The sequence below is a fragment of the Ruegeria sp. AF2 genome (genome assembly GCF_056542025.1).
Genome location: NZ_JBQFZC010000008.1, coordinates 55,589 through 110,983 on the forward strand (window position 1 = coordinate 55,589; position 55,395 = coordinate 110,983).

Annotated in this window: 60 protein-coding genes (2 of these 60 only partly in view); 24 read left to right on the plus strand and 36 right to left on the minus strand. The window is 57.2% G+C overall.

Annotation, left to right across the window (positions count from 1 at the left end):
- Both ACR0NM_RS18690 and ACR0NM_RS18695 read right to left on the minus strand, forming a co-directional pair.
- Nucleotides 1–258: the start of a YggS family pyridoxal phosphate-dependent enzyme gene (locus ACR0NM_RS18690; protein ID WP_480616138.1), read on the minus strand. It extends 402 nt beyond the left edge of the window; the window shows 258 of its 660 coding nt (coding positions 1–258); the start codon lies at nt 256–258; its stop codon lies beyond the left edge, outside the window.
- A 101-nt stretch (nt 259–359) separates the two neighbouring features.
- The gene (locus ACR0NM_RS18695) at nt 360–1,367 is read right to left on the minus strand and encodes a porin (RefSeq protein WP_480616140.1); all 1,008 of its coding nucleotides are present in this window, start codon (nt 1,365–1,367) and stop codon (nt 360–362) included.
- A 278-nt stretch (nt 1,368–1,645) separates the two neighbouring features.
- Between ACR0NM_RS18695 and ACR0NM_RS18700 the strand changes: the two genes are divergently transcribed.
- The 4 genes from ACR0NM_RS18700 to holA all read left to right on the plus strand — a co-directional run bounded on the left by ACR0NM_RS18700 (nt 1,646) and on the right by holA (nt 6,256).
- A complete protein-coding gene (locus ACR0NM_RS18700) occupies nt 1,646–2,128 on the plus strand; it encodes a DUF3576 domain-containing protein (protein ID WP_170398884.1) in 483 nt (160 codons plus the stop codon).
- A gap of 72 nt (nt 2,129–2,200) precedes the next feature.
- Nucleotides 2,201–4,753, plus strand: a complete 2,553-nt coding sequence (gene leuS, locus ACR0NM_RS18705; protein ID WP_480616142.1) for a leucine--tRNA ligase — start codon at nt 2,201–2,203, stop codon at nt 4,751–4,753.
- Nucleotides 4,740–5,231, plus strand: coding sequence for an LPS assembly lipoprotein LptE (gene lptE / locus ACR0NM_RS18710; RefSeq protein WP_170398890.1), 492 nt, complete (start codon nt 4,740–4,742; stop codon nt 5,229–5,231). The genes leuS and lptE overlap by 14 nt, the downstream gene beginning before the upstream one ends.
- On the plus strand, nt 5,228–6,256 hold the full coding sequence (gene holA / locus ACR0NM_RS18715) for a DNA polymerase III subunit delta (RefSeq protein ID WP_480616144.1): 1,029 nt from the start codon (nt 5,228–5,230) through the stop codon (nt 6,254–6,256). The genes lptE and holA overlap by 4 nt, the downstream gene beginning before the upstream one ends.
- Nucleotides 6,257–6,259: 3 nt before the next feature.
- Here the strand turns inward: holA and ACR0NM_RS18720 are convergent, their stop codons facing one another.
- Nucleotides 6,260–7,438: a TIGR03862 family flavoprotein gene (locus ACR0NM_RS18720; protein ID WP_480616146.1), complete on the minus strand. Its 1,179-nt coding sequence runs from the start codon at nt 7,436–7,438 to the stop codon at nt 6,260–6,262.
- 44 nt (nt 7,439–7,482) lie between these two features.
- On the opposite strand from ACR0NM_RS18720, the gene ACR0NM_RS18725 reads away from it, so the two are divergent.
- Nucleotides 7,483–7,779: an HNH endonuclease gene (locus ACR0NM_RS18725; RefSeq protein ID WP_170398899.1), complete on the plus strand. Its 297-nt coding sequence runs from the start codon at nt 7,483–7,485 to the stop codon at nt 7,777–7,779.
- Here ACR0NM_RS18725 and ACR0NM_RS18730 read toward each other — a convergent pair whose 3' ends face one another.
- The 3 genes from ACR0NM_RS18730 to ACR0NM_RS18740 are packed head-to-tail and all read right to left on the minus strand — an operon-like array spanning nt 7,780 to nt 9,868.
- Complete coding sequence (locus ACR0NM_RS18730; RefSeq protein ID WP_480616148.1) at nt 7,780–8,517, minus strand: VOC family protein; 738 nt, start codon at nt 8,515–8,517, stop codon at nt 7,780–7,782. It lies immediately after the preceding gene.
- A complete protein-coding gene (locus tag ACR0NM_RS18735; RefSeq protein ID WP_480585810.1) occupies nt 8,514–9,122 on the minus strand; it encodes an enoyl-CoA hydratase/isomerase family protein in 609 nt (202 codons plus the stop codon). Before ACR0NM_RS18735 ends, ACR0NM_RS18730 begins: the two co-directional genes overlap by 4 nt.
- The gene (locus ACR0NM_RS18740) at nt 9,119–9,868 is read right to left on the minus strand and encodes an SDR family oxidoreductase (protein WP_170398908.1); all 750 of its coding nucleotides are present in this window, start codon (nt 9,866–9,868) and stop codon (nt 9,119–9,121) included. The genes ACR0NM_RS18735 and ACR0NM_RS18740 overlap by 4 nt, the downstream gene beginning before the upstream one ends.
- Nucleotides 9,869–10,000: 132 nt before the next feature.
- Here ACR0NM_RS18740 and ACR0NM_RS18745 point away from each other — a divergent pair, with 132 nt between their 5' ends.
- The 5 genes from ACR0NM_RS18745 (at nt 10,001) to lpxK (ending at nt 16,000) form a co-directional block, all read left to right on the plus strand.
- Complete coding sequence (locus ACR0NM_RS18745; protein WP_170398911.1) at nt 10,001–11,524, plus strand: DUF2125 domain-containing protein; 1,524 nt, start codon at nt 10,001–10,003, stop codon at nt 11,522–11,524.
- Between the two features lie 125 nt (nt 11,525–11,649).
- Complete coding sequence (locus ACR0NM_RS18750) at nt 11,650–12,996, plus strand: TldD/PmbA family protein (RefSeq protein WP_170818408.1); 1,347 nt, start codon at nt 11,650–11,652, stop codon at nt 12,994–12,996.
- On the plus strand, nt 12,983–13,783 hold the full coding sequence (locus tag ACR0NM_RS18755; protein WP_170425874.1) for a 3'(2'),5'-bisphosphate nucleotidase CysQ: 801 nt from the start codon (nt 12,983–12,985) through the stop codon (nt 13,781–13,783). Before ACR0NM_RS18750 ends, ACR0NM_RS18755 begins: the two co-directional genes overlap by 14 nt.
- A complete protein-coding gene (locus ACR0NM_RS18760; RefSeq protein ID WP_480616150.1) occupies nt 13,780–15,015 on the plus strand; it encodes a 3-deoxy-D-manno-octulosonic acid transferase in 1,236 nt (411 codons plus the stop codon). The genes ACR0NM_RS18755 and ACR0NM_RS18760 overlap by 4 nt, the downstream gene beginning before the upstream one ends.
- Nucleotides 15,002–16,000 carry a tetraacyldisaccharide 4'-kinase gene (lpxK, locus tag ACR0NM_RS18765; RefSeq protein WP_170398923.1) on the plus strand — a complete coding sequence of 333 codons (999 nt, stop codon included), beginning with the start codon at nt 15,002–15,004 and terminating at the stop codon, nt 15,998–16,000. Before ACR0NM_RS18760 ends, lpxK begins: the two co-directional genes overlap by 14 nt.
- A gap of 38 nt (nt 16,001–16,038) precedes the next feature.
- Here lpxK and ACR0NM_RS18770 read toward each other — a convergent pair whose 3' ends face one another.
- Together ACR0NM_RS18770 and ACR0NM_RS18775 are read right to left on the minus strand one after the other, a co-directional pair.
- Nucleotides 16,039–16,704, minus strand: coding sequence for a DsbA family protein (locus tag ACR0NM_RS18770; protein WP_170406731.1), 666 nt, complete (start codon nt 16,702–16,704; stop codon nt 16,039–16,041).
- A 14-nt stretch (nt 16,705–16,718) separates the two neighbouring features.
- A complete protein-coding gene (locus ACR0NM_RS18775) occupies nt 16,719–17,225 on the minus strand; it encodes a DUF721 domain-containing protein (RefSeq protein WP_480616152.1) in 507 nt (168 codons plus the stop codon).
- A gap of 81 nt (nt 17,226–17,306) precedes the next feature.
- On the opposite strand from ACR0NM_RS18775, the gene mutY reads away from it, so the two are divergent.
- Nucleotides 17,307–18,362, plus strand: coding sequence for an A/G-specific adenine glycosylase (gene mutY / locus ACR0NM_RS18780; protein WP_480616154.1), 1,056 nt, complete (start codon nt 17,307–17,309; stop codon nt 18,360–18,362).
- A gap of 59 nt (nt 18,363–18,421) precedes the next feature.
- Nucleotides 18,422–19,558 carry an alkane 1-monooxygenase gene (locus ACR0NM_RS18785; RefSeq protein WP_480616156.1) on the plus strand — a complete coding sequence of 379 codons (1,137 nt, stop codon included), beginning with the start codon at nt 18,422–18,424 and terminating at the stop codon, nt 19,556–19,558.
- 84 nt (nt 19,559–19,642) lie between these two features.
- On the opposite strand, the gene ACR0NM_RS18790 is transcribed toward ACR0NM_RS18785, so the two are convergent.
- From ACR0NM_RS18790 to ACR0NM_RS18805, 4 genes are all read right to left on the minus strand, one after another.
- Nucleotides 19,643–21,025, minus strand: a complete 1,383-nt coding sequence (locus ACR0NM_RS18790; protein ID WP_480616158.1) for an adenylate/guanylate cyclase domain-containing protein — start codon at nt 21,023–21,025, stop codon at nt 19,643–19,645.
- 132 nt (nt 21,026–21,157) lie between these two features.
- A complete protein-coding gene (locus ACR0NM_RS18795; protein ID WP_170406740.1) occupies nt 21,158–22,261 on the minus strand; it encodes a site-specific DNA-methyltransferase in 1,104 nt (367 codons plus the stop codon).
- Nucleotides 22,262–22,366: 105 nt separating this feature from the next.
- On the minus strand, nt 22,367–22,984 hold the full coding sequence (locus ACR0NM_RS18800; RefSeq protein WP_170508925.1) for a ribonuclease HII: 618 nt from the start codon (nt 22,982–22,984) through the stop codon (nt 22,367–22,369).
- Between the two features lie 109 nt (nt 22,985–23,093).
- Nucleotides 23,094–23,573, minus strand: a complete 480-nt coding sequence (locus tag ACR0NM_RS18805) for a hypothetical protein (RefSeq protein ID WP_223117147.1) — start codon at nt 23,571–23,573, stop codon at nt 23,094–23,096.
- Nucleotides 23,574–23,748: 175 nt separating this feature from the next.
- On the opposite strand from ACR0NM_RS18805, the gene ACR0NM_RS18810 reads away from it, so the two are divergent.
- The 3 genes from ACR0NM_RS18810 (at nt 23,749) to ACR0NM_RS18820 (ending at nt 26,359) form a co-directional block, all read left to right on the plus strand.
- A complete protein-coding gene (locus ACR0NM_RS18810; RefSeq protein ID WP_170398948.1) occupies nt 23,749–24,036 on the plus strand; it encodes a hypothetical protein in 288 nt (95 codons plus the stop codon).
- Nucleotides 24,008–24,709 (plus strand): winged helix-turn-helix domain-containing protein, encoded by a 702-nt coding sequence (locus tag ACR0NM_RS18815; protein ID WP_170398951.1) that lies wholly within the window; start codon nt 24,008–24,010, stop codon nt 24,707–24,709. Before ACR0NM_RS18810 ends, ACR0NM_RS18815 begins: the two co-directional genes overlap by 29 nt.
- Before the next feature lie 90 nt (nt 24,710–24,799).
- A complete protein-coding gene (locus ACR0NM_RS18820) occupies nt 24,800–26,359 on the plus strand; it encodes a DUF427 domain-containing protein (RefSeq protein ID WP_223117148.1) in 1,560 nt (519 codons plus the stop codon).
- Nucleotides 26,360–26,478: 119 nt separating this feature from the next.
- Here ACR0NM_RS18820 and ACR0NM_RS18825 read toward each other — a convergent pair whose 3' ends face one another.
- The 6 genes from ACR0NM_RS18825 to ACR0NM_RS18850 all read right to left on the minus strand — a co-directional run bounded on the left by ACR0NM_RS18825 (nt 26,479) and on the right by ACR0NM_RS18850 (nt 30,166).
- Nucleotides 26,479–27,276, minus strand: a complete 798-nt coding sequence (locus ACR0NM_RS18825; protein ID WP_480616160.1) for a DUF1217 domain-containing protein — start codon at nt 27,274–27,276, stop codon at nt 26,479–26,481.
- On the minus strand, nt 27,273–27,674 hold the full coding sequence (gene flbT / locus ACR0NM_RS18830; protein ID WP_170398959.1) for a flagellar biosynthesis repressor FlbT: 402 nt from the start codon (nt 27,672–27,674) through the stop codon (nt 27,273–27,275). Before flbT ends, ACR0NM_RS18825 begins: the two co-directional genes overlap by 4 nt.
- Nucleotides 27,674–28,048, minus strand: coding sequence for a flagellar biosynthesis regulator FlaF (gene flaF, locus ACR0NM_RS18835; protein WP_480616162.1), 375 nt, complete (start codon nt 28,046–28,048; stop codon nt 27,674–27,676). The genes flbT and flaF overlap by 1 nt, the downstream gene beginning before the upstream one ends.
- Nucleotides 28,049–28,125: 77 nt before the next feature.
- Nucleotides 28,126–29,343 (minus strand): flagellin N-terminal helical domain-containing protein, encoded by a 1,218-nt coding sequence (locus tag ACR0NM_RS18840; protein ID WP_170406757.1) that lies wholly within the window; start codon nt 29,341–29,343, stop codon nt 28,126–28,128.
- 210 nt (nt 29,344–29,553) lie between these two features.
- Entirely contained in the window at nt 29,554–29,901 is a 348-nt protein-coding gene (locus ACR0NM_RS18845) for a flagellar biosynthesis protein FlgN (protein ID WP_170425894.1), read from the minus strand.
- Nucleotides 29,894–30,166 carry a rod-binding protein gene (locus ACR0NM_RS18850; protein ID WP_170425896.1) on the minus strand — a complete coding sequence of 91 codons (273 nt, stop codon included), beginning with the start codon at nt 30,164–30,166 and terminating at the stop codon, nt 29,894–29,896. Before ACR0NM_RS18850 ends, ACR0NM_RS18845 begins: the two co-directional genes overlap by 8 nt.
- 115 nt (nt 30,167–30,281) lie before the next feature.
- Between ACR0NM_RS18850 and ACR0NM_RS18855 the strand changes: the two genes are divergently transcribed.
- Genes ACR0NM_RS18855 through ACR0NM_RS18865 form a run of 3 tightly spaced genes read left to right on the plus strand, consistent with a single transcriptional unit; the run spans nt 30,282 to nt 33,102 of the window.
- Nucleotides 30,282–31,511, plus strand: a complete 1,230-nt coding sequence (locus ACR0NM_RS18855; RefSeq protein WP_480616164.1) for a flagellar hook-length control protein FliK — start codon at nt 30,282–30,284, stop codon at nt 31,509–31,511.
- A gap of 3 nt (nt 31,512–31,514) precedes the next feature.
- The gene (locus ACR0NM_RS18860; RefSeq protein ID WP_170398978.1) at nt 31,515–32,180 is read left to right on the plus strand and encodes a flagellar hook capping FlgD N-terminal domain-containing protein; all 666 of its coding nucleotides are present in this window, start codon (nt 31,515–31,517) and stop codon (nt 32,178–32,180) included.
- The gene (locus ACR0NM_RS18865) at nt 32,173–33,102 is read left to right on the plus strand and encodes a phosphotransferase family protein (RefSeq protein ID WP_480616166.1); all 930 of its coding nucleotides are present in this window, start codon (nt 32,173–32,175) and stop codon (nt 33,100–33,102) included. Before ACR0NM_RS18860 ends, ACR0NM_RS18865 begins: the two co-directional genes overlap by 8 nt.
- Here the strand turns inward: ACR0NM_RS18865 and ACR0NM_RS18870 are convergent.
- The 5 genes from ACR0NM_RS18870 to ACR0NM_RS18890 form a co-directional block, all read right to left on the minus strand.
- The gene (locus tag ACR0NM_RS18870) at nt 33,097–34,398 is read right to left on the minus strand and encodes an NAD(P)/FAD-dependent oxidoreductase (protein WP_480616168.1); all 1,302 of its coding nucleotides are present in this window, start codon (nt 34,396–34,398) and stop codon (nt 33,097–33,099) included. The two genes, ACR0NM_RS18865 and ACR0NM_RS18870, sit on opposite strands and share 6 nt — an antisense overlap.
- Entirely contained in the window at nt 34,395–35,213 is an 819-nt protein-coding gene (locus ACR0NM_RS18875) for an ABC transporter permease (protein ID WP_170398984.1), read from the minus strand. Before ACR0NM_RS18875 ends, ACR0NM_RS18870 begins: the two co-directional genes overlap by 4 nt.
- Entirely contained in the window at nt 35,210–36,100 is an 891-nt protein-coding gene (locus tag ACR0NM_RS18880; protein WP_480616170.1) for an ABC transporter permease subunit, read from the minus strand. Before ACR0NM_RS18880 ends, ACR0NM_RS18875 begins: the two co-directional genes overlap by 4 nt.
- Nucleotides 36,100–37,227 (minus strand): ABC transporter ATP-binding protein, encoded by a 1,128-nt coding sequence (locus tag ACR0NM_RS18885; RefSeq protein ID WP_170636399.1) that lies wholly within the window; start codon nt 37,225–37,227, stop codon nt 36,100–36,102. Before ACR0NM_RS18885 ends, ACR0NM_RS18880 begins: the two co-directional genes overlap by 1 nt.
- Nucleotides 37,228–37,297: 70 nt before the next feature.
- Nucleotides 37,298–38,383 (minus strand): polyamine ABC transporter substrate-binding protein, encoded by a 1,086-nt coding sequence (locus ACR0NM_RS18890; protein ID WP_170398992.1) that lies wholly within the window; start codon nt 38,381–38,383, stop codon nt 37,298–37,300.
- 140 nt (nt 38,384–38,523) lie between these two features.
- Here ACR0NM_RS18890 and ACR0NM_RS18895 point away from each other — a divergent pair, with 140 nt between their 5' ends.
- Nucleotides 38,524–39,207, plus strand: coding sequence for a GntR family transcriptional regulator (locus tag ACR0NM_RS18895; protein ID WP_170406782.1), 684 nt, complete (start codon nt 38,524–38,526; stop codon nt 39,205–39,207).
- Nucleotides 39,208–39,282: 75 nt separating this feature from the next.
- Entirely contained in the window at nt 39,283–40,680 is a 1,398-nt protein-coding gene (locus ACR0NM_RS18900; RefSeq protein ID WP_480616172.1) for an aspartate aminotransferase family protein, read from the plus strand.
- Nucleotides 40,681–40,720: 40 nt separating this feature from the next.
- Here the strand turns inward: ACR0NM_RS18900 and ACR0NM_RS18905 are convergent, their stop codons facing one another.
- Both ACR0NM_RS18905 and ACR0NM_RS18910 read right to left on the minus strand, forming a co-directional pair.
- Complete coding sequence (locus tag ACR0NM_RS18905; RefSeq protein WP_480616174.1) at nt 40,721–42,037, minus strand: lytic murein transglycosylase; 1,317 nt, start codon at nt 42,035–42,037, stop codon at nt 40,721–40,723.
- Nucleotides 42,038–42,107: 70 nt separating this feature from the next.
- On the minus strand, nt 42,108–42,815 hold the full coding sequence (locus tag ACR0NM_RS18910) for a helix-turn-helix transcriptional regulator (RefSeq protein ID WP_170425977.1): 708 nt from the start codon (nt 42,813–42,815) through the stop codon (nt 42,108–42,110).
- An 82-nt stretch (nt 42,816–42,897) separates the two neighbouring features.
- On the opposite strand from ACR0NM_RS18910, the gene ACR0NM_RS18915 reads away from it, so the two are divergent.
- A complete protein-coding gene (locus ACR0NM_RS18915; protein ID WP_480562283.1) occupies nt 42,898–43,596 on the plus strand; it encodes a glutathione S-transferase family protein in 699 nt (232 codons plus the stop codon).
- On the plus strand, nt 43,593–43,979 hold the full coding sequence (locus ACR0NM_RS18920; protein ID WP_170508952.1) for a DUF1801 domain-containing protein: 387 nt from the start codon (nt 43,593–43,595) through the stop codon (nt 43,977–43,979). Before ACR0NM_RS18915 ends, ACR0NM_RS18920 begins: the two co-directional genes overlap by 4 nt.
- Here the strand turns inward: ACR0NM_RS18920 and rnr are convergent.
- Genes rnr through dapE form a run of 3 tightly spaced genes read right to left on the minus strand, consistent with a single transcriptional unit; the run spans nt 43,970 to nt 48,004 of the window.
- The gene (gene rnr, locus ACR0NM_RS18925) at nt 43,970–46,228 is read right to left on the minus strand and encodes a ribonuclease R (protein WP_480616176.1); all 2,259 of its coding nucleotides are present in this window, start codon (nt 46,226–46,228) and stop codon (nt 43,970–43,972) included. The two genes, ACR0NM_RS18920 and rnr, sit on opposite strands and share 10 nt — an antisense overlap.
- Before the next feature lie 57 nt (nt 46,229–46,285).
- Nucleotides 46,286–46,861: a TIGR04282 family arsenosugar biosynthesis glycosyltransferase gene (locus ACR0NM_RS18930; protein ID WP_170818393.1), complete on the minus strand. Its 576-nt coding sequence runs from the start codon at nt 46,859–46,861 to the stop codon at nt 46,286–46,288.
- A 3-nt stretch (nt 46,862–46,864) separates the two neighbouring features.
- Nucleotides 46,865–48,004: a succinyl-diaminopimelate desuccinylase gene (dapE, locus tag ACR0NM_RS18935; RefSeq protein ID WP_480616179.1), complete on the minus strand. Its 1,140-nt coding sequence runs from the start codon at nt 48,002–48,004 to the stop codon at nt 46,865–46,867.
- Nucleotides 48,005–48,211: 207 nt separating this feature from the next.
- Between dapE and ACR0NM_RS18940 the strand changes: the two genes are divergently transcribed.
- Complete coding sequence (locus tag ACR0NM_RS18940) at nt 48,212–49,270, plus strand: transporter substrate-binding domain-containing protein (protein ID WP_170406807.1); 1,059 nt, start codon at nt 48,212–48,214, stop codon at nt 49,268–49,270.
- Here ACR0NM_RS18940 and ACR0NM_RS18945 read toward each other — a convergent pair.
- The 3 genes from ACR0NM_RS18945 to ACR0NM_RS18955 are packed head-to-tail and all read right to left on the minus strand — an operon-like array spanning nt 49,267 to nt 50,484.
- Entirely contained in the window at nt 49,267–49,611 is a 345-nt protein-coding gene (locus tag ACR0NM_RS18945) for a hypothetical protein (RefSeq protein WP_480616181.1), read from the minus strand. The two genes, ACR0NM_RS18940 and ACR0NM_RS18945, sit on opposite strands and share 4 nt — an antisense overlap.
- Before the next feature lie 37 nt (nt 49,612–49,648).
- Complete coding sequence (locus ACR0NM_RS18950) at nt 49,649–50,242, minus strand: TetR/AcrR family transcriptional regulator (protein WP_170406810.1); 594 nt, start codon at nt 50,240–50,242, stop codon at nt 49,649–49,651.
- Nucleotides 50,242–50,484, minus strand: a complete 243-nt coding sequence (locus ACR0NM_RS18955; protein ID WP_480454429.1) for a hypothetical protein — start codon at nt 50,482–50,484, stop codon at nt 50,242–50,244. Before ACR0NM_RS18955 ends, ACR0NM_RS18950 begins: the two co-directional genes overlap by 1 nt.
- A 142-nt stretch (nt 50,485–50,626) precedes the next feature.
- On the opposite strand from ACR0NM_RS18955, the gene ACR0NM_RS18960 reads away from it, so the two are divergent.
- Complete coding sequence (locus ACR0NM_RS18960) at nt 50,627–51,808, plus strand: aromatic ring-hydroxylating oxygenase subunit alpha (protein ID WP_480616183.1); 1,182 nt, start codon at nt 50,627–50,629, stop codon at nt 51,806–51,808.
- Between the two features lie 52 nt (nt 51,809–51,860).
- Here ACR0NM_RS18960 and dapD read toward each other — a convergent pair whose 3' ends face one another.
- From dapD to ACR0NM_RS18985, 5 genes are all read right to left on the minus strand, one after another.
- Complete coding sequence (gene dapD, locus ACR0NM_RS18965; RefSeq protein ID WP_480616185.1) at nt 51,861–52,688, minus strand: 2,3,4,5-tetrahydropyridine-2,6-dicarboxylate N-succinyltransferase; 828 nt, start codon at nt 52,686–52,688, stop codon at nt 51,861–51,863.
- Nucleotides 52,689–52,780: 92 nt separating this feature from the next.
- On the minus strand, nt 52,781–53,746 hold the full coding sequence (gene bioB, locus ACR0NM_RS18970) for a biotin synthase BioB (RefSeq protein ID WP_480616219.1): 966 nt from the start codon (nt 53,744–53,746) through the stop codon (nt 52,781–52,783).
- Nucleotides 53,739–54,326 (minus strand): biotin transporter BioY, encoded by a 588-nt coding sequence (locus ACR0NM_RS18975; RefSeq protein ID WP_480616187.1) that lies wholly within the window; start codon nt 54,324–54,326, stop codon nt 53,739–53,741. The genes bioB and ACR0NM_RS18975 overlap by 8 nt, the downstream gene beginning before the upstream one ends.
- A 121-nt stretch (nt 54,327–54,447) precedes the next feature.
- Nucleotides 54,448–55,047 (minus strand): GntR family transcriptional regulator, encoded by a 600-nt coding sequence (locus ACR0NM_RS18980; protein WP_480616189.1) that lies wholly within the window; start codon nt 55,045–55,047, stop codon nt 54,448–54,450.
- Between the two features lie 44 nt (nt 55,048–55,091).
- Nucleotides 55,092–55,395, minus strand: partial view of a threonine/serine dehydratase gene (locus ACR0NM_RS18985; RefSeq protein ID WP_170514917.1) — the final stretch only. 608 nt of this gene lie beyond the right edge of the window; 304 of the gene's 912 nt are visible here — the last part of the coding sequence; the start codon falls outside the window, past its right edge; its stop codon occupies nt 55,092–55,094.

A 55,395-nucleotide genomic window follows, 5' to 3' on the forward strand; every position in this document is an offset into this window, starting at 1 on the left:
CTGCCGTGCCTTGTTTGTTTGCAATGGACCGATCAGATGCAGATCGATGTCCGGAAAACTCTCGCGAAATGCAGGCCATTTGCCAGCGGCTTCCTGCACACGGTTTTCTCCGAAACACCGGTGGCCCTGCTTCAATACGGCTTCGACCCGGTCGTTAGGTTGCACCTTGGAAACCGCGATTAATTGCACCGAGCCTTCGGCGCGTCCTGCCGCAGATTCAGCTTTGGCTATTCGATCGGTGATTTCTTGCAGCGACATGGGTTCCTCATTCTGCGTTTGCAGCAGCAAAACACCATGTTGCGGCAAAAGAAAAGGGCAGGTCCGAAGACCTGCCCTTGAACCTTGTGGTTCAGATCAACTTAGAAGTTGAACTGAGCACCAAAGTCGGCACGCAGCTGGCTGTCGCCGTCGCCACGCTTCTGGTTGCCGATACCACCGCGCAGCGATGCACCGCCACCCAGGTCGTAGATGGCACCGATGCCGTACTGCTGCAGATCGTCGTCCGCCGAACCGTCACCGTAAGCGAAGGTCAGAGTGGTTGCCGCGCCCAGGTTGTAGGCGGCCGACAGACCGTATGCGGTGCCGTTGCGGTCTTCGTCTGCAACGTCATCGTCTGCAACGAACAGAGTACCCGAGAAATCACCGAATTCTGCACCCAGGGTCAGAACGGTCAGGCTTTCTTTTTCAGCATCGAATGCGCCGTTGGTCTGACCGTAGGCCAGAGCAGCCGTTACATTGCCGAATGTGTAGGTGGCGCTGATGTCCCAGCGGTCGCCATCATCAGTGTCTGAACCAGCTATTGCATCTTCAGCAAAGGTACGCTGGTCATACGATGCGCCAAACGCGAAGTCACCAACTGCGTACTGGAAGAACACACCGTTCGCACCATCACCGGTCGACGAGTACGCCAGGAAGTCATAGTCGACGCCCGAATACTGACCGATGAAGCTTTCCAGGCCAGGCTCGTTACCGTAGTAGTTTGCCAAGTTGTCGAACGAACCGGCTACGTTACCGGCGTCAACACGCAGACCACCAAAGATGACCGAGAAGCGTGCGCCGTTCAGGCCAGCGGAGTTTGCTTCGCCGTTGCCGGCATCTTCGTCTGCCTGCAGACGAACACGGCCTTCAAAGCGAACGCCACCGTCAGTTTCAGCGATACCGTCGATGTTCAGACGGAAGCGCGAGACCAGAATGGTGCTATCGGTTTCAACACCGGTCGCTTCACCACCGCCAACTGCGTCAACGGTACCTGTACGGTCTTCCAGGTATCCCAGACCAAAGCGGCCGTAACCGCTGAACTTTACTTCGGCCGCTGCAACACTTGCGGTTGCAATCAGTGCGGTCGTTGCGAAGAGAACTTTTTTCATCTTGTTTCCCTCGGTTTCAAAGATTTTCTACTCGACACATGCAAAGCACGCGTCTCAGCACGGACACCGTTTCGCTTTTTTTGCCCCCGTTGCGCAAGCTTGGCATAAACGCAAAGACGTCATTCGGCCCAAATTGGTGCAAGGATGCCACAGTCGAATTCAACGGATCGTGCGGTTCACGCGAGTCGATCATAAAAGAATAGGGTTGTTGCTGTACGGGTCCTTGTCTAGGAGTATCACTCGACAGAGCAAAACAAGTGACACGGGACCTTCCAACGATGCGCCGTATTACGATTCCAGGTTTGATCATGGTAACGGCTGCCTTATCAGCCTGCGGAGGGCCACCGCCTGGCGATGCAAGTGTGTTGACCGCTGATGGCAGCTCGACAGAGGAACGCGAACTGAATGACCCGAATCGTTCGACGATCTGGGACGTATTCGGCCCGAACACCTCAGAGCAGGTCACTCAGGTAAATCGCTATCTGTGGGCCGCATCGCTGGATGTACTGAATTTCTTGCCGATCCAAGAGGTCGATCCGTTTACCGGAGTGATCGTAACGGGTTATGGCACACCGCCCGGCGGCGGGCGTTCCTATCGCGCGACAGTTCACATCAGTGATCCTGCCCTGGAAGCGCGTTCCTTGTCCGTAGCTCTTCAGACCAGTGGCGGTTCTCCGGTCAGCGCTGCAACGTCGCGCGCCGTCGAAGATGCGATCCTGTCTCGCGCGCGTCAGCTACGCATTGCGGACAACAAGTTCTAGAAACCCGACAAAAATCACACTATTACCACGCCGGGTTCCTACCCGGCGTTTTCATTCACGAAGGACCGCATGATGTCGCGCTACTCGGCCAACGAAATCGAAGCAAAATGGCAGGAGGCCTGGGACAAGGCCGGAATCTTCACCGCCAATCACAAGGCGGACAAGCCGAAATACTATGTGCTTGAGATGTTCCCCTACCCGTCTGGCCGTATCCACATGGGGCATGTACGCAACTATACGATGGGTGACGTGATCGCCCGCCACAAGCTCGCAACCGGTCATAACGTGCTGCACCCGATGGGCTGGGACGCGTTCGGGATGCCTGCGGAAAACGCCGCAATGGCCAGTGGTGGCCACCCCAAAGATTGGACCTACGGCAATATCGCCGACATGCGCGGACAGATGAAGCCGCTGGGCCTGTCGATCGACTGGTCTCGTGAATTCGCCACCTGTGATCCGGAATACTACGGCCAGCAGCAGGCTTTGTTCCTGGATATGCTCGAGGCCGGTCTGGTCTATCGCAAGAACGCCGTGGTGAACTGGGACCCAGTCGATATGACTGTTTTGGCCAATGAACAGGTAGAAAACGGCCGTGGCTGGCGTTCAGGCGCCTTGGTTGAGCGTCGCGAGTTGACTCAGTGGTTTTTCAAGATTTCCAATTATTCCGAGGAACTGCTCGACGCGCTGGATACGCTGGATAACTGGCCCGCCAAGGTACGCCTGATGCAAGAGAACTGGATCGGCAAGTCCCGTGGCCTGCAATTCGGGTTCGAACGCACCGATGGAGGTGAGCCGATCACCGTCTACACGACACGGCCCGATACGCTGATGGGCGCGTCGTTTGTTGGCATCTCGCCCGATCATCCGATTGCCAAGCAGCTTGAGGCAGAAAACCCGAAAGTCGCTGAATTCGTTGCCGAATGCCGCAAGGGCGGCACCACCGAAGAGGCGATCGAAACCGCCGAAAAGCTGGGTTATGACACCGGCATACGTGTAAAACATCCACTCGACCCCAGCTGGGAGCTGCCGGTCTGGATCGCCAACTTTATCCTGATGGACTATGGCACCGGCGCCATTTTTGCCTGCCCAGCTCATGATCAACGTGACCTCGATTTCTGTCGCAAATACGGCCTGCCTGTGGTCGACACATTCTTTGCACTGGATGATGACACTCCGGTCGACAAGATCGCGTTTGTTCCACCGAAAACCGAGAAAGTCCGCTGGGTGAATCATTTTGCGGGTCTCACCGAGGCAACGGGTGACGAGGCCATCAATGCCACCGTTGATTTCGCCGAAAAGGCCGGTTGGGGTGAAGGTGTTACCAAATACCGCCTGCGCGATTGGGGGCTCAGCCGCCAGCGCTATTGGGGCTGCCCGATTCCTGTTGTGCATTGTGATCAATGCGGCACGGTCTCCGAGAAGAAAGATAATCTGCCGATCGAGCTGCCTTATGATGATGGCAACGGCAAACCCATAGATTTTTCGATCCCCGGCAACCCGCTGGACCGCCACCCCAGCTGGCGCGACACCCCTTGCCCTTCCTGCGGCGCTCCAGCCAAGCGGGAAACTGACACGATGGACACATTTGTCGATTCGTCGTGGTACTTCGCCCGTTTCACCGCCCCGCGCGCTGAAACACCCACCGATCTTGCCGAAGCCGAGTATTGGATGAATGTCGACCAATATATCGGTGGGATCGAGCATGCGATTCTGCACCTGCTCTATTCGCGCTTCTTCGCGCGGGCGATGAACATCACTGGTCATTTGCCGAAGAAAGCGATTGAGCCGTTCAACGCGCTGTTTACTCAAGGCATGGTGACTCATGAAATTTATCAGACACGCGACGCCAACGGTCGCCCGGTCTATCACCTGCCCGAGGACGTGACCGACGGCAAACTGACCGACGGCACCGTGGTTGAAATCATCCCCTCAGCCAAAATGTCCAAGTCGAAAAAGAACGTCGTCGATCCGGTCAGCATCATCTCGGCCTTTGGTGCGGATACTGCGCGCTGGTTTGTTCTGTCCGACTCCCCACCTGAGCGCGACGTGGAATGGACCGCGTCGGGCGCCGAAGCCGCGTTCAAACATCTCAGCCGCGTGCACCGCATCGCCGCAGAAATCGCAGAATCGGACTTGCCGGCCACAGCAGATGACGAAACGCTGCTACGTGAGATGCACAAAGCCATTCATGACGTATCGGGCGGGGTCGAATCCTTTGGCTTTAACGCATCTATCGCAAAGCTTTATGCATTCACTAACACGCTTGCCAAATCCAAAGCGGGCTCTGCAGTCAAGCGCGAGGCAGCCAAGACACTAGCGCAGCTGATGTCGCCGATGACGCCACACTTGTCCGAAGAACTTTGGCAGATGCTGGGCGGCGAAGGCCTGGTTGCAACCGCGCCTTGGCCCATCGCGGATGAGACCATGCTGATCGATGACACCATAACCCTGCCGATTCAGATCAACGGCAAGCGTCGGGCCGAAATCAGCGTAGCCAAAGATCTGGATAAAGCAGAGGTTGAAAAAATCGCCCTCAGCACCGAAGCTGTGCAAAAGGCGCTGGATGGCGCTGCACCGAAGAAAGTGATCGTTGTTCCGGGCCGGATCGTTAATGTCGTCGTTTGATCGTAGAACCCTGTTATTGATGCCGCTGGCGCTCGCCGCTTGCGGGTTCGAGCCGGTTTATGCGCCCGGAGGATCAGGCTCGGCCTTGGATGGCAAGGTCGAGGTGTCCGCACCAAATACGGTCGAAAGCTTTCTGCTTGTCCAGAATCTGGAACGTAAATTAGGTCGAAGCGCGACCTCGGGCAACGAATACAAGCTGGATGTCGGCGTATCGACGGTCACCCGCAGGGCCTCGATTACCACAGCGAATGAAACTAATCGCTATACGATCGACGGGAATGCGACTTACGCGCTGAAATCCAATGCGACCGGGCAAATCATCGCCTCGGGCAACGTTACCGAATTTGTCGGTTATTCTGCTGCAGGCTCGACCGTGTCTACACTGGCAGATGAACGCGACGCGACCGAGCGCTTGATGGTGATTCTGGCCGATCAGATCGTAAATCGCCTTTACGCCACGCCGGGCCTGTCCACATGAAGCTGAGCCCGCGCGAGGCTGATGGGTATTTTGCCAAGCCGGACGCGGACAAAGCCGGGCTGTTGATCTACGGGGCGGACGCGATGCGCGTTGCTCTAAAGCGTCAGCAAGTTCTGGCGGCTTTGTTGGGATCCGGCGCTGAAGAGGAAATGCGCCTGACCCGCATTCCCGGAAGCGATCTACGCAGCGATCCGGCCCTGTTGCTGGACGCGGTCAAGGCTGTCGGATTTTTCCCCGGCCCCCGCGCGGTGTTTGTTGAAGACGCCACCGATGTCGCAGCGCCTGCGATTCTCACAGCCCTTGAAGACTGGGATCAAGGCGATGCACAGATCATCGTGACGGCCGGGCAGCTCAAACCCAGCTCGAAAATCCGCAAAGCATTCGAAGCGAACCCTGCCGCATACGCTGTTGGCATCTACGATGACCCGCCCTCGCGCGCCGAGGTGGAGCGCATTCTGGCGCAAGCCGGATTGAAGAATATTCCGCGCGATTCGATGTCGGCGCTTAGCGAACTTGCAATGGCGCTCAGCCCTGGTGATTTCACTCAAACAGTTGAGAAACTGTCGCTTTACAAACGCGGTGACGCCGGTGAACTGACGATTGAAGATATTGAAGCCTGTGCGCCGCGGTCGACCGAGGCGGCGCTGGATGATGTATTGAACGTCGTTGCCGAAGGCCGGGCACAGGAAATCGGCCCCCTTATCCGACGCCTGCAGGCGCAGGGCACCAACGGGGTCACCTTGTGTATTGGGGCGACGCGGCATTTCCGAACGCTCTATGCCTGCGCATCCGACCCTGAAGGCGCGGCGCAGGGAATCGGCAAGCTGCGCCCTCCGGTCTATGGCAAACGACGTGACCGGATCCTGAGGCAAGCTCAGGGATGGGGGGCGCCCAAGCTGCAGACCGCTTTAACCGTCCTTACAGATACGGACCTATCCTTGCGCTCGGCAGGTCAAACCGCACCTGCGATGGCACTGGTAGAGCGTGCAATGATCCGACTGGCGATGCTGGCCCGATCGGGTTAAGGCCTAGCGCGCCAACCACGTTGCCGCCGACTGACCGGCCCAACGTCCCGTCGCCAGACAGGCGGTCAGAAGATAACCACCGGTCGGGGCTTCCCAATCCAGCATCTCGCCCGCGCAAAAAACGCCCGGACATGCAGTCAGCATCAAACCGCTGTCCACGGCACCCGATGCTACCCCGCCAGCGGTTGAGATCGCCTCATCCATCGGGCGTAACCCAGCATACCTGATGGGCAGGTTTTTCAGCGCACCGATCCATTGCGTTTGCTTCAATGCGCGGCCCTTAGTCATTTCGTGGAACAAAGCGATCTTTTGCGGAGACAGACGCAGACCATTCTTCAACCAATGCGAAAGCGTTGCCTTTGATTTCTTCGCGTCCAATCGCGCCTGCATCCCTTCAGCCGTCACATCCGGGACCAGATCAACAAACAGCGGCGCCCCCGTCCGCAGCGCAGGGGTCAGGGCATACATACCGCCACCTTCCAGGCCTTTTGCGGAAATAGTGGCCTCACCACGGCTATCCAGATCGCCCGCCATCCACCGCACCGACTTGAGCGCCGCGCCAAAATGTGGCTGCATATAGGGGCTCCAATCGACTGACAGAGCGGCGTTAGCCGGTGCAAACGGTGTTAGATCAACTCCGCTGTCTGCAAGCCATTGGGCCCAAGCCCCATCCGAACCCAACCGCGCCCAGCTGGCACCCCCCAATGCCAAAACCGTCGCGCCGGGCGAGCAAAACTGCATGCCATCTGGCGTCTCAAAAGCCAACGCGCCACCTTGCCATCCCTGCCAGCACCAGCGTGTCCTGATCTGAACACCGGCCTGATCCAATCTGGCCAGCCAGGCCCGCAGCAATGGTGAGGCCTTCATGACTTTCGGAAACACCCGCCCGGTAGAGCCCGTGAACATCTCTTGCCCAAGATCACCGGCCCAAGCCTTCACCGCCTGTGCGTCAAACGCTTGTATCATCGGATGCAACCAATCCTTTGCATCCCCGTATGCGCCCATAAGCATGTCAAAAGGCTCATCCTTGGTCAGGTTCAGGCCGGACTTCCCCGCCATCAGGAATTTACGCGCGACAGACGGCTTGGCTTCGGCCACTACAACCTCGTGCCCGGCGGCGGCAAGCTGTTCGGCGGCCATTAGCCCCGCTGGCCCTGCCCCGATGACCATGGTTTGCGCCATTGTGTCCCTCTTGCCCTGTACACGCATCAGCGCGAAGTTAGGTCATGGCAAATTCCGATCCGATCTGCCCGCTCTGCAACCGTCCGATCCCCGAAGGTGGTGGAAGCCTGCACCATCTGATCCCAAAGCTTAAGGGAGGCAAGGGCGGGCCCACCGTTTTATTGCATCAGATATGCCACAAAGAGATCCACGCGACACTGACCGAGGCCGAACTGGCGCGTGACTTTCACACTGTCGATGCACTGCGCAAACATCCGAGGCTTGAGAAGTTTCTGATGTGGGTGCGCAAACGCCCGCCGGGGTTTCGCTCAAAAGTGCCGGGCAAACGACGCGGGCGATGATCAGGCAGGAAGCCAGGGATCACCGAACATATCCTTTTTCGGGTCGGTCAGCCCTTCAACCTCGATCCCAAGATAATCCGGCACCGGAGCAAACCGAGCGTTCGGAATATGCTGGTATTCCAACGTGGTATATGGGCGCTTCCACAGCCATTCGCGATTCTCAACCGCCCAAAGATCGGGGTTGGGAGGCTCCTCTGTGGTGAACGCATAAAAATGCAGATCGAACCCATGAGGTTCGACATCCTGCAGAGACAGCAAAGACAGTCCCATGGATCGGCAAAACGCATCTTCGGTTGCAATATCGCCGGTTCGCAAAGTGATCTGGCCGATACAGGCCTTCGCGAAGGGGGCGTCCGGGCTTGTAGCATCAACCGGTCGGTTGCCCTCGAAATCCTGCTGCAGCAGTTCAATGGCAAACCCTTCGGGGTCATTCAGATGGCACATATAGCCGATATCCAGAAACTGCCGCGGCGCGCTGACCGGGATACCCTTCTGGCGCAGGTGTTCTGCGGCAAGATCAACATCCGGCAACGTGATCCCGATCTTCCAATACCGCTGCCCCGGATCATGGCGGTAGCCCCCGCCGCCCGGCATCAGCAACAGATCGGCATCCTGACCGGAATATCCAAGACGACGATTGGCGCCTTCAACCCTGACAGACATGCCAAGCGCATCACGATAAAACGCCGCCAAAGCATCCGGGTCCGCCACCCGCAATCGGAGCGCGGCCAACCTCATGGGCACAATCCGGCTATGCCCGCAGCAACCGACGGATCTGCGGACAGGCTGTCGGCTACAAGTTCTTGTGCAGTTGGTATCAAATGTTCGGGCTCAACCACCCGATCAACCAGCCCAAAGCTATAAGCTTCTTCTGCAGAAATCTTCTGTCCCGCCATCAGTATGAGTCGGGTTCTGGCCGGACCGATCAACTCTGCCATCCGCTTGGGATCCGAGGGCTGCGGCAAGAATCCCAGCTTCATGACCGGGTAAAAGAACTTGGCCGAGGGCACTGCGATACGCAGGTCACAGGCCAGCACCATACCGTTGGCTCCACCGGCCAAAGTGCCGTTGAGTGCGGCCACCGTCAGACAGGGCAAGGCGGCAATGGCACCCGACAACCTCTCCCAAAGATCGGAGGTCGCAAGGCCCGCCCGCGCTTCTTCAAGATCGGCGCCCGCACTGAAGACCCGGCCCGCCCCCGTCAGGATCAATGCACGTGCCTCGGTCGCCGCCTCTGCGATGCGAACCAATTCGCTTAGCATCGCTGAGGTCAGCGCATTGGCCTTGTCCGGATTGTTCAACTTGACGGTCCACAACCCATCATCCTGTGTCAGTTCGATCACGTCAGCCCGACCCTTTTTCGGATGTCTTCGTTGCGAAGCGATATTTCGGTCCCCAAGAACTCATCCGCATCTGCCGAGCACATCCACATCAACGCCCGCGCGGGCCAGTCTGCGGGGATGTGATCGTCCCAATCCAGCTGACTCACTGGATTGATTCCGCTGGCCTTGATCACCCGCTGCATATCTGTGGCCACAGTTCCCGGGGACAGGCCCATTGCGCGAATACCATGATGCGCCTCTTCCAGATGCAGGCATTCGGTCAGCATCTTGGCCCCAGCTTTTGATGCGCAATAGTGGCTCCAGGCTTCGACCGGGTTCGACGCGGCACCGGACGAGACTGTCAGAACGGTCCCGCCGCCTGCTGCCCGCATGATGGGCAGGACGGCACGCATTCCGTAAAAGACACCCTTCAAGTTGATGTCGATTGCTTGGCTCCAGGCCCGGGTGTCGGCATTCGAAAGATGAAAGATCGGATCAATGACGCCCGCGTTCCCGATTAGCACATCCAGCTTGCCGAACCGGTCGATGCAATCGGCAACTGTCTGTTCGACCTGGGAAAAATCGCTGACGTCGCAGGCCAGCGCCATGGCATTTTCACCCAATGCCGCAGCCAGAGCGTCAATCTGATCGCGGCTGCGTGCGACCAAGGCCACATTGGCCCCAGCTGCGGCAAAAACGCGCCCGGCTTCCGCTCCGATGCCTCGGCTTGCCCCTGTGATCAGTACTGTTTTCCCTTGCATATGCATCGTTTAAATCCCTGCATTTGAAATTGTCTTAACTCGTACCCTGCAAATGGGGAATTGGTCCACCCCTTCCCCCTTGACGCTGGCCGCTACAGGCACGACCATGCCGGCAAATTGATCAAGAAGGGTTCTCTTATGACTGTTTTCCTTCGCCGTAGCTGCGGTGCAGCTTTGGCCTATGCTGTTGCAACCAACGGCGCGTTTGCAGATGTTACCGCCAATGATGTCTGGGCCGATTGGCAGGCATATCTGGGCGGCATGGGCTATGACGTCACTGGCGATCAGAGCGTTTCCGGCAACGTCACCACCATCGCGAACATGACGATGGCCATGGCCATTCCGGACACCGAAGGCACCTTCGACATGGTCATCCCCGAGATGACGTTGACCGAAAATGGCGACGGTACAGTCAATATCGGCTTTCCTGCCAGCTTCCCGATGACAATTTCGGGTGAAGCCGAGGGCGAGACATTTTCGGCTGATCTGATGTACGCTCACGACGCCTTGGAAATGGTCGTTTCGGGTACCCCCGAAAACATGACATATGACTATACGGCGAACAGCCTGACTCTGTCGATGGACTCGATGGAGTTTGATGGCGAAACCGTATCCAGCGACATGTTTGCCTTGAACGTTCAGATGAACGAAATCGCAGGCACATCGCAGATGCAGATCGGCGAGATGCGCGATATCGCGCAGCAGTTCACGGCCAGCAGCCTGTCCTATGATGTGGCCTTCAACGAGCCCGAAAGTGAAGACACGGGCCGGATCAGCGGTAAATTAGATGGTTTGAAATTTGATGGCGATACAATCATTCCACCCGGTATGGATGTCGCCAACATTGAAGACATCTACAAGGCCGGGTTCGCCGCTTCAGGTACATTCACATACGCCTCGGGCAGCACCGAAATGGCAGGCACTGCCGAGGGTGAGCCATTCTCGCTCAGCAGCAGTTCCGAAGGAGGCAGCTTTACCGGCAGCATCGATGCACAGCGCCTTGTCTACGATCTTGCGCAGAACAGCACCAAACTAGCCGTCACTACGTCGGATCTGCCTTTTCCAATCGAAATCGCGATGGCAAATGCAGGGCTGAAATTCGAGCTTCCGGTGCAGGCCTCGGAAGAAATCCAGCCATTTGGATTTGGCATGAACCTGACGGATTTCACCATGTCCGACGTGTTGTGGAGCATGTTCGACCCTGCTAGTGCGCTGCCGCGCGATCCGGCGACCATCGCGCTGGATGCAACCGGCACCGCCAAAGTTTTGGTCGATTTCATGGACCCGGAAGCCGTCGAAGAGCTTGAGACATCTGATATCGTTCCGGGCGAACTGCATTCGCTGAAGATCAACAAGCTTCTCGTATCATTGGTCGGAGCCCAATTGAGCGGTGATGGCGACTTTGCGTTCGACAACTCTAACACGGAAGAGTTTGATGGCCTGCCTGCCCCGTCGGGTGTTGCCAACTTGAAACTTGTTGGGGCCAACGCTCTGCTGGACAAGCTGATCGGCATGGGCTTTGTGTCGGAAAACGACGCGCTGGGCGCGCGTATGATGATGGGTCTGATGGCTGTTCCGGGCGAAGAACCGGACACGTTGAACTCGAAAATCGAGTTTACCGAGGATGGACAGATTCTGGCCAACGGTCAGCGTATCAAGTGACAAACAAATCGGGAAAGGCCGCGGCGCTGGCCTTTCCCGCCCGAGGCACATAAAGCCAGTGGGCTGCAGGCCTTGCGGGACAGGCTATCCGAGGCTAGGTCCAGAACAACAAGACCGGAGGCCTCATGACGCGAACACCTCAAACAATCAGTGAAGAGCTGCTGAATGCAGCCCGCAAGGCAGGTGCCGAGGCAGCGGATGCCATAGTAATTGATGGCTCATCCGTTTCTGTGGAAGTACGTAGTGGTGCATTGGAACATGCCGAACGCTCGGAAGCGACCGATCTAGGGCTGCGGGTCTTCCTTGGCAAACAGCAGGCAATCGTATCCAGTTCGGATAGTCGCCCCGATACGCTTACCGCGATGGCCGAGCGCGCCGTGGCCATGGCACGGGAAGCGCCCGAAGATCCGTTCACCGGCTTGGCCGCGCCTGACCAATTGGTCGCCGACTGTAATATCGACGCGCTGGAGCTGTTTGACCCAGCCCCTGAACCCAGCGCTGAAGCTCTGATGCAGGATGCGCTGGCGGCAGAGGCAGCAGCGCTGGACGTTGCGGGAGTCTCACAGGTGTCCGACGCTGCGGCCGCCTATGGTACCCACCGGGTCCATCTTGCCGCAACAAACGGCTTTTCGGATGGCTACATGCGCAGCAGCCGTTCAACCTCATGCGTCGCCATTTCCGGCGAAGGGACGGGAATGGAGCGTGACTATGACGGTGACAGCCGGACTTTTCAGTCTGACCTGCGCAGCCCCGCCGAGATTGGTCGCACGGCTGGTGAACGTGCGGTTCAGATCGTGGGAGCACGCAAGCCCCAGACCGGCAGTTTTCCGGTGGTGTTCGACGAACGGATTTCATCATCCCTGATCGGCCATCTGCTGGCCGCCAGCAATGGCGCGGCGATAGCCCGCGGGGCCTCGTGGCTGAAGGAAAGCCTTGGGCAACAGGTTCTACCGGCACATTTGTCTTTGATTGAAGACCCGCATCGCCCGCGCATTTCAGGCTCGCGCCCGTTCGATGCCGAAGGGCTGGCAACACGGCGCAGGGCGATCGTTGAAGATGGCGTTCTGACCGGTTGGACGTTAGACCTGTCCAGCGCCCGCAAATTGGGAATGACCTCGACCGGCAACGCAGCGCGCGGCGTGTCCGGGCCGCCGTCGCCTAGCAACTGGAACCTGAGCCTGACGCAAGGCGAGAAGACCCGCGCAGAGTTGTTGCGCGACATGGGTACCGGGCTTTTGGTCACTTCGATGATCGGATCGACCATCAATCCGAATACCGGCGACTATTCACGCGGCGCTTCGGGATTTTGGGTTGAGAACGGCGAGATCACCCATCCCGTCAACGAGTGTACCATCGCTGGCAATCTTCGTGACATGCTTATGCGAATCATTCCGGCAAACGATGCGCGGCCTTACCTATCGCGCGTTGTACCCTCGCTGTTGATCGAAGGGATGACACTTGCCGGCAACTGACCTGCCCCTACTGATCGACGCTGCGCTTGAGGCCGGAAAGATCGCCACGCGCTATTCGGGTCCTGATGCCCAGCGCTGGGATAAACCCGAAGGCGCAGGCCCGGTGACCGAGGCCGATCTGGCCGTCAACGCGATGCTAGAACGTGATCTGCAGGCGGCCCGCCCGGATTATGGCTGGCTGAGCGAAGAAACCGAGGATTCACCCGATCGTCTGGCCCGTGATCGGGTCTTCGTCATCGATCCCATCGACGGCACCCGCAGTTTTGCCGAGGGGTCGCGCACATGGGCCCATTCGCTGGCCGTAACCGAGAACGGTGAGGTCACGGCAGCCGTCATCTACCTTCCCTTACGTGATCTGCTGTATGCGGCTGCAAAAGGGCAAGGTGCAACGTTGAATGGCACTGCCATCCAAGTGTCAGGGCAAGCGCACCTGCCCGAAGCCGAGATTTTGGCGGCAAAACCCAATCTAGATCCGCGCCACTGGCAATCCGGTGCTGCACCTGACTTTCGCCGTGTATACCGCCCGTCTCTGGCCTATCGGATGGCGCTGGTTGCGCAGGGACGGTTTGACGGGATGCTGACGTTGCGACCCAGTTGGGAATGGGATATCGCCGCCGGAGATCTGATCCTGCGCGAGGCAGGCGGGCTCTGTACCGATCGTTTGGGGCAACCTCTGCGCTTCAACAATACCCATCCGCGCCTGAACGGCGTGGTGGCGGCAGGTTCAGCGGTGCATTCGGGCCTTCAGGCCCGGCTTGACCCGAATGGGGCCGGAATTCCGGCATGAGCAAGCCGCGATCTCTGAGCCTTGCGGCCTATCGGGTCCTGTCCTGGGGCGTCCCGCAAAGCACGGGCCACCCCGAGATTGCGCGCCCGGAAGGTGAACTTCTGTGGGTCCATGTCAGTACACCCGATCGGTTGCGGGCCGTCGACAATATTTGCCGTCGGCTGCTGTCTGTGCGACCGGGACTTTCGCTGTTGCTGACCGCCCCACCCGATGTTGATCTGAAGGACTGGGAAGATTGCGATACCCCGATCACAATGCTGCCCGCCGAACATACCGGCGCGGCGCGCACGTTCTTGGATCACTGGCGCCCTGATATGGGGCTGTGGTTTGGCGGTGGGCTGATGCCCAATGTGATAACACGCGCACAGGAGCGGGGCATTCCGCTAATTTTGCTTGAGGCTGTGGTCGACGTAAAATCCGCAAGGGGTGGACGTTGGTTACCTGATATCACGCGATACACGCTGGATTGCTTTACAGCGATACTTGCGCCCAATGATGACAGCGCACGCCAAATCCGACGCCTGGGAGTGAACTCGGCAAAAATCTCTGTCGCGCCACCACTTCATATCAGCCCCAACCCAGAGCCCTGGCCCGAAGATGAATTGATCGAGACCACTCACACAATGGCCGGACGCCCGGTTTGGCTGGCCGCATGGGTTCAGGACAAGGAATTCATCTCGGTTCTGACGGCCCATCGTCAGGCCTTGCGGATGCTGCCACGTCTGGCTTTGGTCCTGCATGTGGCGGATATGTCCGAGTCAGCGCCCTTGTTTAAACGCCTCGAAGCGATGGACCTTCGATGCGCCAACTGGGATGAAGGCCATCCAATCGAAGACACCACACAAGTGATTCTAACGGCCGAGCCCGAGGATCTGGGCCTTTGGCATCGTGTATCCGCAGTTACCTTCATGGGAAGTTCACTGGAACGCGGGGCGCGGGGGCACGACCCTCTGACCGCAGTCGCCTTGGGATCTGCGGTAATCCATGGGCCTCATGTCAGCAAGCATCGCAGTCTCTATGAGAGATTGGGGCAGGCAAAAGCCGCGTTGAAGATACGAACCGCAACAGAGTTGGGCGATGGCGTTGTCGAATTGTTGGCACCTGACCGCACAGCAGACATGGCATTGGCCGGATGGCGGATTGTCACCGAAGGGGCTCCACAGGCGGACCAACTGATCGATATGGTACAGGATACACTGGACCGGCGAGGGCGTGACGATGCGGGCACCTGACTTCTGGAACTCAGCCCCTGATCGGTTGGATTTGCGCGCCAGGCTGTTGGCGCCACTTGGTCGCCTCTATGCCGCTGCAACCGCCCGTCGCGTGGCGAGCGGGCAAGGCATCTCGCCGGGCGTACCGGTTATCTGCGTTGGCAACCTGAATGCCGGTGGCACAGGGAAGACACCGACGGTGATCTGGGTTTTGGAATATTTGAGGGATACCTGGCATCAACCTCATGTCGTGACCAAAGGCCATGGTGGCTCGCTGGAAGGCCCGGTGCAGGTCGACCCGCGCAAACACACAGCGGCTCAGGTCGGGGACGAACCCCTGTTGCTCGCCGCGTTTGCCGAGGTCTGGGTCGCCAAAGATCGTGCAGCGGGCGCGCAGGCAGCCGCAGCGGCAGGGGCAACCGCGATCGTGCTGGACGACGGTTTTCAGAACCCCGCAGTTGCCAAGGATTTTTCCATCATCGTGGTGGATGCGCAGCGCGGATTTGGCAATGGCCTTTGCCTTCCTGCTGGTCCACTGCGAGAGCCTGTGGCCGTTGGATTGAAACGTGCCGATCTCGTGTTGTCGCTTGGGGACGCCGCAGCGCAGTCAACATTTTCAGAAAGATGGGAACCTGCCCTGACGGTCCCACACGCCACCGGCGAGGTGTGTCCGCTCCAAACCGGAATGGACTGGAACAATACACCCGTTCTGGCCTTTGCGGGCATAGGCTATCCGGACAAGTTCTTTGGAACTCTGCGACAGCAAGGCGCTAAACTGCTGCGGGCCGAGGCACTGGATGATCACCAACCACTGACTTCAGCGCTGATGACGCGGCTTGAGAACGAGGCCAAAGCACTGGGCGCGCAACTGGTGACAACCGAGAAAGACGCCGTGCGCCTGCCCGCCACATTCCGCAGCAAAGTTCTGACCCTACCGGTTCGGTTGCAAATCAATCAGGATGACAAAGTCAAAGAGTTGTTGGCGAAGGCCGCGCCTTCACCTTAGGCAGATGGCCAGCCCAAAACAGGCTGACCATTCAGGATTTAGCTGCCAAGCTCGGCTTCGATCAGCGTCTTGAAGTCGTCATAAGGCTGATTTTCAACCTTCTTCCCATTCACGACGAAAGTAGGCGTCGCCTGAATTCCATCGCGTTCGGCATTTTCCTGATACCAGGCCACCAGTGTCTGCGCGCGGGTACCGTCCTGCAGGCAAGCCTCAAGCTGATCATTGTCTATGCCAGCGAGACGCCCGATCTTGCGCAGTTCATCAACGATTTCGGCAGGACCTCCGGCACGGGTCCATTCCGACTGGCCTTCATACAGCAGGTCGGTGATGCCAAAGAACTTGTCAGGTCCTGCACAGCGCGCGACCATTGATGCCCACAGGCCATAGCGGTCGAAATACACCTCGCGGTAAGTGAACTTTACCTTTCCGGTGTCGATGAAGTCCTTCTTGAGCTGCTTGTACGCGCCCTGATGGAAATTCGCGCAGTGCGGGCAGGTGTACGATGCATATTCGATGATCTCGACTGGCGCGTCTTCGGCCCCCTGCACCATCTCGACGATGGTCGAGGTGTCCAAATCCGCCTCTTGCGCCTCAGCAGCACCAACAAGCGGGTTCGAAGGGATCGTGTTACTCGACGTTGTCAGCCAATAGCCGCCAGCGGCCACGGCGACAGCCGCACATATTACGGTTGCAATCCGGCTCATTCATCAGCCCTTTCTTAGCGTTTCTGTCTGGATAAAACGTTGCGGCCCAAACGTTCAAGGGCCGCGCGCAAATCTTCATCATCAACCGCGCGCGACACATTGTCGGCCTCAGCTGCGATTTCTGGTGAAACAACCGATTTCGTCTGTTTCGGTTTGTGATCGAAACTCGCCTGCCCCTCAGCAAATCCGGTAGGCGCGGTCTGGGTGATACGCACCCGATTGATCGCGTTGTAACCATAGACCGCATTCACTTTGTCGCGCAGCTGTTCTTTCTGCATCTCCAGCATTGGCGCCTGCGGCCCGGTGGTCAGCACCGTCAGTGTCGCGCCAAAGCCACCCTTGGCGTATCCCACATTCACCGGCCGGGCGATCGACGCGATGTCCTGGCCCACAATCTCGGCCCAATGGGTCAAAAGGCGCGAGACGGCAAATCCCCGGCTTTCCCCGGCCTGCCTGATCCGGTCGTTCAGCAAAGTGGCGGTGCGCTTGAACCCGCGGGTCGAGGAACGTCTGCGTTGCATCTGGTTTCCAACTCCTGCGCCGCTATTGTAATAGGCTGATACCCGGACGCCAGTGAAACCCGACAGAGAGTTACATAAAACTTGCGTGACTGCACCGAATCTGACCTGAGCAATACGCTGCTGGATTGGTACGACCGCCACGCACGTGAAATGCCTTGGCGTATTGGCCCGGCAGCGCGTGCCGCAGGCGTAGCGCCAGCCCCCTACCGCGTCTGGTTATCCGAAGTGATGCTGCAACAAACGACCGTTGCCGCCGTTCGCGACTATTTCATTCGATTCACCACGCGCTGGCCAACCGTCGAAGCGCTTGCCAACGCACAAGATGATCAAGTCATGGGGGAATGGGCTGGCCTGGGCTATTACGCCCGCGCCCGCAACCTTCTGAAATGCGCGCGGGTGGTTGCGTCCGCGCATAACGGGCAGTTTCCCGACAATTACGATGCACTACTGGAACTGCCGGGCATTGGCCCCTATACGGCGGCGGCCATAGCAGCCATCGCATTTGATCGACCCGAAACTGTCCTGGACGGCAATGTCGAACGGGTCATGGCAAGGCTCTATGATATTCACGAACCCCTGCCCGCCTCAAAACCCCTGTTAAAGAAAAAAGCCGCGGCATTGACCCCGCAGCACCGGCCCGGAGATTACGCGCAGGCTGTCATGGATTTGGGTGCAACGATCTGTACTCCAAAATCTCCGACTTGCGGTATTTGCCCCCTGCATGCGGCCTGTCTGGCGCGGAAGGCGAGGACGCAGGTGGAACTGCCGCAAAAAACGCCCAAGAAGCCCAAACCCACCCGGCTGGGCCACATCTACATCGCCCAACGCGGAGATGGTGCCCTGCTGTTGGAACGCCGCCCCGATAAGGGTTTGCTGGGCGGAATGTTGGGCTGGCCTGGCTCGGATTGGTCCGAAACACCGCTGGAAAGCCCTCCGTTCCCGGCGCGATGGTACGAAATCCCCGGTGAAGTGAGACACACCTTCACCCATTTTCACCTGATCCTGCGTATTTGGACAACCGAATTGCCAGACGGTTGCGATCCGAACGGTCTGACTGTCATGGACAAACACCAATTCAGGCCCAGCGACCTGCCCACGGTTATGCGCAAGGCTTTTGACCTCTGGCGCGGCCAATAGACCGCTGGGCAAAGCCCAGTGCGCGGTCTACGGTGCCGCCAACGTTTCGGAGCCTCAACATGATCGCATCTGACACCCTGTCCCGATGGCAATCCGCCCTTCCCTTTTGGGTCTCATACCTCCTGATCCCACTGATCTGGATGACCACTACGGCAGGCGGATGGTGGGTCCTGCTGGTACCGCTTTCGACATGGTGGGTCTTTGCGGTGCTAGACCGGCTGACCGGCCTAAACCTTGAAAACGCCGACCCGGATACGCCAGATGCGGGGCTGCAATGTTATATCTGGCTGACCAAAGCCTGGGCGCCGGTGCAATTCCTCACGCTCTATGGGCTGATCTGGTACACTACCCGAGCCGTAAATATGAGCTCGGTCGAAAAAATCGGCGTGTTCTTCGGCATGGGCGTCCTTTCCGGAACGATCGGGATCAACTACAGCCACGAGCTGATGCATCAGAAAGGCAAACTGGAACGCTGGCTGGGCGATTTACTGTTGTCGATGGTCCTTTATTCCCATTTCCGGTCCGAGCACCTGCTGGTTCACCACCGCTACGTCGGAACCCCGCGTGATCCGGTAACCGCTCGCTACAACGAAGGTTTCCACCGGTTCTATCCGCGCGTTCTGCGCCAAAGCCTGATTTCAGCTTTCCGGGCTGAGCGGGAAAAACTGGCCCGCAAAGACCGCCCGTGGACCGACCCGGCAAACCCGTTCTGGCGCTATTGGAGCCTTCAAGGAGCCATGCTGCTGCTAGCATTTCTGATCGGCGGATGGGCAGGGCTAGGCCTGTTTTTGGTACAGGCCGGCACCGCGATCTGGCAGCTTGAACTTGTTAACTATGTCGAGCACTACGGGCTGACGCGCAAATATCTGGGCGATGGCAAATATGAGCATGTGCACCCGCGCCATTCCTGGAACGCGTCACAAAAGGCCTCGAATTGGTTGTTGATAAACTTGCAACGCCACTCGGACCACCACTACAAGCCAAACCGGCGCTTTCCATTGCTGCAACACCATACGCAGGACGCAGCGCCGCAACTGCCTCATGGATATCCGGTCATGACCCTTGCCGCGATGATCCCGCCCTTGTGGCGGCGTATCATGAATCCGAGGGTCCGCGCTTGGCGGCGTCAATACTATCCCGAAATCACCAACTGGAAGCCTTACAACAAAGCGCACAACCCTGCCCCTCGCACCTGACTGCAGCGCGCACCAGCGCGCTGCCCGGCCCAACGGGAAGGATCACATCTTTGATCCGGTGCTGACAGGCGGGAGCCCTGGTTGCTACAGCACCCAGACATCCATCGGGGCTGTAACACCGCGAACAGGCTGGTCCGAGTGCTTTGCAAACCCGGTCATCATGTCTTGCGCATTTGGCGTCTCGCTTAGAGCCTGAGACCGCAATGCATCGCTGACAATGATGCGCGCTTGAAAATCGCGCGTCAGGGCCTCTAGCTTCGCAGCAACATTCACCACATCGCCGATCACTGCAAATTCCAGCCGGTTTGCACCGATATCCCCCAGTACGACCGAGCCATAATGAACCCCGACCCCGATCCGAATCTCTGGCTCACCCGCGCGCTTGCGCTCCAAATTCCAACGGTCGATCATCTCGACCATGGACCGCGCGCATGCCAGCGCATTGCTTGCATCCAGCTCTCCGGGTACGGGGGTTCCAAACGTGGCCATCAGCCCATCGCCCAAGTATTTGTCGAGTGTTCCGTGATGGCGAAACACCTCGGTCTCCATTCGGGCGTGGAAACCACGCAAAACTTCAATAACCTCATATGGATCACGGCCAGCCGAGAACTTGGTGAAGCCAACGATGTCGATAAATAGAACCGCGATATCCTCTTTGCGGACCTGCTTCAGAGGTTCGTCGTTCTGGCTCAGCTCATCCACCACATTCGGCGAAAAGTATCGAGACAGATTCGCGCGTTCACGTTCAAGCCCAGCATTGGACATCAGCAAGCGATTGAGGCGGCGCATCGACACCCCAAGCGTCACTGCGACCATGACAAAAACGATCACCTGCTGGATGCGTAGGGTTGGCATGAAACTGTTGGGATCCATGAACTCGGCCACATCCGGGTAGCCTGACAAAGCCTCGGCCACACGCTCGCTAATCCCGGGGATCGGGGTGGCGACCCACCAAGCGATCACCCATCCAGCCGTCCACATCATCGCCGTCCACGAACCGATCGCAATGACAGTGCGCCAAGAATAGGCAAGCGTCCCTGCTGCCAGGATAATGAAGAAATATTGAAAATTGTCGAACCGATACTGCATCGCCAGTGGTCGCACATCGTCGCTGAACGGGTTTGGCACAATCATCCCCAGCGTCATGATCAGCAGATCGACAAAGATCAAAAGCAACTCGGTCCGGGATTGCCCCACACGACCCGCGCGTTGGATCAGCCAACCATTGGCGCAGATCAGAAGCAGGATGAAATGGTACCATAGGACCTCCCACTGGGGATTCAGATAGATCAGCAACAGCCCGGTCAACGCCATCGCGATCCACCGTGCACGAACAGCCAGTTCAAGCCCCTCTCGCTTGTGTCGTTCCAGTGCTGCCTCGGTATATTTGTTGTCCAGATCGAAGTTGTCCGGTTGCGTAACAAAGAACCGGCTGAGGCGGGATTGACTGGCGGTGGTCTCGGTCATTGCCTTTATCTCCCACAAGGGCTGTCAGGGGCTGCCCTATGCAATCATCTCACAGGCAAAAACAAAAGACCCCGCCGGTAACGGCGGGGCAAGGCGTAGTGCCTTGTGTCAGGCCACAGGCACCGGCGGTATTCAGTTATGCAATTCGGCCCTGATCTGCTGACGCAACACGTCGATGGGCACGGTTTTGCCATCGCGTTTGAAGCACCAATAGGTCCAGCCGTTACAAGACGGTGCATTTTCCAGATGCGCGCCAACCTGATGGATTGAACCTTTGACGTTCTGCCCTACCAGAGTCCCGTCGGCGCGGACCTTGGCTTTATGGCGTTGGTTCATCGAATACAGTTCCTCACCCGGGCGCAGCATGCCGCGTTCGACCAATTGGCCGAAGGGCACGCGCGGCTCAGCGCGCTTGCTAGCGCTGACTTCCAACGCTTCGCGGTCAAACTTACGGACCTTTGAGATACGCTTTTCAGCCACCTTGCGATAACTTTCTTCGCGCTCGATCCCAATGAACTCACGCCCCAGCATTTTCGCTACAGCACCTGTGGTGCCCGTGCCAAAGAACGGATCCAGCACCACGTCACCGGGATTGGTCGAGCCAATCAGGACACGATGCAGCAGTGATTCCGGTTTCTGTGTCGGATGCGCCTTGTCGCCGTTTTCGTCCTTGAGCCGTTCATGCCCGGTGCAGATCGGCAGTACCCAATCGCTGCGCATCTGCACGCCTTCGTTCAGCGCTTTCAGTGCTTCGTAGTTAAACGTGTACTTGGCCCCTTCGCGCTTGGACGCCCAGATCATTGTTTCATGCGCATTGGTAAACCGCTTGCCACGGAAGTTCGGCATCGGGTTCGACTTGCGCCACACAACGTCGTTCAAAATCCAATAGCCCGCATCCTGCAGGGCGGAACCCACGCGGAAAATATTGTGATAAGACCCAATCACCCAGATCGCACCATTGGGCTTCAGCAGACGATGCGCAGCCTTCAACCATTCCCGCGTGAACTGGTCATAAGCCCCAAAGCTGCTGAACTGATCCCAGTGATCATCGACCGCATCGACCTGAGAATTATCGGGCCGGTGCAATTGACCTTTCAACTGTAAATTATACGGGGGGTCCGCAAAAATCAGGTCAATCGACGCCTCGGGCAGACTGTTCATCGCCTCGATGCAGTCACCGGATAGAATCGTGTTTAAAGGGAGCGCGGCTGCGCCCTTTGTCTTGATTGTGGTCATATCACTGCCTCAGTTCCACGGCGCTTTTGCGCTCATTTGGTTGAGACAAGGATGAGTCAAAGATGATTCGCCGTCAATTTCTTTTTTGAATCAGCGACTTACGATTTACTCTTGATACAAGATATTGTGGACCGGTTTGAACGAACGTCTATGGTGTGGGGTCACGCCAAGATTTTGCAACGCCTCGCGGTGCTGTTTTGTCGGATATCCGGCATTCGCCTCCCACCCATAGCCGGGATGCTGTTGCGCCAAATCCACCATCAGCTGATCACGCCAGATTTTTGCAATGATCGACGCTGCCGAAATCGACACCGAACGTGCGTCGCCCTTCACCACCGCCTGCGAGGGCAATTTCATACCGCGCGGGATCATGTTGCCATCAATCAGCAAGAAATCCGGAGCCGGGTCCAGCGAAGCTACCGCGCGTACCATCGCCAGATGCGAGGCGCGCAGGATGTTGTGCTCATCGATCTCTGCAACCGTGGCTTCGGCCACCGCGACCTCTGCCCGGTCGCGCAATATCTCATTCAAACCGCCGCGACGCTTGGCTGTCAGTTTTTTTGAATCGTTCAACCCAGCGGGAATGTCATCCGGGTTCAAAATAACCGCCGCGGCTACAACCGGGCCGGCCAGCGGACCGCGCCCAACCTCATCCACCCCGGCAATTCGGACATATCCGCGTGCCAGCAAAGCGCGTTCGAGTTCATAATCAGGTGTCGTCATACCCTTGGCAAATCGCGTTTCGTAGCGCTTCGCAAGAAAAAAGAGAGGGCAGCTTGCGCCACCCTCTCCCGCGCGGCGCTTCTATGGCGCCACTCCTGCTCGAAACCTGTTACTGGTAAACGACACGGTATCCTTTCTGGCGCAGGCAGGCGGGTTCGTATGCCCGTTTTACCTTTTTACCATTCCAGAAACCAACCTTGCATTGGTGTGGCAGGCTATCGGCATGTTTATAGTACTTCTTCAGGCAATTCGGCCCAAGCAGCGGACGCTTGTTCGAATAGGCATTGAACGTGCGCAGGCAACGCTGTGGTAGGTCATAACGGGCCACGCGCTTTGGCAACGGGCGTACAGCATGTTTTTTCTTGGCCTTCTTCGCCTTGGCTGCGGCCTGCTTGTGACGCTTGCGGCGCTCTGCCTCTTCGTCGCGCTTTTTCTCCTGATGATAGTGGTTGACCGCAGCACCTATGAGCGCGATCGCAGCCAATCCGCCGAGAATATCTCGGGTATCTGCCGCCCGTGCCTGCGACGCTGAGATCCCCGTAATGGCGACGGCGGTTGCTATGATCAGAGCGATAAATTTCCGGTGCATGATGCGTGTCCTTTCGGATAATGGGCAGGCCGGTTACCGACCGCGAATTTGATAACCTGACACTGCGACCACCCCGTTCAGACAAGCAATAACGGCATACTGTTATTCAATATCAGCACCACAAACCCCCTGAGGTTATTGAATATCCACCCAACCCATGCGCAGGATGCAGCCCATGAAACAGATCCTCTCTTCTCTGGCTCTGACGGCCCTGATATCGGTTGGGTCGCAAGCCATCGCGGCAGATTGCTATGCCGACTACAAGGCCAAGCAGGACAATCCCTTACGCCTGCACTATGGCGTCATGCAGGTCTCAAGCTGCGATAAAGGCTCGGCCCGGAAAGAAGTCGCCAAGCGGCTGAAATCAAACGGCTGGACCCTGCTGAACGTGATGACCGTTTTCGAGGCGGGTGGATTGGATCAAAGGAAGGCCAATGCCGGAAAATACTATCTCCGTTACTGAGGCGCGTCGTTCGGGGGTTCGGCTGGTTGGTCTGGGGATTGCGGCAATCGTCGCGATCCTGGTGACTGCAGCGGTTTTCCTGTTCTGGACGCTACCGGACGCAAATGCCTTCAACGCGCGGGTTGAACGGCTGTTTGTCGAGGCTGACCTGACCTCGCAATCGGAAATCCGTCTGCTCGAGATTCTGGCGCAATCGGGCACCGCCTTTGCCGATACGCTATCCAGCTATCGAATGGTCATCTTCGTGCTGTTGGTCTTTGCCAGCGCCATGCTGATCACCGCACTTGTTTTTCTGGTCATGCTGGTTCTACTGAACCGCCGCATGGCCCAGATTGAACGGACGGGGATCCAGGTAACATCCCTGCTGATCAGCCGTGAAGAGAATACCGTTTATCTCAACAACATGGATTTTAAGTTGACCCCCGCCGCGATGGAAACGCTTTCAGTTCTGGCTGAATCCCGGCTTGATGACGAGGTCCTGTCGGGTGCCCAGATCGAAGCGATGATCTCGGGCAGAAACGCTGCAGATTGCGATGAGGCCGCTGGGGCAACCCGGATCAAACGCCTGCGCGACGCCTTGGGAAATCAGATGGTCAGTGAGCTGCTGGTGAAGAACATCGCCAAGAAGGGCTATATGCTGTCGATTGAGAAAGACGTCATTCAAATGGTCTGAGGATGCCATTGCGGTAAAATCTACGTGCGCATCTTGGAATTCTCGCCCTCAAGACCCATGATATAAGGGCTTGGCCAAGGGAGGTTGCAGATGAACGTCCATGCCACACCGAATGTCAAAGGCTATGGGATATCCGTTGAGCCGCTGCAGGGACGGATCGCGATCTACCGTGGTGATATACTCCTGGCCGAAAGCCACAACGCCAAAGTCATGTACGAAACGCGGCTACCTCCCGCGATCTATGTTCCGCGCGAAGACCTGTGCGTCGAACTCGGCCCTGAGACCGAATTGCAGACGTTCTGCCCCTTCAAGGGTACCGCAACCTATCACGACATTAGCCTACCGGAAGAGCGCCTTACGAACTCGATTTGGGCTTATGAAGACGCCTTCCCTGAAAGCGCGGCCATTCAGGGCCATATTGGATTCATGCCGGATACCGCGACGCGGATCGACCTCGGCGACAACCAACTGCGTCAACCCGACGATGGCAATATCAGCGGCCCCCTGATCGATTGGCTGATGCGCGGTGCGTCCGAAATTAACACTCCTGATGCCTTTACAAAAACGCTGGCTGAGAAAATGCTGGAACATGGCATCGCTATTCAACGCCTAAGCATTCTGGTCTGGTCGCTGCATCCGCTGATCGCAGGCAAACACTATATCTGGGAGAAAGACTCGGCTGAGATTTCGACCCACACTCCGACCTATGAAATTCATGATCACCCTGCCTTTACCAACAGCCCCCTGCGTCACGTTTCAAACGGGTTGGGTGGTGTCCGGCAGCGCCTGAACAACGACAATCCGCATAACAGCTTTCCGATCATCGAAGACCTGCGCGCAAAAGGGGCCACCGATTACGTTGCCATGCCACTGCCTTTCTCGGATGGGCGAACGAATGTCCTGACACTGACTTGCGATCATCCCGATGGGTTCACGACTGAGAATCTGGGCCTGGTTTTTGAATGCTCTACCGTCATCGCGCGGTTCTACGAGGTCTTCATGCAGCGCGAAAACGCGCAGGTTCTGCTGGAAACCTACGTAGGCAAGCGCAGCGGTGCACGCGTTCTGGGGGGCGAGATTCGCCGCGGTGATGGCGATGACATAGATGCGGCGATCATGTTTTGCGATCTTCGAAATTCAACCGCATTGGAAGAAAAACTGGGGCGTGATGACTATATCGAGCTGCTGAATGCGTTTTTTGAGACAGTTTCAGGGATCGTGCACGACCATGACGGAGAAGTTCTGAAATTCATCGGCGACGCTGTTCTTGCCGTCTTCCCGGCGGGTGACGATGCCGCCAAAGCCCGATCCAGCGCGCAGCTTTCGGCAACTGAGATCGTCGAAAAACTGGGCGAATTGCGCAGTGACGGAAGTGATCATGATTTCGACTGCTCGATTGGTGTCGCATATGGCCGCGTCACCTATGGCAATGTGGGCTCGCGCGAACGGTTGGACTTTACCGTGATCGGTCAGGCCGCCAATGTCGCTGCCAGATTGGGCGAATATGGCAAAACCGTCGGACATAGAATTGTTGTCTCGCAAGATATCGAACCTGTTTGCAAACAGGCGATCCCTTTAGGGGCGATCAAGCTGCACAACGTCTCGCAACCGATCAAATCATTTGCCCTGCAAACTTCAGCCGATGCCTGATTTGGCAGTTCACTTCGCAAGAGTTGAACCTCAAATTGTGCCACTCACTATCTCGGATCGGTCAACCTATGGCCTTGCGCGAGAAACCGTACACACCGTGTCTGGTTGACATCAATGGTTCAAAAACCACCGCCCAGCAGGATCAGAGCCGTCTGCGCAGGGGAGATCGTCTGTTGGATTTGATTGATCTGATTGCGGGCCAGATACGTGTCGGTCAGTTTGTCGATTGCCTCACCTTCAGTGAACTGCGCCAGATCGGATGAACCCGTAACGCGCTGCAATCGATCTTTGAACACCTCAAGCTGCTTGTCGATATCCAGTTGCGCAAATGCTGAAGGCAGCCCCAATGCCGTTTCCATCATGCGGCGCAAGGGAGGCAGCCCCATCAGATCAAACCACCTTCTGTCCTCACTGCCACCCTGGCCAGCCAGATCGCGCAATGCATGCTGGGTGTACAACGCGATACGCATCGATTCATCTGCTTCACCAACCGAGATTTCAAATCGCGCAATCAAGTTGTCGTCAGCGATCTTTTCCATGGCGTCCACCAATCCGGTCTTGCGCACATCGCCGGGACCAAGTCCAAAGGCATTTGCAAAATCACGGTACCTACCGTCGGCCAGCCTGTTCGCAAGCGCATCGTCAGCCTGCGTTCCATCGGACAAGATTTTTTGGACAAAATACCGATTGTCGAGATCACCTTCCAAGCCAAACGCACCCAATGCCACCTGCAACAACCGTCGGTCCGAAACCAGATCCTCGGCCGTCTTGACCTTGCCGATATTGTCCAGAAAATACCTTGCGTCCCGTTCATTGATCCCCGAGGCAGAATAGCTTTGGAGCTGCGCATCATAGGTTCGCTGCAAAAAGCGCCAGCCAACCAGACCACCTGAAGGTATGACCGGCTGGAAGGTCACTGCTGATACGCCATCAGACGTTCTTCGCGTGGCAACAGTGAACGCAAGGCCTTTAAACACTTATAGTATTGCTCTGCCACCAATGCTTCAGTTGCGTTGGCAAGGACCCGGCGACTGTCGGCATCCGTGAAAACCTGGCTCAGCTCTTCCACGCGCCGCAGAAGTTGCTGGCGCGCCTGCTCAGGTTCGGTATCGCCTGACAGAACCAACTGCGCGGCATAGCAGACACGGCGTACCGGCGTGTTGACCTCTTCCGGGTGAATGGCATCGCGCAGGCGCAGGACATTTGCCTGAGGTGTCATGATCGAAAACCGACTGCGTCGATCCCCGTTTTCGATTACAACACCATTGATCAGAACCCGTTCCTTTGGCGCAAGTTTCAGGACCAGACCCCCCATCAGTTGCCCCTCATTTGACGTAGCCCGCGCAACACGGCCATGTTGATCTCAAGCAGCGGCTCAACGGTCGCCTTGTTCGCCAGCACCTGGCTGCTGTGTTGTTCGGTAAACTCAGCCAAATAGAAAATCCGCGCACGCAGATTGCTCGGCAGCCCGTTATCCGCATCCGCCACATCGGTTGCCAGCACAGTCCACAGGCGGCGATTTTCGTGCAAGGCTTGAACGAACCCTCGGAAATCAGCCGTTTTCCGCGTGGAAGCAGCCTTCAACCGATGTGTAATCCTGGAAATCGCCTCATACTCTGTATCCCGAGGTGTTCGCGTCGGTGCGGCAGATTGCGCATAAGCGCGTTGGGCGAGCGTTTGGGGTGTCACTTGAAATCCTTCCAATTGTCCGTCAGCGGGCAGTTAAGCCCGGGGCACGGCGCGCGCGCCCCGGAGAAGTTTCATGTTTAACGGAACAGTGACAGGATGGACTGTGGCGCCTGGTTCGCGATCGATAGCGATTGTGTCGCCAGCTGTTGCTGGACCTGCAGCGCTTGCAGCCTGGCCGAGGTTTCTTCCATGTCAGCGTCAACCAACGAGCCGATACCGGATTTGAACGAGTCAGACAGGTTCGAGATGAACTCTTTCTGGGTCTCGATCCGACCCTGCGCCGAACCAAAAGCCGCCGAGGCATCAATCGCAGTATCGATTAGGCCTTCGATCGCGCCAAGCGCTGCGGATGCGCCGGCAGAAGTCGACACATCAATCGAGGCCAGAGCGCCTAGACCGCCAGAGTTGGCGTTGGCATATTGACCGCTGATCTGCAGCGAATCTGAACCTTCGTTGGTGATATCGAGCTGTGCAGCGTTCGTGCCCGGATCATAGACGACCGAAACATTGGCATCCGAAGCTTCGATGGCAGCTTTCAGCCCCGCAGCGATGATCTCTTCGGGCGCGTTGCCTGCGGCGATATCCTCAGCCCGGACTGTATAAGACGCGACATCGTCGCCCAGTCGGACCGTGAAAGTATCACCAGCGGACAATGTGCCCGGATCAGCGATCACGATGCTTCCATCATCATCGCTTCCGCCGTTTCCATCCAACGAAAATCCGAATGCGTCGGCCGTATCCGCAGTGACCCCGTCAGTTCCAGTGAACACGTCGGCAGCAGTGTAACCACCTGTCGACAGGTTTTGCGCCGATACACTAATGGAAGACGCTGTCACGTTGCCTGCATTGTCTCGATCCAAAGAGGACAGAATGCTTGCGCCAGCCCCACCGTTCACCAGATTGAGGCCATTGAACTGGGCAGCGCCGACAACCGATTCGATCTGATCCCTGAGCGCGGCCACATCGGTGTTGATCTTAGCACGATCAACGTTGTCTTCTTGTGCCGCAACGATCTTGCCTTTCATCTGGTTCAGCAGATCCGTCACAGTTTCTGAGGCGTTTCGTGCAACTGCGACAGTGGATTCACCCAAGGCCAGGCTGTCCTTGATCGCATTGAAGCCGTTGACGTCTGATTCCATCACCTTTGAGATGGCCCAGACAGCCGAGTTATCCTTGGCTGTAGCCACATCCTTGCCGGTCGAGATCGCGTTTTGCGTCTGCGCGAGGTTCTTGTTGACCGATTTGAGAGTTTGCAGCGCAACCATTGCGCCATTGTTCGTCAGAATGCTTGACATATTTGTCATCCTCTTAGCGTTCGGGCGCGTTTGACGCCCATGTTGGACCCACCAAACCGGCAGGCATTCTGTCGTTCTGACCTGTGCGTCGTGCCTTGTGGCCTTCGCGCCACCCGTTGTTTCAGGTGCATCGCCACATTTGCCCCCGATCTCCTAACGGAGTGCTAAGACGGGCAAATCCGAAATCTCGGATTTGAATCAAACCTGATGCTATGCCCGTTTTTCCAGCTTTGCCCGCGATCGCAAGGCAAACCCACTACGCTGCCCCGAGGCGTCATAAGTGCTGAACTCCTGCCGGACCTGTTTCAGTTCCGCCATTCGGTCCGCCACAGCCCGAATACCCTCGGCCGCACTGTTCAAAAGGGCTTGGTTGCGCACGACCTTCTTCTGGATCCGGATCAGATCATCGCTTTCCAACACCTGCAGATCATTTATTGCACCGATCAAGTTCTCTTTTTCAGGCACCAATCGATCCAGATCGGTCAAATCCCCCTGGACCAGCGCTGTGCGCTCCAGATCCAAAAGGTCTTCCAGTGCATGAATCGGATCTTTATTCATCGGACTTCTCCATCATTGCATTGAACAAAATTTCCGAAAGGCCGATTCCACCCGCCTTTGCCATTTGCTGTGCCTGCTGTTGCACCAGAAACGAAGCAAACTGATCTTCGCCTGCACCACCGCCAAAGGAACTTCGTGCTTGGCCGAGTCCTGCTGACTTGAGCATTTCAGCCAGAAAAGCGGCCTCCAGCTCAACAGAGGCGGCTTTCAGCTTCTGTGGAATCTGGGCGGAGTGCATGGTCGCACTGGTAGATGTAATCGTCATCGGATTCTCCGAAAATTGCTATGAACTTTCTCGATCAAAGGGGAAAGCGGTTAAAATAAACGTAACTTCCTGTGGGCACAGTGCCGGCCAGATCAAAGAAACCCCGGAGCGAAAAATGACCAACCCGCTGACGATCATGTCGCCTGCATCTGCCACGGGTGACAAACCGGGGGCACCTCAGGGTAAAGAGCGTGATACCAAAGGTGGGTTTGCCTTTGAGGAAGTGCTTAATGAGGATGTCGAACAAAACGAATTGAAGGATGTTGATCCGTTTGTGGCTGATTCAAACCTGCCACCCGAACAATCAGAAATTCCATCTGTTTCTACGGCAGATTCAACTGAGACAATCAAACCCGACGAACTAGAGCGCGCCCAACTGCAGGTGGCTGCGCAAGAGGTCGCAAATGCGCCGAAACACCAAGCGGATTTTGCCGTCGGTGAGACGAACCATGTTGCCGCTCCGCCCAGCCCGGTACAGCAAATTTCGCAGTTGGCCCCTGAAAATTCAACGCTAAGACAAAATACAGGCTCGCCCGAAGCGGCTGTCCCAAGGCCTGACGCAAACGTGCTTCGAGCGCCAACCCAAGTTCCGATCCATGATGTTAGCGGAAATGGATATCTACACCAAATGCCGGCCTCACACGCGCTAAATGCTAGCTTTGTTGGGGATACTTTTTCGAAACTGAAACCGCCAAGTCCTGAAACAGAGGTGCCACTCGTCGCACGCGCAGTTGAGCCTGTAGAGGCTCGAATAACCCAGCAAACTGTCATTTCTGCCGCCTTGAAACCGCAGACAACAGCTTGGAATCTCGACCGGGCTCCGGGCGATGCTATTGCTGAAACGGCGATCAGCGCGGAAGTTGATGACCTTTTTGCCGTCAAAGATACTGCGGTGGGCCACACGATACGCGACACGACGCAAGCGATGCCCGTCGCCGCAGCCCGCGCGGAAACGGCACGCACGATTGCGGGGCAACTGGCCGCTTCGATTTCGACCCGACCAAATACCGGTGGCGTTGAAATAGCCCTGAACCCCGAAGAGCTTGGGCGCGTATCAATCACGCTCAACGGTCGAGAAGACGGGTTTCATCTATCGATCGCGGCCGAACGGCCCGAAACACTGGACCTGATGCGGCGACACATTGCGATCCTGTCGGCTGAGTTCGAAAAGCTGGGTTATGGGGATCTGTCGCTTGATCTTAGCATGTCCGGGGACTCGTCCCGGCATGGTGACCCATCAGAGCCTGACCCTTCCTCAGAAACGGTCGAAATGGTTCGCGACGCGGACCATAAGGCACCCACACTTTCGGCTGGCCCTGAAAGGGGCCTTGATATGAGGCTTTAATTGATGATTTCAGCGACCAATTCAGTGACCGCAACGGGTGCAAATCCCGGCGCAAACAACAATTCGGAACGCTCGGCACTGACGTCAGATTTCGAGACTTTTCTGCGCATGCTGACCGTGCAGGCGCGCAATCAGGATCCGCTTGAACCTCTGGATTCCTCCGAATATGCCTCTCAGCTGGCACAGTTCTCGATGGTCGAACAACAAGTCAAAGCCAATGAGCTTCTGTCTGGTCTCGCGCTGACAATGGGGGCAGTCGATCTTAATCAGCTCACCGGGTGGGTTGGGATGAATGTCAAAACCGATGCACCGTTTCGCTTTGTAGATCAGCCTGTTCCGATTTTTGCACGGGCCGAACCCACTGCCGACCGGGCCGAGTTGGTCATCCGCAACGACCAGGGCACCATTGTCGATCGCATCCCTGTGCCTACCGATAAGGCCGAATTCGAGTGGGCCGGGGTCAGCAGTGCCGGTGATCCCTTTCCCGCTGGCAGTTACTCAGCCACATTGGAGAGCTTCAAAAGAGGTGAGTTACTAACCAGCACGCCCGCATCTGCCTTCGGTCGGGTGGTAGAGGCACAGGTCAGTGAAGGTGGCATCATCCTGAAACTGGAGAGCGGTGCAGAGGTGTCCGCCGAAATGGTCACGCAAATCCGCACGGGTGCTTGATCTGGAAGGCAAGGCGGGCCAAAGCTTGGCGCATCGCGACTCGCCCCCTAAACCGGTATCTCTCCTGTCTGATCATCACCAACCTCCCCCGGGTCTTGTTGCCCAGCTCAGCACCCAAGGTTTGATCCGCCACGACGTGACCTTCGAGGTGTTGTACGGTGGGCGGACCAATCATGTCTGGAAGGTTTTGTCCGGCAATAGTGATGCCGTGCTTAAGCTATTCAGTACCGGGTTTCAGAACCCCTTGTTTCGCAACGATGCCCGGCTTGAGTCAGAATGTCTGCGCACGCTCAACAGCTTTGGCTTCGTGCCCAATTTACGTGCCACGGGTTCCTTTGGAGACGACAGCTGGGTCTACTATGACCACGCACCGGGCGTCCCTTGGCAGGACGATGTTTCGGGCGTGGCCCATCTGCTTGGAAGGTTGCACCAAATTCCGGTCAATCTGGACCTCCCTAACGGCTGCAATGGCAGCGAAGATCTGGAACAGCATGCGTGTCAAATTCTGACTGATTGCCACGCGGAAGAGCGGCGATCGTTGCTTGCAAAAAAACCTCAGGCCCAAGTACCGCCGTTATCCGCGCGGTGCTTGATCCATGGCGATCCGGTCGCGGGAAACATCTTGCAATCGAAAAATGGGCTGACGCTGATCGATTGGCAATGCCCGGCCTTCGGTGACCCATGTGAAGACTTGGCGATATTCCTTTCACCTGCGATGCAGCAACTCTATCGTGGCGCACCTTTATCCGAGGCCGAAGAGACGCTGTTTCTTAAGGCCTACGACCAACCCGATATCACCGAACGCTATCTGTCATTGAGGCCTTGGTTTGCCTGGCGTATGGCCGCTTATTGTCTTTGGCGGGCCGAAAACGGTGCGGCTGATTATGCCATTGGGTATGAGTTGGAAGTTGAGGCCTTATAGGTCCGCCAGACCCAGATACGCATAGGCTGGCGGCATGACAGCGCGACGCCAACGGCCAAAGGGAAACCGCGCCGGCGCACCCGCAATAGGGGACGGAATGTCTGCGGATTGCCCCAGCACCAGTCGCGCCAAAGCACGTCCGCAATAGGTTCCCATCGCCACACCATTGCCGTGGTAAGCAAACCCTGCATACATCCCCGGATGCTCAGGAACCGGGCCCACAAAGGGCACAAGGTTCCGGGCAAGGCAAACCAAGCCGGACCACTTATGTGTGACATCGACCGTGTCCCAGGCGGGGAACATCCGCCTGAAATCCCCGAAGGCCTTTTGCCGAATGCGCGCCTCAGCCCCAGGGGATGAAAGCAGCCCCCCTCGTGTCCCAAACAGAAATCGTCGATCAGGCATCAATCGGAAATAGTGCAATAAATTACGCGTGTCATAGGCCATCTGATCCGACGTCCAGCCTTGCGCCTGCAGCTCGACATCAGTCAGAGGCCGCGTCACAATAACCGTTGACTGTGCAGGCATATAACGCGCGGCCAACCAGGGCGGCAGATCCTCGCTTGAGTAGCCATTTGTGCACACCAGAACCTTCGAAGCACGAACGTGACCCGCAGGCGAGGTCAGCACGAATCCCGAGGCGGCCTGTTTGATCTGCGTGATCGGGCTGTTCTGGAACAGAGTTGCGCCCTTTGCCTGGGCGGCGCCAGCCAAACCGAACAGATACTTTCGGGGGTTCAGGGCAAAGCCAATTGGCGTTGTATAGCCGCCGAAAAACGCCCCACCCAGCCCGAGGCCCTGCAGATCGTCAATCTCATGTAATTGTCCGGCCGGATCGGCCGACCGGCGCAATCGTTCCATCGCGCGCCGTGAATGGGCCAGTTGAGTTTCACCCTTGGAATGCGTTTCGGCGTCGATTTGGTTATCACGCAGAAGGTCAGCAACCAGTGAAACGGCGTCTTCTTCCGCTTGGTAATAGGCCTGCGTTGCCACCTGACCATAGCGACGGGTCAGGCCAGCCTTGCTGAGCTTTGACCCGCCCAGACAACAAAAGCCCCCGTTTCGACCGGACGCCCCCCAGCCTGGTGTTTCCGCCTCGAACACAGCGACCGAAACCCCTGCCTCGGACAGATGCAATGCGGCGGACAAGCCGGTAAACCCGCCCCCGATGACGGCGACATCAACGCTGATATCGTCTTCGAGCTTTGGCCAAGCAGGGGTCGCGATCGTCTCGTCCCACCAACACCCCGCGCGTGGCGCGGGGCCGTAGGCATAATCAGGAAATATACGCCTCATTCAGCGCTTGCCGCGGCCAACTCATCCTGTTTCTGCCTAACCATCGCCCGCTTGGTCACCAGGGACGCGGTAATAACGCCCACCGTGACAACCGCGATCATTAATGTTGACAGCGCATTGATCTCGGGACTGACGCCCAAACGCACAGCCGAGAAAATCTTGATCGGCAAGGTGGTGGCAGAAGGCCCAGATGTAAACGAAGCAATCACTAGGTCATCCAGCGACAGGGTGAAAGCCAGCAGCCATCCTGAAATCACCGCCGGAGCGATGATCGGCAGGGTGACCAAGCGAAACGCCTGCGCAGGAGAGCAGCCCAGGTCCAGTGCGGCCTCTTCCAACGACCGATCAAAGGTCACAAGACGCGAGGATACGACGACCGAGACAAAACACATCGAAAACGTCGTGTGCGCCAGAACGATGGTCAAGATCCCCCGGTCCAATCCGATGCCAATGAACAACAACAGCAGCGACAGACCCGTTATCACTTCGGGCATCACGAGCGGGGCATAGATCATCCCGGAAAACAGTGTTCGCCCAAAGAACCGCCCACCGCGTACCAGAACATAGGCCGCTGCGGTGCCCAGAATCGTGGCCAGCGTTGATGAGAATACGGCAACGCGCAGCGTGACCCAGGCTGCATCAAGAAAGGCTTCGTTCTGCATCAACTCGCCGTACCATTTGGTCGAAAAACCGGCCCAAACGGTGACAAGCTTGCTTTCGTTGAAGCTGAAGATGATCAGGATGATCATCGGGATATACAGAAAGGCAAATCCCAGCGTCAGTGAGACAGTGTTGAACCAGCTCAGCCTGTTCATTGTTCTGCCTCCGTCTGCTTTTGCTGGTTGCGCTGGAACAGCACAATCGGGATCACGAGGATGAGCAACAGAACCACGGCCACCGCGCTGGCGACGGGCCAATCGCGGTTCGAGAAGAACTCTTCCCACAGCACCTTACCGATCATCAAGGTCCCCGATCCGCCCAGTAGCGAGGGGATTACGAATTCCCCAATCACCGGAATCATCACGAGGAAGCAGCCCGCGATAATACCGGGGCGCGACAAGGGGATTGTGATCAGCCAGAATGCCTGCAGACGCGAACACCCAAGGTCTTCGGCGGCTTCGATCAGCGACCCGTCCATCCGTTCAAGCGACGAATAAATCGGCAGGATCATAAAAGGTAGGTAGGTATAAACGATACCGATATAAACTGCGGTATTCGTGTTCAGAATGGTCAGCGGCGCTGAGATGATGCCTGTCCAAAGCAAGAGCTGGTTCAGATAGCCCTCGTTGCTGAGGATGCCCATCCATGCGTAAACCCGGATCAGAAACGAAGTCCAGAACGGCAGGATGACCAGCATCATGAATGTAGGTCGCCACTCTTCAGGTGCGCGCGCCATCGCATATGCGATTGGATACCCGACAATCAGCGTCAACACCGTTGAGATCAGCGCGATCTTTACGCTGGACAGATAGGCCTTCCAATAAAGATCATCTTCAGTCAGCCAGGCAAAGTTTTCCAGATCAAGCTGGCTGAAGAAATCCCTGATACCCGCCCAACCTGCGGACAGGTCCAGCGTCGGAGTGTAGGGCGGAATGGCAAGTGCGGTGTCTGAAAGCGATATCTTTAGGACGATAAAGAATGGCACCAAGAACAGTGCCAGCAACCAGACATACGGGACAGCGATAAGAACAGCGCGGCGCATCAGTTTTCCAGCAGAACTGCGGCAGTCGCTGTCCAGGACAGCCAAACCGGGTCTTCCCAGGTGAACGAGCGGCGCGAGATGCGGCGGGTATTCGCTGTTTGCGCCTTGATGATCGTGCCGTTTGGCAGTTCGACATGATAGGTCGACAAGTTGCCCAGATAGGCGATGTCATGCACCTTGCCCTGAATGGCGTTGATTGCATCGACCGGGCGCTCGGCAGAGATCGCGACCTTTTCAGGCCGGATCGCCAGATGACAGCTCTGACCATTGGACAGTTGGGTCGCAGAAGACGCCGCTAACGGGGGCTGCCCTTCTGCCCACTCGATCTGATAACTTTCGTCGCCTGCTGCAGTAGCTCGTCCCTCAATGATATTTACATCCCCAATGAAATCAGCAACATAAACCGAGTTTGGTGTCTCATAGATGCGATCTGGAGTTGCCACTTGCATCAGTTTGCCCTGATCCATCACGGCCACTCGGCTGGCAACGGTCATCGCCTCTTCCTGATCGTGCGTCACGATGACAAAGGTCGTGCCGGTTTTTTCCTGAATGTCCATCAACTCGAACTGAGTATCCTGACGGAGTTTCTTATCCAAAGCACCCAAAGGTTCGTCGAGCAATAGCAGTTTTGGTGCTTTGGCCAATGACCGGGCCAGCGCAACGCGTTGGCGTTGACCACCCGAGATCTGGTGCGGCTTGCGGCGTGCGAACTGTTCCAGCCGGGTTAGGCGCAGCATCTCATCGACCCGCTCTTCCAGATCGCGCTTGGGCATGTTGTCCCGGCGCAGGCCAAAGGCGATGTTGTCCCAGATGCTGAGATGAGGAAACAGCGCATACGACTGAAACATCATGTTTACCGCCCGTTTGTTGGGCGGGATCGGGTCGATATCCTGTCCACCCAGAAGGATATGACCATCGGAGGGGGTTTCGAATCCGGCCAGCATCCGCATCATCGTGGTCTTGCCGCAGCCCGACGGGCCGAGCAGCGCAAAGAACTCACGCTCGTAGATATCCAGTGAAAGATTGTCGATTGCGGTGAATGCGCCAAAACGCTTGGTGACGTTCTGGAACTGGATCAAGGGTTTCGCCTGCGGGTCATCCCACGGCGCAAAGACTTCAGAATTCAAGGCGGCCCCCGTTTATCGGTCAGGATAAAAATGGCGCAAGGCAGTGGGCCCGCCTTGCGCTATGATCAGATCAGGTGCCTGATTTCACTTTGGTCCAGAGACGTGTCACCACCCGCTGGGTCTTTGCCGGATAAGGTGTGGTGATGTAGAGGTTCTGCATGGTCGCATCATCCGGATAGATCGCCGGATCACCGATCACGTCCTCTTCAAGAAACTCCTGCGAGGCCTTGTTGCCGTTGGCGTAGTACACATAGTTCGACGCCGCAGCCATGTTGTTGGCATCCAAGATAAAGTTCAGGAACTGGTGCGCGCCTTCGGGGTTTGGTGCGTCGACCGGAATAGCCATCTGGTCAAACCACATCAGCGAGCCTTCCGCAAAGGGATGGTATTCAATTTCCACGCCGTTATCCGCTTCCGCCGCACGGTCGCGTGCCTGCAAGATGTCGCCCGACCAGCCGACAGCAACGCAGATATCACCATTGGCGAGCGCATTGATGTATTCCGAACTATGGAATTTCTGAACATACGGGCGCACACTGGTCAGAATTTCTTCGGTTTTCCCAATTACATCCGTGTCGTGGCTGTCAGGGTCTTCGCCGATATACTGCAGCACCATCGGAATGATCTCAGACGGTGCGTCGAGGAAATGCACCCCACACGAGGCCAGCTTTTCCATGTTTTCGGGCTTGAGCACCAGATCCATGCTGTTAAGCGCAACATCGTCGCCCAGCACTTCTTTGACCTTGCCGACATTCAACCCGATACCTGTCGTGCCCCACATATAGTTGATCGAGTAGGCGTTGTTGGGGTCATACCCTGCGGTTCGTTCCTGGATCACATCCCATAGGTTGCCTGCATTCGACAGCTTGGCGGCATCCAGTTCCTGGAATGCGCCGGCCTGGATCTGGCGTTGTAGGAACGTGCCTGAAGGCACAACCACATCATAGCCTGACCCACCGGCCAGCATTTTTGTTTCCAGAACCTCGTTGCTGTCGAACACATCGTAGATCAGGGTTAGCCCTGTTTCTTCTTCGAATTTGCTCAGCAGATCTTCGTCAATGTAGTCGGACCAGTTATAGACGCGCACTTCTTCAGCAAACGCGGCCGAAGTCCCCAATGCGACGATCGCTGTCATCCCCAGCGTTTTCAGTTTCATATTTTTCTCCCTGCAACTGTGCGGCCATTTTGACCTTTTTTTGGATTTGATCAAGTTTTGCGTTTCACGACGGTTTCACCTATGGTCGGAATAGGTGAAGATTCTGGCAAGACAGAAACACTTGGATTGGGGCAAACCTTTTGGATTTGATCAAAAATAAAGCAGATACACCTCCGGTAGATGAAGAAAAACGCCCAGCGCACGAACAGGTCTATCGGACACTGAAATCCCAGATTCTGTTTGGCGATCTCGTGCCCGGGCAGCCGGTCACGATCCAGGGCCTGACTGATTCGCTTGGTGTCGGCATGACTCCGGTGCGCGAGGCAATACGCCGTCTGATTTCCGACGGCGCGCTCATTTTTCAGGGCAATCGTCGCGTGAGCGTCCCGCTGCTTTCAGCCAACGACATCGAGCAGATGATTTTTGCAAGAATTTCAATAGAAACAGAGCTTTCCAGGCGATCCACAAAGAACATATCTATAACCGAGATCGACTATCTTGAGCAGCTGGATCAACGATTGGACAATATGATCGCGGATGGAGATGTAGGGGGTTACCTGCGTTTGAACCACGCCTTTCACCAATCTCTGTATTCCCATGCGGACGCTCCGATACTTGTTGATCTAGCCGAACGGCTATGGCTGCGATTCGGCCCTTCGTTGCGCATCGTTTGCGGTCGCTTCGGCACTCAAAGCCTGCCCGACAGACACAAAGACATTATTGCCGCGCTACGTGAGCGAGATGCAGAAAAGGCCGCGTTAGCAACAGCGCAGGACATTGAGCAGGGTATGGGAATGATGGGCGATGCTTTGCCAAGCACCTAGAAATCAGCGATTCGATTGACAGCATAAAATTTGATCATATTCTATCTGGCAACGACGCTTGCTGGAGAATCCGAGATGTCCACCATCACCAATCACATGCCCACTGCCGAATTGCAGGCGCTGGACGCAGCACACCATCTGCATCCTTTTTCAACCAATGAGTCGCTGGCAGACGAAGGTGTCAGGGTCATCACCCGTGCCAAGGGCGTCTATCTGACCGATAGCGAAGGTCATGAAATTCTGGATGGTATGGCCGGATTGTGGTGCGTGAATATCGGATATGGCCGCGACGAGCTGGCCGATGCAGCCGCACGTCAAATGCGCGAGCTGCCGTACTATAATACTTTCTTCAAGACGACCCATACGCCCGCCATTGCGCTGGCTGCAAAACTGGCTGAGCTTGCGCCAGGTGATCTGAACCATGTCTTCTTTGCCGGAAGCGGGTCCGAGGCCAACGACACCAACATCCGTCTAGTGCGCACCTATTGGGCCGGAAAAGGTCAGCCGGACAAGAACATCATCATCAGCCGCAAGAATGCCTATCACGGTTCTTCTGTTGGATCGGCGTCGTTGGGTGGCATGGCAGGAATGCATGCGCAGGGCGGCATTCCAATCCCGAATGTCCACCATATCAACCAGCCGAACTGGTGGGCGGAAGGCGGCGATATGAGCCCCGAGGAATTCGGCCTTGCCCGCGCGCGCGAGCTGGAAGAAGCCATTCAGGAACTGGGCGAAGATCGCGTCGCTGCCTTCATCGCCGAACCTGTGCAGGGCGCAGGCGGCGTGATCATCGCACCCGACACATATTGGCCTGAAATTAAGCGCATCTGCGACAAGTACGATATACTGCTGATCGCGGATGAGGTGATCTGCGGGTTTGGCCGAACCGGCAACTGGTTTGGCTCGCAAACCGTCGGGATCAAACCGCATATCATGACAATCGCCAAGGGCCTTAGCTCAGGCTATGCACCTATTGGCGGATCGATCGTCTGCGACGAAGTCGCCCGTGTCATCAGCGCCACCGAGTTCAACCATGGCTACACCTATTCCGGCCACCCGGTTGCCGCAGCAGTTGCGCTCGAAAATCTGCGCATCCTCGAAGAAGAAAACGTCGTCGATCATGTGCGCAACGTGGCCGCGCCCTATATGAAAAAGAAATGGGACGCATTGGTCGAGCATCCGCTGGTCGGAGAGGCAAAGATCGCAGGCTTGATGGGGTCCATCGCATTAACGCCTGAAAAGGCAAGCCGAGCCAAGTTCGCATCAGATCCCGGCACGATCGGATATATCTGCCGCGAACATTGCTTCAAAAACAATCTGATCATGCGTCATGTGGACGACCGCTTGGTCATCTCTCCGCCGCTGGTCATTACCCCGGCCGAAATCGACGAGATGTTCGTGCGCATTCAAAAATCGTTGGATGATGCGTTGGTTGAAATCAACGAAAAAGGTCTGATGAAGCCTGCGTCCTGATCATTAGATCATGGGCGACCCAATTGGGTCGCCCTGATTATCAGCGCATCCTTTCCAGCAGGCCGAGCGACGGGTATCCATCCGGGATCAACCCCTGAGCAACCTGAAACGCGCGCACCGCGTTAATCGTATTTGGCCCGGTGCGCCCATCGATCCCTTGTGTATCGAAGCCCGCCTGAGTCAGCCGACGCTGTAGTTCTTTCTTTTCAGTAAAGCTCAATACGCGATCGCCACGCGGCCAATCGGCCTCAAACGGAGAGCCTCCTGCAAGCCGGTCGGACAGATGCCCGATGCCGATCACATAGGCATCGGCGCCGTTGTAGGCCTCGATCACTTTGAAATTATTGAAGATCATCAGGGCGACACCCCGACCACCAGCCGGTAACAGAATTGCCGCTTGACCGTGATCGGGCACTGCCTTACCCGAGTAAGCAAGAACCCCACGGGCCGCCCATTCCGACGGCATCAGAGTGAAATCTCGCCGCGCGTTGGCGTAGTCAAAGTCGGATGGTAGTTGCACTTCGACCCCCCAAGGTTGGCCTTTGGTCCATCCATGTTTTGCCAAATAAGAAGCGGCTGATGCTAAGGCATCAGTTGGATTATCCGACCAGATCTCGCGACGCCCATCTCCATCGAAATCAACCGCGAAATCAAGAAACGAGGTCGGCATGAACTGTGTATGCCCCATCGCCCCAGCCCAACTGCCTACCATATTCTCAGGGTCGACATCCCCTGCCTGCAGTATCTGCAACGCGGCGATCAGCTGTTCCTCAAAAAAGCTTGCTCGTCGAGCATCAAAGGCCAAAGTCGCCAGCGACCGAATGGTTTGCTTGCTTCCTCGGTAGGTGCCGAACGAAGTCTCAAGACCCCAGATCGCGGTCACGACCTCTTTTTCGACGCCGTACCGGGCTTCGATCCGGGTCAAAGTCTCTCGGTGCTTGTCTAGCCCAGCGCGACCGTTGGATATCCGCGTTTTTGAAACCGCTCCGTCCAGATATTCCCAGATCGGTTTGGAAAACTCCGCCTGATTGCGATCGCGTTTGATGATGTCACTGTCATAGGTCACCCCAGCCAACGCCCGATCCAGCGTATTGACCGAGATGCCCTGCTCTTGCGCCCGCTTGCGAAATGCCCCCAGCCAAGCCTGAAATCGGGCATTCCCGTCTGCCGATACACGTTGCACCTCGACCTTAGGCCGCAGCACGGGCCGTACCGAGACCGTCACATCCGCCGAGGCCAGTTGCACATTGTCGACCATAGGTCGGGCCAGAGGCCGTATCGAATTGTCTGTTGTATCCGCCTGCACGATGGATGCCCATAATGCGGCGGTCATAACGCCACCTACACACTTACGCATTCCGTTTTATCCTGATTACTGCTCAGAGCCGATGATAGCGCACAATCGGGATTTCTCAAAACGCAGAACGTCAGGTTTCCTGATCCTGTTCCTCACGTTCCGCGCGAATACGGGCAATGGCATCACGCAATAGCGATACGCGATTGGGTCGGAAGCTATCCTCGGTCACATCCATGCCCTGCATACGATCCAGCCGAAACACTCGGAAATCCTGTCGCAGGTGGCACCAACTCAGCAATACGCTGGCACGGTCCATATAGACGATGCTCAGCGGATTGACCCGACGACGGGTGTCTGCGCCTTTGGCATCGGTATAGGCGAACTCGATCACGCGTTCGTCCCACGCGGCTTGGCGCAGTTCGGCGACATCGATGGTTGGCACGGCCGGCCTGTCAAATCGCGTGGCGGTCAAAACGGCGTGGCTCAATCGGTGCGACTGGCGCTGCGGCAACCGGCCCTGCAGCTTGCGTAGGGCCGCGCTTGCGGCATCCGACAGCGCCGGGTCACCAATCAGCTGCACCTCGCGCAAGCCCAGAACCAACGCTTCAAGCTCATCATTGGTAAAACCCAGCGGCGGTAGGGTCGCATCCTCGATTAGGGTGAACCCGAACCCGGCCTCTCCGTCGATTATCGCCCCGAGACCACGCAATGCATCGATATCCCGGTGCACTGTGCGCGGCGAAACGCCTAAATCCTGCGCCAATTGAACCGACGTTCTGGGCGAGGGGCCAGATCGTAGGGCCTGCATCAACTGAAAAAGACGGGCGGTGCGGGACATAGTATAGTCTACTCTAAGCCTAATGTCAGAATCTGTCATCAGTCCGGCGTATCCATCAGGCGTCCCAACTATGGAGCTGATGATGCTGACCCTTCTCACCTTCCCCTCCGCCTTTGGCCTGTTCAGCGCCAGCCCATTCTGTGTGAAAACGGCCCTGATGCTTCAAAACGCGGGCCTGCGCTGGCAACGGTCCGATCTGCTGGACCCACGCAAGATGCCACACCAGAAGCTGCCGGTTCTTCGCACGCCTGAACGTCTGATTCCGGACAGCGACCTGATCCGCGACTGGCTTGAGGCTCAGGGGGCCGATTTCGATGCTGGCCTGACCGACCTGCAAAAAGCCCAGTCCCGCGCACTGGTCCGCATGGCCGAGGAACACCTTTACTTTCATGTCGTGCAGGACCGTTGGGCCAATGATGAGGTTTGGCCAATCCTGCGCGATACATTCTTTACCGTCATTCCCGCACTGATCCGCAAGCCGGTTTCGAATTCGATCCGGAAATCCGTTCTCAAGGGGCTCGCGTTTCAAGGTGTATCCCGCTTTTCGCCCGTCGAACGACAAGACCGGCTGGAGCGCGACTTTGAGGCGATCTCGGCCTATCTTTGGCAATCGCCCTACCTTATGGGAGAGAAACCAACCTCGGCGGACATGAGCGTCGGTCCAATGCTGGCGGCGATGCGCGCGACACCATCAGACACCCCCCTGACCCGTCGGATTAAACAAGATAAGCTGCTCAACAGCTATATCGACCGAATGGAGCAGGCGATCCCGCTATCATGACAGCCTTTGAGAACAAAAAAGTCGCTGCAGCCTATGAGGCGCTACCGGAAGAGACGCGCAATGGGGCACTAGCGCTGCGCGAGTTGATCTTCGAAACTGCGGCCTCGCTGCCACGCGCTCAGCCTCTGGAAGAAGCGTTGCGGTGGGGCCAGCCCGCCTATCTGGCGCCCAAAGGCTCGACGATTCGTTTGGGCGGACACAAGGCGGCTTGCTTTGCGTTGTTCGTACACTGTCAAAGCCGACTGATGGGGGATTTTACCTCCGCCTTTCCTGGAGAGGATCGGATCGACGGCAATCGCGCGATTCTGTTCGACCGGCCCGATCAGATTGATCCTACGCGCCATGGCTGGCTGATTGCGCGCGCGCTTACTTATCACCTCTGACGGCGTTTGCGTTCGACCTTGCGCTTGATCTTGTCCTTCTTGCGTTTGGTGCTGGCGGCCTTGCGCCGCGTTCCGCGCTTGGCGGGGCCACGGCCGCGCGGCAGCGCCTGATCATCGATGGACAACAACTCCAATTCCAATCCGCCCGTCACCGGCGTCGCCTCGGTCAACCGCACCGTGACACGCTGGCCAATGGCGATGATCAGCCCGGTGTCCGAGCCCATCAGCGTCCCGGCCTCTCGGTCGAAATGGAAAAACTCTCGCCCCAGCGAACGCACTGGAACCAGACCGTCCGCTCCGGTCTCGTCCATCTTCACGAAGGCACCGAACCGGGCAATACCGCTGATCCGGCCAGAAAACTCATTGCCGACCCGCTCGCTGAGATAGGCCGCCAGATAGCGATCAGTCGTATCGCGCTCGGCCATCATCGAGCGGCGCTCGGTATCCGAGATATGGGTCGCCGTTTCTTCCAACCGTGCAATCTCATCCTCGGTCAATCCGTCCTTGCCCCAGCCATGGGCTGAGATCAGCGCGCGATGCACGATCAGATCGGCATAGCGCCGGATGGGAGAAGTGAAATGCGCATAGTTCCGCAGAGCCAGCCCAAAATGGCCGAAATTTTCGGGGTTGTAATAGGCCTGCGCCATCGACCGCAGGGTCGTCAGGTTGATCAGTTCCGCATCCTCGGTACCAGCAGCAGCGTTTAGCAGCGCGTTCAAATGTCGGGTCTGCAATACCTGTCCTTTGGCGAGATTTAGTCCCGCCGCCTGCGCCGTCTCTCTCAGGCTTTCCAGCTTTTCAGGCGCGGGCTCTTCGTGGACGCGGAACAGTAGCGGGCGGCGTTTGGCGATCAGGGTCTCGGCAGCGGCGACATTGGCGAGGATCATGAATTCCTCGATCAGCTTGTGCGCATCCAGCCGGTCACGGAACGCGACGCTGGTCACCTCTCCCGCATCGCTGAGTACGATTTTGCGCTCAGGCAGGTCCAGTTCCAGCGGCTGCCGCACGGAACGTGCCTTTTTCAGCGCAGCATAGGCGGCGCAAAGCGGATTCAGCACCGTATCCAACAGCGGCCCGGTGCGGTCGTTCGGGTTGCCGTCGATGGCCTCCTGCACCTCGGTATAATTCAGCGAGGCGGCAGAGCGCATCAGGCCGCGCACGAACCTGTGGCCGATCTTGTTGCCTTCGGCATCAATCTGCATCCGAACCGCGATACAAGCGCGCGGGACGCCTTCGTGCAAGGAGCATAGATCGCCGGACAGGCGATCCGGCAGCATCGGCACTACGCGGTCCGGGAAGTAACTGGAGTTGCCCCGCTTGCGTGCCTCGCGATCCAGAGCCGTACCGGGTTTCACATAGGCGGCGACGTCAGCGATGGCGATCCAGATCACATGGCCACCCGGGTTCTTAGGATCGTCATCGGCATGGGCATAGCATGCGTCGTCGTGGTCCCGTGCATCCGCAGGATCGATGGTCAACAACGGCATATCCCGCAGGTCTTCACGCCCTTTCAGTCCATCGGGTTTGGCCTTGTCGGCTTCTTCGATCACCTTGTCCGGGAAGTCGTCGGGAATACCGTGTTGGTGGATGGCGATCAATGAGACAGCCTTGGGCGCGGTCGGATCGCCGAGCCGTTCAACAATACGCGCACGCGGCAGACCCATGCGGTTCTTGGGTCCGGCCTGTTCGGCCTCAACCAACTCACCATCCTTGGCCCCCAGAACGGCCCCGTCCGCGACCAGCCATTCTGTCTGACCAGCCTTGTCGATAGGTACGATCCGGCCACCCTCGGCCCCTTTGCGGAAGATACCGACGATCTTGCGCGGGTTGGTGCCGATGCGGCGGATCAAGCGGGCTTCGTAATTGTGATCTTCCTCATGCACCACGGTCAAGCGGGCCAGAATGCGGTCACCCTTACCCAGCGCCGGATCGCTGGCACGCGTTACGAGCAGAACGATGGGCTCGACCCCCTCTCCGTGCCATTCCAACGGGCGCGCAAACAGGTCGCCATCTACGTTCGGGGCCTTCACCTGCAACACGCTGACCGGCGGCAGACGATCCGGATCGCGATAGCTGCGGTTGCGTTTTTCCAGATGGCCGTCGGCCTCAAGTTCTTTCAGGATACGCTTCAGATCGATCCGATCCGCGCCTTTGATGCCAAAAGCCTTGGCGATATCACGTTTCGAGGTCAGGGTAGGGTTCGCCGAGATCCAGTCGAGGACCTCTTGCTTGGTCGGAATGCGTGTCATGAGTTTGGCCTAGCACGGGCATGCGACCGCGTCATGGTCAAAAAGCGGTGCCTCATGTCAGCCGTGCAGATCGGCCACGGTATCCACATCGCGCAGATTATCCAGCAACGCTACTCGGCACCCGCGAACCGAATTCAGTGTGTCTTCCAACGCGTGTTCCGTTGACCAGCGCACATCGCGGAATAACCCTGAGGGCAGCGCCCCATAGCGCTGAGCACCGACCAGCCAATAGCCGCCATCCGGGGCGGGCCCGAACACCATCTCAGCCCGGCCCAACGCGCGAAAGGCCCGCGCAATGTGACCCCGTGTGATGCCCGGAATGTCCGCACCAATCAGACAAACCGGCCCGTTTTGGGCAGCGCGCAGCATCCGCCCCATCCGGTCGCCCAGATCTCCGCGCCCCTGAGGCTTCCGGGGTAAATCAACAGGCCAGACCCGACTGTTCATTCCCTCCCTATCCGGAGAGACCGCCAGTACAATCTGCCAGCGCGGATCACGCAGACGCCGGATCAGAGATCGCGTTTGATGCCGAAACCACCAAGCAGCCCCAACCATGCCGATATCGCGCCCCAAACGGGTCTTGACCCGCCCTGGACGTGGCTCTTTCACCATGATGACCAGCGTTTTCTGCATGGATCAGGCGAAGTAGTCCATCAGAATACGGGTGTAGATCGCCTTGAGTTGATGAATTTGCGCCATTTCGACACATTCATCGACCTGATGCATGGTGCGCCCGACAAGACCGAACTCAACCACTGGGCAGTGGTCTTTGATGAAGCGGGCATCCGATGTCCCACCCGAGGTCGAAAGCTGGGGACGGATATTGGTTTCTGCCTTAACAGCATGAGCCACCAGATCAGACAGCGGCCCGGGAGGGGTCAGAAAGCTTTCGCCTGAGATCTTGATCCGGGTCTCGACATCGACGCCGAACGCCTCGGCAACGGCGGCTGCCTCGGATTGCAACCAATCGCTCAAACTGGCCCCGGAATGCAGGTCATTGAACCGGATGTTCACTGTCCCAGAACATTGCGCCGGGATCACATTTGTCGCCGGATTACCGGTGTCGATCGTGACAACCGCCAAGGTCGAGGCGTCAAAGTGGTCGGTCCCCTGATCCAGTTCGTGGCTGGCCAGCCGATCCATCAGCCGCGCCATCGCGGGCACCGGGTTCTTCGCCCGATGCGGATAGGCCGAATGCCCCTGCACTCCGCTCACAGTGAACCACGCAGTCATCGAACCGCGCCGGCCGATCTTCATCATTTCGCCCATCGTGTTCGGGCAAGTGGGTTCGCCCACCAGACAAACCGACATCCGCTCATCCGTTGTGGCCATATGATCCAGCAAAGCGACCGTGCCATCCAGCGCGTCGCCTTCTTCATCACCTGTGATCGTCAGGATCACTGCCCCATCCGGGGGCGTGTCACGCACAAAATCGATAGCCGCTGCCGCAAATGCTGCCACGCCCGATTTCATATCCGTCGCGCCCCGGCCGTACATCACCCCGTCCCGGACCTCGGCGCCGAAAGGAGGCATGGTCCAGGCTGCTTCATCCCCTACCGGAACCACATCCGTATGACCATTAAAGCCAAAGCTGCGCGCGTGACCCTTCTGCCCCCACCGGGCGAAGAGGTTGCAGGTTCCACCTCGATCTACGCGAGTGCAATAGAATCCGGCCTCCTCCAGCACCTGCTGCAGCAAGACCAATGCCCCGCCTTCATCAGGTGTGACTGATGGGCAACGGATCAGATTTGCTGTCAGCTCAACTGGATCGGTCATATTGGGCCTCTTGTCCTTAGGGGTGCCTGTGTTCCTGCACAGATTCAACGAATTGCCCGGATTGCCAACCCCGAATAGTCGAATTCCGAGACCGAATGCCCAAGCGGCTTGATTTTGCACCCCAACAAAACATGAGCGTTGACCCAGCGGCTGCCTTGCCGCGCTGCCCTTAAGTGAGTTAGAGGGCCGCGAAACAGGTGATTCCACATGAAGCGTGTCTTCTTCGCATTGATCTGCCTGACTTTCGCGACTCTTGCGCAGCAAAGCCAGGCCCAGTCTCTTACGGTTACAACGGTAACCCGTCCTCCGTTCTCATTTGTCGAGGACGGTGCCCAGACCGGTTTCTCGATGGATCTTCTGGCGGCACTGTCTGAATCACTCGGCTGGGAATACTCGGTCAACCGCGTCGAGACATTTGGAGAAATGTTGGGCGCGGTTCAGGATGGTTCTGCCGATCTGGCGATCGCAAATATATCGATCACCGCCTTGCGGGAAACCCGAATGGATTTCACGCAACCGATATTTGAGGCCGGATTACAGATCATGGTCCCATCAGAGGCCGCTCGCCAGCCATCGCTGTTGCACGCTTTGCTGTCTCGGGAATTGTTCATCGCCATCGGGCTGGCCTTTGCGATCCTGCTTGGTGGCGGCATGCTGATGTGGAGTTTTGAGAAACGCGCGCAGCCCTACTTTGATCGCAAATTGAATGAGGCGTGGTTCCCCTCGTTCTGGTGGGCCCTCAACCTGGTGGTGAACGGTGGCTTTGAAGAGCGGATGCCGCGCACCCCGTTTGGCCGCCTGTTGGGTGTAGTACTGGTGGTGTCATCCCTATTCATCGTCTCCGTTTTCACGGCCCGGATCACCTCGGTGATGACGGTGGACGCAATCACCGGCAGCGTCAATTCGGTCAACGACCTTTACGGCAAACAGGTCGGGACGATTTCCGATTCAACCGCCGCCAGTTTTCTGAACCGGCGCGAGATCGACTATACCGGCTATGGCGATCTGCAGGACATGCTGAACGCGTTTGAGAACAAGGATTTGGATGCGGTCGTTTTCGACGCTCCGATCCTGTCCTATTATGCAAGCCACGAAGGGCGCAGAATGGCGACAATGACCGGGGGCATCTTCCTGCGTGAAAACTATGGGATCGCATTTCCAACCGGATCGCCATTGGTCGAAGACGTCAATCAGGCGCTGCTGTCCCTGCGCGAAGACGGCACCTATGACGAAATCTATCGCAAGTGGTTCGGGGTAAGAAACTAAGCAGTTTCCTCGTCGCCGAAGAATGGCGTCATCTGTGCCACGATAACCGCGTTTTCATCCAGCGCCCGTTGCATCAATGCCCGCTCATCCGGATCGATATCATGTCCTTGCGCCTCACGCTCGGCCAGGGTGCCATAGCCGGTGACATCCAGCGGTGCAGTATCGGCCTGCTTCAGGATCGCTACTGTCTCGCGCACGGCTTCGGCCTCGTCCACGCCGCTGGCAAAACACATCAACGCCGCCCCGGTCGCGCCTTCGGGCAGGCCGTCGCCATCTTTGCGACCGATCTGAACCAACAACGTATAGACTTGCTGGCGCGAAGGTTTTTTCTTCTTTTCCATAGTGGCCGCAATACGCTGGCCCGATGGCACGGTCAACTCAGTCGCAGGTGCTGTCGTATAGGTGGTCCAACAGCATCTGCGCTGCCACGCGCTGCGTGTCGCGCCATTCCGCCCGGGGTCGCAATGGCATCACAGCATCCGTATTGAAATAAATTGCGGACATACCCGCTGCCACGGCTTGGACCCCTTGCATATTGGCAGCAGGCAGTTCGTTCATGATTTCAGCAGCGATCCTTGCCTCGAAGTCATAGACAAACCCAAGCAAGGGTTCTCGCAAATCCGCGTGTCTTTCTGAGGCTGCGACCAAAGCGGCAAACACCGCAGCACTTTCCGAAGAATAGGTGCCGCGTCCGAACAAAGCGTCCAGCATCGCTGCAACCCGATCAGTGCACGGCAGAGTGTCGAAGAGCGCCTCAACCTGATCCGCGAAGACTTTCAGGACGTGATCCAGCAGCTTGCGAACCATCTCATCCCGGTTGCCCAGATAGTGGCGTAGCAATGGCCGCCCGACGCCTGCCTCTTCTGATATGCGCGCCAGGGTCGAGCCATCCAGCCCATACCGCGCGACACAACGCATAAATGCGTTCAGGATTTGCTCCGATCTGGCGTCTTTCATACTGGGACGGGGCATCAGAATCCGTTCGCAACTGGTGGAAAAACATCCGCTAGAACGTAGAGAACGCCCAAACCGGTCCACAAACCCGTCAGCGACCAGAACAGTGCCGGATCTGTCGCGCGGTTTATCGGTTCGATCAAGAAGGCCTGCCCCGAGCGCACCGCCAAGAGCCCCCAAAATATGAACAACAGACCCCAAAGGCCGTAATACCCGGCGAAGGTCGAGACAAGAAGCGCCGCCAGAATTAGCAGTGTCATCCACCTTTGATTCCTCAGGGTTTGAATAAAAGTCATCCTGCCTCCAAGCGGGTTCAGAAAAATCTTAAGGTGAAATCTGGACATTCGAGGGTTTATTGTCAATATTGATGATTATCATTTTTGACAATAAACGGACTCGACAATGCCGCCTGACGCCCTTCCGGATCAACCCAAGCAACAACTGCCGCGTGAGGCATATGTCTCGGACAGTTGGTATGAGGCCGAACAGAAAACCCTGTTCAGCAAGTGCTGGAGTTTTGCCGGCGTGACTATGGATTTCACCGAACCCGGCGATTTTAGGACAATTCAGGCCGGAGCCTACGCTCTGATCGTCATAAGGGACGCAAATGGCGACTTGCGCGCCTTCCACAACCAATGCCGCCATCGCGGAACCGAGTTGCTGGAAGGCTGTGGCAACGCAGGCAAAACCATTGTCTGCCCTTATCACAACTGGGTCTACAATCTGGATGGCGCTTTGCGCGGAGTACCAGCCCAGCGCGAGTGCTTTCCGGACCTGGACAAGAAGGCAACCGCGTTGTTCGGTGCCTCAGTCGGTGTCTTCCGCAACCTTGTTTTTGTTCACCCAGAACCGGATCAAAGCTTTGACGCGTGGCTTGGCGATCTGGCTCAAATACCTTGGCCTCATGATCTGGCATCAAGCGAGCTACAAGAGAACTCCGACGACGTGGTCTATGAGATCAACTGCAATTGGAAGGTCTTCTTTGAAAATGCAATAGACGGCTATCATCTGGCCTATCTGCACAAAGACACGTTGGGCGGGCCAACCCATGACAAGAATCTTTGGGAGGTTTTTGGCCAAAACATGGTCTGGTGGTCGACCGAGCGCGAAGGCGTCAAACATCGTATCCCTCAGTTTGTTGAAAGCTCGGCCAAAGGGTCCGGCCTGAAAACGGTACGGAATGCCGAAACGCCGGGCTATGGCGGGGTCTACATGCTGTTTCCGACCACGATCCTGACGCCAAACCCCTGGGGGTTTTCGATATCGACCATGGAACCAGTGGATGCCAACACAACACTTCTGCGGGTCAGAAACTGGTCGCCTAAAGGCTGGTTCACCTATACGCATCGCGCGGCGGACATACCCGGATACGACCCGGAATCCGGTCGGATCAAATCCTCTCACTGGACCCAGCACCCACTGGAGACGGGGGATTTTCAGACCGAGGATGTCTGGGTGTGCGAAAAGATGCAGCGCGCCCTTCAATCGCCCCGATATCAAGTCGGCCCTCTGGCCAAAGGGGCCGGAGGTGAGGCGGCGATTGATTTCTTTCAGCAAACAGTGCTGGAGTTCATGTCAAAATAAGAAAGGCCGCAGAGCATGCACTCTGCGGCCTATTCAAACTGAAACGACGGGATCAGTCGCGCAGTAGCTCATTGATCCCGGTTTTCGAACGGGTCTTTTCATCGACGCGTTTCACGATGACCGCGCAATACAGGCTTACATTGTTCTTGGACGGCATCGAGCCCGCAACAACCACCGAATATGGCGGAACCTCGCCATACATGACATCACCGGTTTCGCGGTCCACGATCTTGGTGGATTTACCGATGAATACGCCCATGCCCAGAACCGAACCCTCGCGGACGATGCAGCCTTCGACCACTTCCGAACGCGCCCCGATAAAGCAGTTGTCTTCGATAATGGTCGGACCGGCCTGCATCGGCTCCAGTACGCCTCCAATGCCTACGCCGCCCGACAAGTGCACGTTCTTGCCGATCTGCGCGCAGGAACCAACGGTGGCCCAGGTATCAACCATCGTGCCTTCATCGACATAAGCGCCAAGGTTCACGAACGAGGGCATCAGCACCACACCCGGTGCGACATAGGCCGACTTGCGGACCACACAGTTTGGCACGGCGCGGAACCCTGCCGCGCGCCACTGGTTCTCTCCCCATCCGGCGAACTTGCTGTCGACCTTATCCCACCAGCCGCCGTCTTGCGGGCCTCCGGTCTGGATTTCCATGTCCTTGATGCGGAACCCCAGCAGAACTGCTTTTTTCGCCCACTGGTTCACGTGCCAATCACCACTGTCGAGCTTTTCAGCCACCCGCAGCGAACCGCTGTCCAGCGCGCTCAGCGTGTCTTCGATTGCTTCTCGTTGCTCGCCGGTGGTCGCAGGGGTGATTGTGTCACGTACTTCCCAGGCGGCTTCGATGGCGGCTTCCAGTTGCGCATTGGACATGGGGCGTCTCCCTAGAGAATCTGTTCACGTTGATGTGGCCTATACGCAAGCGAGACCCATGGCGCAATGCGACGCGGATACCTCGGTTTGCGTCAATCATCGGTAAGTGCGCTGAGTGCGGCAAACATATCCCGGTCATTATGGGTTCCGGCATTGGGTGCGGTCAGCAACACATCGCCGTAGAAAACCGAATTTGCGCCAGCCAGAAAGCACAAAGCCTGCTCGGCAGTTGAAAAGTCCGACCGTCCTGCCGACAGGCGCACCCGTGTTTGCGGCATGGTGATCCGCGCGGTCGCAACCATGCGCACCAGATCAAAAATGCCCACCTTTTCTAGATGCGCCAGCGGCGTGCCTTTGATCGGGATCAGCGCGTTTATCGGTACACTTTCGGGATGCGGATCAAAATTCGCAAGGACCTGCAACAGCGAGGCACGATCCCGCAGGCTTTCACCCATACCGATAATGCCGCCGCAGCACAGATCAATACCTTCGTCCCGGCAATAGCTGAGGGTCTCAAGACGATCCTGATAGGTACGAGTTCCAATAATCTCGCCATAGAATTCCGGCGAAGTATCCAGGTTATGATTGTACGCCGTAAGTCCCGCCTCGGCCAATCGTTTGGCCTGATGTGGCTTGAGCATGCCCAGGGTGACGCAAGCCTCCATGCCCAGATCACGCACGCCCCGCACCATGTCCAGCACATTGTCGAATTCTTCGCCGTCGCGCACCTGACGCCACGCAGCACCCATGCAAAACCGTTCAGCCCCCGCATCGCGCGCCCGTTTGGCAAGCGAGATGACATGCGCAGGGTTCATGAGCTTTTCCTTGGTCAGCTCGACCTCGCGATGATGAGCGGATTGCGGGCAATAGGCGCAATCCTCGGGACAGCTTCCGGTTTTTATCGACAGCAGGCTGGCTTTTTGGATGTCGTTTGGATCGTGATATGTCCGGTGAATTACATTTGCGCGACCTACCAGATCCAACAGTGGGAGGCGCATCAGCGCCTCCACTTCATCCACGGTCCAATCGCTGCGGATATCTTGCCCGGTATCAAGCATCTGGCTGCGGCCCACGGATTTTCTGCATCAGACCCGTCGGCAGGCCAATCACTAGAACGGCTGCCAATGCAATCTTCACGAGATCACCCAGGATGAAAGGGCTGAAACCGTAAACCAGAACCTTGTCTGCAGGCACGAACCGAGCCAACCAACCCAGACCCAGCGCATAGATCACCGCAAGTCCAGCCAGCATCGCCGGAACCAGAAACAGTTTGCGCAGATTGTCCGCGGCCCATCCAACCATGACCGAGGCGACCACGAAACCCAGCAAATAACCTCCGGTTCCGCCCATCATATAGGCCAGCCCGATGCCTTTTTCGGGCGTTCCGGCAAACACCGGCAAACCCACTGCCCCGGCAACCATGTAACCGATCACGGTTGCAGAACCGAGACGCAGCCCAAATGCCGCGGCGATAGCCATGACAGCGGCGACTTGAAGAGTCATGGGCACAGGCCAAAATGGCACCTGGACTTTTGCACTGGCGGTCAAAAGAAGAATACCCAACGCGACACGAAGGATCTGACCCGCAGGAGTTATTGCTCCGGCGGCCGGAAGGGTGGATTGCAGAGTGGCTTTCATCGTCTTTCTCTTTTTATAGATAATATTTCATCGATTCAAAATTGATCATCATTTTTATCTATTAAAAATCAAGTCAAATCTTCTGAGGAGGCACAGATTGTCGTTTCAAAGGCAGAAAGTATCAGCTTGCACGACAGATATGGCGCACAAGTATCGAGGTTGCGGCGGAAACGTCTTTACTCTTCAGCGCCTGAATGATCGCAGCGTGATCCGTATCGACGCGCTGCACCCATTTGGGCCGCCAATGTGCAAACAGGTGCCTGGCACTGGCAATGTGCAGATCATCGACAGCATGCAAAAGACGGGGCAACCCGCAAGGTGTCAGGATGGCACGATGAAAGACCCTGTTCCGCGCCTCCCATTGAGGCATGTTTTCAGCCTGATCACATGCCTTTCGCGCATCATCAGCCACTTTCAGAGCAGCTGGCGTCATATTTTGCACGGAATGCTGCATCGCCAGCGTTTCCAGCGCGACACGCATTTCGATCACCTCACGCACTTCGGCAGGGTCCAACGCGGTGACGCGCATGCCCTTTCGCGGTTCGCTTTTGGCCAATCCATGCGCCTCAAGCCGCAGCAGTGCTTCGCGCACCGGCACATGGCTGGTCTCAAAGTCGCGCGCGATATGGTCCTGACGCAGCTTTTCACCGGCAGGAAGATCGCCGGTGATGATTTTCTGGCTCAGGGCATTATAGATTGTGTCGGCAATGGTCGCGGTCATTAATTATAGATAAAATCCATGAACAACATCTACAAGCCGTATTCTCAACCTGTTAGCGGATCTGGCGCGATGTTCCCGCCGCAAATCAGCACTGCGACACGCTCACCCGGCTCCGGCTGGTAAGCGCCCGAAATCAGTGCGGCAAGCGCAGCAGCCCCTGCCGGTTCAACCAGTATTCGATGCGTCTGCCACAGAGCATTCTGGGCTTGCGATATCGCATCGTCAGAAACCAGAACCGAACTCATGCCTTGGGCCAGCCGAAAGCAAATATCACCAATTCTCCGTGCGCCCAGTGCGTTCGCTGCGATGCCCGAAACGGAAACATCAACCGGTTCGCCCGTAGCCAAC

Excerpts from the sequence above, each read along its gene's own strand:
- ACR0NM_RS18810 (WP_170398948.1), top strand. The coding sequence starts at position 23,749 with ATGAAACAGATCCTCTCTTCTCTGGCTCTGACGGCCCTGATATCGGTT.
- leuS (WP_480616142.1), top strand. The coding sequence starts at position 2,201 with ATGTCGCGCTACTCGGCCAACGAAATCGAAGCAAAATGGCAGGAGGCC.
- ACR0NM_RS18805 (WP_223117147.1), bottom strand. The coding sequence starts at position 23,573 with ATGCACCGGAAATTTATCGCTCTGATCATAGCAACCGCCGTCGCCATT.
- ACR0NM_RS18795 (WP_170406740.1), bottom strand. The coding sequence starts at position 22,261 with ATGACCACAATCAAGACAAAGGGCGCAGCCGCGCTCCCTTTAAACACG.
- ACR0NM_RS18745 (WP_170398911.1), top strand. The coding sequence starts at position 10,001 with ATGACTGTTTTCCTTCGCCGTAGCTGCGGTGCAGCTTTGGCCTATGCT.
- rnr (WP_480616176.1), bottom strand. The coding sequence starts at position 46,228 with ATGACACGCATTCCGACCAAGCAAGAGGTCCTCGACTGGATCTCGGCG.
- ACR0NM_RS18855 (WP_480616164.1), top strand. The coding sequence starts at position 30,282 with ATGACCAACCCGCTGACGATCATGTCGCCTGCATCTGCCACGGGTGAC.
- ACR0NM_RS18955 (WP_480454429.1), bottom strand. The coding sequence starts at position 50,484 with ATGACACTGCTAATTCTGGCGGCGCTTCTTGTCTCGACCTTCGCCGGG.
- ACR0NM_RS18775 (WP_480616152.1), bottom strand. The coding sequence starts at position 17,225 with ATGCAACGCAGACGTTCCTCGACCCGCGGGTTCAAGCGCACCGCCACT.
- ACR0NM_RS18695 (WP_480616140.1), bottom strand. The coding sequence starts at position 1,367 with ATGAAAAAAGTTCTCTTCGCAACGACCGCACTGATTGCAACCGCAAGT.
- ACR0NM_RS18850 (WP_170425896.1), bottom strand. The coding sequence starts at position 30,166 with ATGACGATTACATCTACCAGTGCGACCATGCACTCCGCCCAGATTCCA.
- ACR0NM_RS18820 (WP_223117148.1), top strand. The coding sequence starts at position 24,800 with ATGAACGTCCATGCCACACCGAATGTCAAAGGCTATGGGATATCCGTT.
- ACR0NM_RS18845 (WP_170425894.1), bottom strand. The coding sequence starts at position 29,901 with ATGAATAAAGATCCGATTCATGCACTGGAAGACCTTTTGGATCTGGAG.
- lptE (WP_170398890.1), top strand. The coding sequence starts at position 4,740 with ATGTCGTCGTTTGATCGTAGAACCCTGTTATTGATGCCGCTGGCGCTC.
- ACR0NM_RS18975 (WP_480616187.1), bottom strand. The coding sequence starts at position 54,326 with ATGAAAGCCACTCTGCAATCCACCCTTCCGGCCGCCGGAGCAATAACT.
- ACR0NM_RS18870 (WP_480616168.1), bottom strand. The coding sequence starts at position 34,398 with ATGAGGCGTATATTTCCTGATTATGCCTACGGCCCCGCGCCACGCGCG.
- ACR0NM_RS18790 (WP_480616158.1), bottom strand. The coding sequence starts at position 21,025 with ATGACCGAGACCACCGCCAGTCAATCCCGCCTCAGCCGGTTCTTTGTT.
- ACR0NM_RS18785 (WP_480616156.1), top strand. The coding sequence starts at position 18,422 with ATGATCGCATCTGACACCCTGTCCCGATGGCAATCCGCCCTTCCCTTT.
- ACR0NM_RS18840 (WP_170406757.1), bottom strand. The coding sequence starts at position 29,343 with ATGTCAAGCATTCTGACGAACAATGGCGCAATGGTTGCGCTGCAAACT.
- ACR0NM_RS18945 (WP_480616181.1), bottom strand. The coding sequence starts at position 49,611 with ATGGAAAAGAAGAAAAAACCTTCGCGCCAGCAAGTCTATACGTTGTTG.
- ACR0NM_RS18960 (WP_480616183.1), top strand. The coding sequence starts at position 50,627 with ATGCCGCCTGACGCCCTTCCGGATCAACCCAAGCAACAACTGCCGCGT.
- ACR0NM_RS18930 (WP_170818393.1), bottom strand. The coding sequence starts at position 46,861 with ATGCAGAAAACGCTGGTCATCATGGTGAAAGAGCCACGTCCAGGGCGG.
- ACR0NM_RS18760 (WP_480616150.1), top strand. The coding sequence starts at position 13,780 with ATGAGCAAGCCGCGATCTCTGAGCCTTGCGGCCTATCGGGTCCTGTCC.
- flbT (WP_170398959.1), bottom strand. The coding sequence starts at position 27,674 with ATGGGGGGTCTGGTCCTGAAACTTGCGCCAAAGGAACGGGTTCTGATC.
- ACR0NM_RS18915 (WP_480562283.1), top strand. The coding sequence starts at position 42,898 with ATGCTGACCCTTCTCACCTTCCCCTCCGCCTTTGGCCTGTTCAGCGCC.
- ACR0NM_RS18950 (WP_170406810.1), bottom strand. The coding sequence starts at position 50,242 with ATGCCCCGTCCCAGTATGAAAGACGCCAGATCGGAGCAAATCCTGAAC.
- ACR0NM_RS18905 (WP_480616174.1), bottom strand. The coding sequence starts at position 42,037 with ATGCGTAAGTGTGTAGGTGGCGTTATGACCGCCGCATTATGGGCATCC.
- ACR0NM_RS18770 (WP_170406731.1), bottom strand. The coding sequence starts at position 16,704 with ATGAGCCGGATTGCAACCGTAATATGTGCGGCTGTCGCCGTGGCCGCT.
- ACR0NM_RS18725 (WP_170398899.1), top strand. The coding sequence starts at position 7,483 with ATGGCAAATTCCGATCCGATCTGCCCGCTCTGCAACCGTCCGATCCCC.
- ACR0NM_RS18910 (WP_170425977.1), bottom strand. The coding sequence starts at position 42,815 with ATGTCCCGCACCGCCCGTCTTTTTCAGTTGATGCAGGCCCTACGATCT.
- lpxK (WP_170398923.1), top strand. The coding sequence starts at position 15,002 with ATGCGGGCACCTGACTTCTGGAACTCAGCCCCTGATCGGTTGGATTTG.
- ACR0NM_RS18940 (WP_170406807.1), top strand. The coding sequence starts at position 48,212 with ATGAAGCGTGTCTTCTTCGCATTGATCTGCCTGACTTTCGCGACTCTT.
- ACR0NM_RS18860 (WP_170398978.1), top strand. The coding sequence starts at position 31,515 with ATGATTTCAGCGACCAATTCAGTGACCGCAACGGGTGCAAATCCCGGC.
- ACR0NM_RS18750 (WP_170818408.1), top strand. The coding sequence starts at position 11,650 with ATGACGCGAACACCTCAAACAATCAGTGAAGAGCTGCTGAATGCAGCC.
- ACR0NM_RS18875 (WP_170398984.1), bottom strand. The coding sequence starts at position 35,213 with ATGAACAGGCTGAGCTGGTTCAACACTGTCTCACTGACGCTGGGATTT.
- ACR0NM_RS18800 (WP_170508925.1), bottom strand. The coding sequence starts at position 22,984 with ATGACGACACCTGATTATGAACTCGAACGCGCTTTGCTGGCACGCGGA.
- ACR0NM_RS18890 (WP_170398992.1), bottom strand. The coding sequence starts at position 38,383 with ATGAAACTGAAAACGCTGGGGATGACAGCGATCGTCGCATTGGGGACT.
- ACR0NM_RS18815 (WP_170398951.1), top strand. The coding sequence starts at position 24,008 with ATGCCGGAAAATACTATCTCCGTTACTGAGGCGCGTCGTTCGGGGGTT.
- ACR0NM_RS18920 (WP_170508952.1), top strand. The coding sequence starts at position 43,593 with ATGACAGCCTTTGAGAACAAAAAAGTCGCTGCAGCCTATGAGGCGCTA.
- ACR0NM_RS18740 (WP_170398908.1), bottom strand. The coding sequence starts at position 9,868 with ATGCATATGCAAGGGAAAACAGTACTGATCACAGGGGCAAGCCGAGGC.
- dapE (WP_480616179.1), bottom strand. The coding sequence starts at position 48,004 with ATGACCGATCCAGTTGAGCTGACAGCAAATCTGATCCGTTGCCCATCA.
- dapD (WP_480616185.1), bottom strand. The coding sequence starts at position 52,688 with ATGTCCAATGCGCAACTGGAAGCCGCCATCGAAGCCGCCTGGGAAGTA.
- ACR0NM_RS18700 (WP_170398884.1), top strand. The coding sequence starts at position 1,646 with ATGCGCCGTATTACGATTCCAGGTTTGATCATGGTAACGGCTGCCTTA.
- ACR0NM_RS18730 (WP_480616148.1), bottom strand. The coding sequence starts at position 8,517 with ATGAGGTTGGCCGCGCTCCGATTGCGGGTGGCGGACCCGGATGCTTTG.
- ACR0NM_RS18980 (WP_480616189.1), bottom strand. The coding sequence starts at position 55,047 with ATGACCGCGACCATTGCCGACACAATCTATAATGCCCTGAGCCAGAAA.
- ACR0NM_RS18900 (WP_480616172.1), top strand. The coding sequence starts at position 39,283 with ATGTCCACCATCACCAATCACATGCCCACTGCCGAATTGCAGGCGCTG.
- ACR0NM_RS18720 (WP_480616146.1), bottom strand. The coding sequence starts at position 7,438 with ATGGCGCAAACCATGGTCATCGGGGCAGGGCCAGCGGGGCTAATGGCC.
- ACR0NM_RS18880 (WP_480616170.1), bottom strand. The coding sequence starts at position 36,100 with ATGCGCCGCGCTGTTCTTATCGCTGTCCCGTATGTCTGGTTGCTGGCA.
- bioB (WP_480616219.1), bottom strand. The coding sequence starts at position 53,746 with ATGCTTGATACCGGGCAAGATATCCGCAGCGATTGGACCGTGGATGAA.
- holA (WP_480616144.1), top strand. The coding sequence starts at position 5,228 with ATGAAGCTGAGCCCGCGCGAGGCTGATGGGTATTTTGCCAAGCCGGAC.